Source organism: Methylomonas sp. 2BW1-5-20 (assembly GCF_052474515.1).
This window is the reverse complement of sequence record NZ_CP184127.1, coordinates 4,823,592-4,880,293: the sequence shown is the minus strand read 5'-3', so window position 1 is coordinate 4,880,293 and position 56,702 is coordinate 4,823,592. Positions and strand designations below refer to the sequence as shown.

64 protein-coding genes and 5 tRNA genes (2 of these 69 cut by a window edge) are annotated in these 56,702 nt (G+C 48.0%); 11 read left to right on the top strand and 58 right to left on the bottom strand.

Features of this window, described 5'->3' with window-relative positions; genetic code table 11:
- A protein-coding gene (locus tag ACH50O_RS22520; protein WP_446809973.1) for a DNA-deoxyinosine glycosylase crosses the window boundary here: on the top strand, positions 1-18 show its final stretch. The gene continues 513 nt to the left of window position 1, outside the view; 18 of the gene's 531 nt are visible here — the last part of the coding sequence; the start codon falls outside the window, past its left edge; it ends in the stop codon at positions 16-18.
- A gap of 173 nt (positions 19-191) precedes the next feature.
- Here the strand turns inward: ACH50O_RS22520 and rplQ are convergent, their stop codons facing one another.
- From rplQ to ACH50O_RS22260, 52 genes are all read right to left on the bottom strand, one after another.
- Positions 192-572, bottom strand: a complete 381-nt coding sequence (rplQ, locus tag ACH50O_RS22515; RefSeq protein ID WP_446809972.1) for a 50S ribosomal protein L17 — start codon at positions 570-572, stop codon at positions 192-194.
- A gap of 18 nt (positions 573-590) precedes the next feature.
- A complete protein-coding gene (locus ACH50O_RS22510; RefSeq protein WP_446809971.1) occupies positions 591-1,598 on the bottom strand; it encodes a DNA-directed RNA polymerase subunit alpha in 1,008 nt (335 codons plus the stop codon).
- 23 nt (positions 1,599-1,621) lie between these two features.
- A complete protein-coding gene (rpsD, locus tag ACH50O_RS22505; RefSeq protein ID WP_446809970.1) occupies positions 1,622-2,242 on the bottom strand; it encodes a 30S ribosomal protein S4 in 621 nt (206 codons plus the stop codon).
- Between the two features lie 18 nt (positions 2,243-2,260).
- Positions 2,261-2,647 carry a 30S ribosomal protein S11 gene (gene rpsK, locus ACH50O_RS22500; protein ID WP_020484822.1) on the bottom strand — a complete coding sequence of 129 codons (387 nt, stop codon included), beginning with the start codon at positions 2,645-2,647 and terminating at the stop codon, positions 2,261-2,263.
- 23 nt (positions 2,648-2,670) lie between these two features.
- Positions 2,671-3,027, bottom strand: a complete 357-nt coding sequence (gene rpsM, locus ACH50O_RS22495) for a 30S ribosomal protein S13 (protein WP_446809969.1) — start codon at positions 3,025-3,027, stop codon at positions 2,671-2,673.
- 76 nt (positions 3,028-3,103) lie between these two features.
- Positions 3,104-3,217 (bottom strand): 50S ribosomal protein L36, encoded by a 114-nt coding sequence (rpmJ, locus tag ACH50O_RS22490; RefSeq protein WP_446809968.1) that lies wholly within the window; start codon positions 3,215-3,217, stop codon positions 3,104-3,106.
- Between the two features lie 19 nt (positions 3,218-3,236).
- Entirely contained in the window at positions 3,237-4,562 is a 1,326-nt protein-coding gene (gene secY, locus ACH50O_RS22485) for a preprotein translocase subunit SecY (RefSeq protein WP_446809967.1), read from the bottom strand.
- Positions 4,563-4,997 (bottom strand): 50S ribosomal protein L15, encoded by a 435-nt coding sequence (gene rplO / locus ACH50O_RS22480; protein WP_446809966.1) that lies wholly within the window; start codon positions 4,995-4,997, stop codon positions 4,563-4,565.
- Positions 4,997-5,182: a 50S ribosomal protein L30 gene (gene rpmD / locus ACH50O_RS22475; RefSeq protein WP_446809965.1), complete on the bottom strand. Its 186-nt coding sequence runs from the start codon at positions 5,180-5,182 to the stop codon at positions 4,997-4,999. Before rpmD ends, rplO begins: the two co-directional genes overlap by 1 nt.
- A gap of 6 nt (positions 5,183-5,188) precedes the next feature.
- Positions 5,189-5,695, bottom strand: coding sequence for a 30S ribosomal protein S5 (gene rpsE / locus ACH50O_RS22470; RefSeq protein WP_446809964.1), 507 nt, complete (start codon positions 5,693-5,695; stop codon positions 5,189-5,191).
- A 9-nt stretch (positions 5,696-5,704) separates the two neighbouring features.
- Positions 5,705-6,058, bottom strand: coding sequence for a 50S ribosomal protein L18 (gene rplR, locus ACH50O_RS22465; protein ID WP_446809963.1), 354 nt, complete (start codon positions 6,056-6,058; stop codon positions 5,705-5,707).
- A gap of 8 nt (positions 6,059-6,066) precedes the next feature.
- On the bottom strand, positions 6,067-6,600 hold the full coding sequence (gene rplF, locus ACH50O_RS22460; RefSeq protein WP_446809962.1) for a 50S ribosomal protein L6: 534 nt from the start codon (positions 6,598-6,600) through the stop codon (positions 6,067-6,069).
- 16 nt (positions 6,601-6,616) lie between these two features.
- Positions 6,617-7,012, bottom strand: coding sequence for a 30S ribosomal protein S8 (gene rpsH / locus ACH50O_RS22455; RefSeq protein WP_446809961.1), 396 nt, complete (start codon positions 7,010-7,012; stop codon positions 6,617-6,619).
- Positions 7,013-7,042: 30 nt separating this feature from the next.
- On the bottom strand, positions 7,043-7,348 hold the full coding sequence (rpsN, locus tag ACH50O_RS22450) for a 30S ribosomal protein S14 (RefSeq protein ID WP_446809960.1): 306 nt from the start codon (positions 7,346-7,348) through the stop codon (positions 7,043-7,045).
- 12 nt (positions 7,349-7,360) lie between these two features.
- Positions 7,361-7,900 (bottom strand): 50S ribosomal protein L5, encoded by a 540-nt coding sequence (rplE, locus tag ACH50O_RS22445; RefSeq protein WP_446809959.1) that lies wholly within the window; start codon positions 7,898-7,900, stop codon positions 7,361-7,363.
- A gap of 12 nt (positions 7,901-7,912) precedes the next feature.
- The gene (gene rplX / locus ACH50O_RS22440; RefSeq protein ID WP_446809958.1) at positions 7,913-8,230 is read right to left on the bottom strand and encodes a 50S ribosomal protein L24; all 318 of its coding nucleotides are present in this window, start codon (positions 8,228-8,230) and stop codon (positions 7,913-7,915) included.
- A 14-nt stretch (positions 8,231-8,244) separates the two neighbouring features.
- A complete protein-coding gene (gene rplN / locus ACH50O_RS22435) occupies positions 8,245-8,613 on the bottom strand; it encodes a 50S ribosomal protein L14 (RefSeq protein ID WP_013820378.1) in 369 nt (122 codons plus the stop codon).
- Positions 8,614-8,640: 27 nt separating this feature from the next.
- The gene (rpsQ, locus tag ACH50O_RS22430) at positions 8,641-8,904 is read right to left on the bottom strand and encodes a 30S ribosomal protein S17 (protein ID WP_446809957.1); all 264 of its coding nucleotides are present in this window, start codon (positions 8,902-8,904) and stop codon (positions 8,641-8,643) included.
- Positions 8,905-8,906: 2 nt separating this feature from the next.
- A complete protein-coding gene (rpmC, locus tag ACH50O_RS22425; RefSeq protein ID WP_446809956.1) occupies positions 8,907-9,098 on the bottom strand; it encodes a 50S ribosomal protein L29 in 192 nt (63 codons plus the stop codon).
- Positions 9,098-9,511 (bottom strand): 50S ribosomal protein L16, encoded by a 414-nt coding sequence (gene rplP / locus ACH50O_RS22420; RefSeq protein WP_020484808.1) that lies wholly within the window; start codon positions 9,509-9,511, stop codon positions 9,098-9,100. Before rplP ends, rpmC begins: the two co-directional genes overlap by 1 nt.
- Positions 9,512-9,530: 19 nt before the next feature.
- On the bottom strand, positions 9,531-10,202 hold the full coding sequence (gene rpsC / locus ACH50O_RS22415) for a 30S ribosomal protein S3 (protein ID WP_446809955.1): 672 nt from the start codon (positions 10,200-10,202) through the stop codon (positions 9,531-9,533).
- A 9-nt stretch (positions 10,203-10,211) separates the two neighbouring features.
- Positions 10,212-10,544, bottom strand: coding sequence for a 50S ribosomal protein L22 (gene rplV, locus ACH50O_RS22410; protein ID WP_020484806.1), 333 nt, complete (start codon positions 10,542-10,544; stop codon positions 10,212-10,214).
- Between the two features lie 9 nt (positions 10,545-10,553).
- Entirely contained in the window at positions 10,554-10,826 is a 273-nt protein-coding gene (gene rpsS, locus ACH50O_RS22405) for a 30S ribosomal protein S19 (protein WP_081607975.1), read from the bottom strand.
- 12 nt (positions 10,827-10,838) lie between these two features.
- Positions 10,839-11,666, bottom strand: a complete 828-nt coding sequence (gene rplB, locus ACH50O_RS22400) for a 50S ribosomal protein L2 (RefSeq protein WP_446809954.1) — start codon at positions 11,664-11,666, stop codon at positions 10,839-10,841.
- A gap of 33 nt (positions 11,667-11,699) precedes the next feature.
- The gene (gene rplW / locus ACH50O_RS22395; RefSeq protein ID WP_446812181.1) at positions 11,700-11,993 is read right to left on the bottom strand and encodes a 50S ribosomal protein L23; all 294 of its coding nucleotides are present in this window, start codon (positions 11,991-11,993) and stop codon (positions 11,700-11,702) included.
- A gap of 2 nt (positions 11,994-11,995) precedes the next feature.
- Positions 11,996-12,616 (bottom strand): 50S ribosomal protein L4, encoded by a 621-nt coding sequence (rplD, locus tag ACH50O_RS22390; protein ID WP_446809953.1) that lies wholly within the window; start codon positions 12,614-12,616, stop codon positions 11,996-11,998.
- Between the two features lie 3 nt (positions 12,617-12,619).
- Positions 12,620-13,270 carry a 50S ribosomal protein L3 gene (gene rplC, locus ACH50O_RS22385; RefSeq protein WP_446809952.1) on the bottom strand — a complete coding sequence of 217 codons (651 nt, stop codon included), beginning with the start codon at positions 13,268-13,270 and terminating at the stop codon, positions 12,620-12,622.
- Positions 13,271-13,300: 30 nt separating this feature from the next.
- The gene (gene rpsJ / locus ACH50O_RS22380; protein WP_013820389.1) at positions 13,301-13,612 is read right to left on the bottom strand and encodes a 30S ribosomal protein S10; all 312 of its coding nucleotides are present in this window, start codon (positions 13,610-13,612) and stop codon (positions 13,301-13,303) included.
- A 5-nt stretch (positions 13,613-13,617) separates the two neighbouring features.
- Positions 13,618-14,808: an elongation factor Tu gene (gene tuf, locus ACH50O_RS22375; RefSeq protein ID WP_446809946.1), complete on the bottom strand. Its 1,191-nt coding sequence runs from the start codon at positions 14,806-14,808 to the stop codon at positions 13,618-13,620.
- Between the two features lie 26 nt (positions 14,809-14,834).
- A complete protein-coding gene (fusA, locus tag ACH50O_RS22370; protein WP_446809951.1) occupies positions 14,835-16,928 on the bottom strand; it encodes an elongation factor G in 2,094 nt (697 codons plus the stop codon).
- A 23-nt stretch (positions 16,929-16,951) separates the two neighbouring features.
- Entirely contained in the window at positions 16,952-17,422 is a 471-nt protein-coding gene (gene rpsG / locus ACH50O_RS22365) for a 30S ribosomal protein S7 (protein WP_020484799.1), read from the bottom strand.
- A 13-nt stretch (positions 17,423-17,435) separates the two neighbouring features.
- The gene (gene rpsL, locus ACH50O_RS22360) at positions 17,436-17,810 is read right to left on the bottom strand and encodes a 30S ribosomal protein S12 (RefSeq protein WP_013820393.1); all 375 of its coding nucleotides are present in this window, start codon (positions 17,808-17,810) and stop codon (positions 17,436-17,438) included.
- A 149-nt stretch (positions 17,811-17,959) separates the two neighbouring features.
- The gene (gene rpoC / locus ACH50O_RS22355; RefSeq protein WP_446812180.1) at positions 17,960-22,159 is read right to left on the bottom strand and encodes a DNA-directed RNA polymerase subunit beta'; all 4,200 of its coding nucleotides are present in this window, start codon (positions 22,157-22,159) and stop codon (positions 17,960-17,962) included.
- 73 nt (positions 22,160-22,232) lie between these two features.
- Positions 22,233-26,309: a DNA-directed RNA polymerase subunit beta gene (rpoB, locus tag ACH50O_RS22350; RefSeq protein ID WP_446809950.1), complete on the bottom strand. Its 4,077-nt coding sequence runs from the start codon at positions 26,307-26,309 to the stop codon at positions 22,233-22,235.
- A 123-nt stretch (positions 26,310-26,432) separates the two neighbouring features.
- On the bottom strand, positions 26,433-26,801 hold the full coding sequence (gene rplL, locus ACH50O_RS22345; RefSeq protein ID WP_446809949.1) for a 50S ribosomal protein L7/L12: 369 nt from the start codon (positions 26,799-26,801) through the stop codon (positions 26,433-26,435).
- A gap of 46 nt (positions 26,802-26,847) precedes the next feature.
- A complete protein-coding gene (rplJ, locus tag ACH50O_RS22340; protein WP_026147170.1) occupies positions 26,848-27,342 on the bottom strand; it encodes a 50S ribosomal protein L10 in 495 nt (164 codons plus the stop codon).
- 188 nt (positions 27,343-27,530) lie between these two features.
- Positions 27,531-28,226 (bottom strand): 50S ribosomal protein L1, encoded by a 696-nt coding sequence (rplA, locus tag ACH50O_RS22335; protein WP_020484794.1) that lies wholly within the window; start codon positions 28,224-28,226, stop codon positions 27,531-27,533.
- Positions 28,226-28,657, bottom strand: a complete 432-nt coding sequence (gene rplK / locus ACH50O_RS22330; RefSeq protein ID WP_446809948.1) for a 50S ribosomal protein L11 — start codon at positions 28,655-28,657, stop codon at positions 28,226-28,228. The genes rplA and rplK overlap by 1 nt, the downstream gene beginning before the upstream one ends.
- Positions 28,658-28,757: 100 nt before the next feature.
- On the bottom strand, positions 28,758-29,291 hold the full coding sequence (nusG, locus tag ACH50O_RS22325) for a transcription termination/antitermination protein NusG (protein ID WP_036280331.1): 534 nt from the start codon (positions 29,289-29,291) through the stop codon (positions 28,758-28,760).
- The gene (gene secE, locus ACH50O_RS22320; RefSeq protein WP_446809947.1) at positions 29,291-29,671 is read right to left on the bottom strand and encodes a preprotein translocase subunit SecE; all 381 of its coding nucleotides are present in this window, start codon (positions 29,669-29,671) and stop codon (positions 29,291-29,293) included. The genes nusG and secE overlap by 1 nt, the downstream gene beginning before the upstream one ends.
- A 37-nt stretch (positions 29,672-29,708) precedes the next feature.
- A tRNA-Trp gene (locus tag ACH50O_RS22315) sits at positions 29,709-29,784 on the bottom strand.
- 34 nt (positions 29,785-29,818) lie between these two features.
- Entirely contained in the window at positions 29,819-31,009 is a 1,191-nt protein-coding gene (gene tuf, locus ACH50O_RS22310; RefSeq protein ID WP_446809946.1) for an elongation factor Tu, read from the bottom strand.
- 41 nt (positions 31,010-31,050) lie between these two features.
- A tRNA-Thr gene (locus ACH50O_RS22305) sits at positions 31,051-31,126 on the bottom strand.
- A gap of 19 nt (positions 31,127-31,145) precedes the next feature.
- Positions 31,146-31,219, bottom strand: a tRNA-Gly gene (locus tag ACH50O_RS22300).
- A 17-nt stretch (positions 31,220-31,236) separates the two neighbouring features.
- A tRNA-Tyr gene (locus tag ACH50O_RS22295) sits at positions 31,237-31,321 on the bottom strand.
- Positions 31,322-31,380: 59 nt separating this feature from the next.
- Positions 31,381-31,950 (bottom strand): aminoacyl-tRNA hydrolase, encoded by a 570-nt coding sequence (gene pth / locus ACH50O_RS22290; protein WP_446809945.1) that lies wholly within the window; start codon positions 31,948-31,950, stop codon positions 31,381-31,383.
- A 21-nt stretch (positions 31,951-31,971) separates the two neighbouring features.
- Positions 31,972-32,568 carry a 50S ribosomal protein L25/general stress protein Ctc gene (locus ACH50O_RS22285; RefSeq protein WP_446809944.1) on the bottom strand — a complete coding sequence of 199 codons (597 nt, stop codon included), beginning with the start codon at positions 32,566-32,568 and terminating at the stop codon, positions 31,972-31,974.
- Between the two features lie 46 nt (positions 32,569-32,614).
- Entirely contained in the window at positions 32,615-33,568 is a 954-nt protein-coding gene (locus ACH50O_RS22280) for a ribose-phosphate diphosphokinase (RefSeq protein WP_446809943.1), read from the bottom strand.
- A 35-nt stretch (positions 33,569-33,603) separates the two neighbouring features.
- Positions 33,604-33,678, bottom strand: a tRNA-Gln gene (locus tag ACH50O_RS22275).
- 26 nt (positions 33,679-33,704) lie between these two features.
- Entirely contained in the window at positions 33,705-34,553 is an 849-nt protein-coding gene (gene ispE / locus ACH50O_RS22270) for a 4-(cytidine 5'-diphospho)-2-C-methyl-D-erythritol kinase (RefSeq protein WP_446812179.1), read from the bottom strand.
- A gap of 5 nt (positions 34,554-34,558) precedes the next feature.
- Positions 34,559-35,128: a lipoprotein insertase outer membrane protein LolB gene (locus tag ACH50O_RS22265; RefSeq protein ID WP_446809942.1), complete on the bottom strand. Its 570-nt coding sequence runs from the start codon at positions 35,126-35,128 to the stop codon at positions 34,559-34,561.
- The gene (locus tag ACH50O_RS22260) at positions 35,125-36,849 is read right to left on the bottom strand and encodes a tetratricopeptide repeat protein (protein ID WP_446809941.1); all 1,725 of its coding nucleotides are present in this window, start codon (positions 36,847-36,849) and stop codon (positions 35,125-35,127) included. The genes ACH50O_RS22265 and ACH50O_RS22260 overlap by 4 nt, the downstream gene beginning before the upstream one ends.
- A gap of 146 nt (positions 36,850-36,995) precedes the next feature.
- On the opposite strand from ACH50O_RS22260, the gene hemA reads away from it, so the two are divergent.
- The 4 genes from hemA to ACH50O_RS22240 are packed head-to-tail and all read left to right on the top strand — an operon-like array spanning position 36,996 to position 40,634.
- Complete coding sequence (gene hemA / locus ACH50O_RS22255; protein WP_446809940.1) at positions 36,996-38,246, top strand: glutamyl-tRNA reductase; 1,251 nt, start codon at positions 36,996-36,998, stop codon at positions 38,244-38,246.
- 9 nt (positions 38,247-38,255) lie between these two features.
- Positions 38,256-39,341 (top strand): peptide chain release factor 1, encoded by a 1,086-nt coding sequence (prfA, locus tag ACH50O_RS22250; RefSeq protein ID WP_446809939.1) that lies wholly within the window; start codon positions 38,256-38,258, stop codon positions 39,339-39,341.
- Positions 39,334-40,209 (top strand): peptide chain release factor N(5)-glutamine methyltransferase, encoded by an 876-nt coding sequence (prmC, locus tag ACH50O_RS22245; RefSeq protein WP_446809938.1) that lies wholly within the window; start codon positions 39,334-39,336, stop codon positions 40,207-40,209. The genes prfA and prmC overlap by 8 nt, the downstream gene beginning before the upstream one ends.
- A 2-nt stretch (positions 40,210-40,211) precedes the next feature.
- Positions 40,212-40,634: a Mov34/MPN/PAD-1 family protein gene (locus ACH50O_RS22240; protein ID WP_446809937.1), complete on the top strand. Its 423-nt coding sequence runs from the start codon at positions 40,212-40,214 to the stop codon at positions 40,632-40,634.
- Positions 40,635-40,661: 27 nt separating this feature from the next.
- Here the strand turns inward: ACH50O_RS22240 and ACH50O_RS22235 are convergent, their stop codons facing one another.
- From ACH50O_RS22235 to ACH50O_RS22225, 3 genes are all read right to left on the bottom strand, one after another.
- A complete protein-coding gene (locus tag ACH50O_RS22235; RefSeq protein ID WP_446809936.1) occupies positions 40,662-41,603 on the bottom strand; it encodes a cation diffusion facilitator family transporter in 942 nt (313 codons plus the stop codon).
- A gap of 238 nt (positions 41,604-41,841) precedes the next feature.
- Complete coding sequence (locus tag ACH50O_RS22230; protein ID WP_446809935.1) at positions 41,842-43,458, bottom strand: OprO/OprP family phosphate-selective porin; 1,617 nt, start codon at positions 43,456-43,458, stop codon at positions 41,842-41,844.
- Positions 43,459-43,754: 296 nt separating this feature from the next.
- Entirely contained in the window at positions 43,755-44,606 is an 852-nt protein-coding gene (locus ACH50O_RS22225; RefSeq protein ID WP_446809934.1) for an HDOD domain-containing protein, read from the bottom strand.
- A gap of 179 nt (positions 44,607-44,785) precedes the next feature.
- Between ACH50O_RS22225 and ACH50O_RS22220 the strand changes: the two genes are divergently transcribed.
- Both ACH50O_RS22220 and ACH50O_RS22215 read left to right on the top strand, forming a co-directional pair.
- A complete protein-coding gene (locus ACH50O_RS22220; protein WP_446809933.1) occupies positions 44,786-46,621 on the top strand; it encodes an EAL domain-containing protein in 1,836 nt (611 codons plus the stop codon).
- A gap of 150 nt (positions 46,622-46,771) precedes the next feature.
- Positions 46,772-47,257 carry a hypothetical protein gene (locus ACH50O_RS22215; RefSeq protein ID WP_446809932.1) on the top strand — a complete coding sequence of 162 codons (486 nt, stop codon included), beginning with the start codon at positions 46,772-46,774 and terminating at the stop codon, positions 47,255-47,257.
- A 63-nt stretch (positions 47,258-47,320) separates the two neighbouring features.
- Here ACH50O_RS22215 and ACH50O_RS22210 read toward each other — a convergent pair whose 3' ends face one another.
- Positions 47,321-48,661 (bottom strand): sigma-54-dependent transcriptional regulator, encoded by a 1,341-nt coding sequence (locus ACH50O_RS22210; RefSeq protein ID WP_446809931.1) that lies wholly within the window; start codon positions 48,659-48,661, stop codon positions 47,321-47,323.
- Positions 48,658-50,202: a sensor histidine kinase gene (locus ACH50O_RS22205; RefSeq protein ID WP_446809930.1), complete on the bottom strand. Its 1,545-nt coding sequence runs from the start codon at positions 50,200-50,202 to the stop codon at positions 48,658-48,660. The genes ACH50O_RS22210 and ACH50O_RS22205 overlap by 4 nt, the downstream gene beginning before the upstream one ends.
- A 179-nt stretch (positions 50,203-50,381) precedes the next feature.
- Here ACH50O_RS22205 and sucC point away from each other — a divergent pair, with 179 nt between their 5' ends.
- From sucC to ACH50O_RS22185, 4 genes are read left to right on the top strand one after another with little or no spacing between them, the layout of a single operon-like run.
- Positions 50,382-51,602 (top strand): ADP-forming succinate--CoA ligase subunit beta, encoded by a 1,221-nt coding sequence (sucC, locus tag ACH50O_RS22200; protein WP_446809929.1) that lies wholly within the window; start codon positions 50,382-50,384, stop codon positions 51,600-51,602.
- Positions 51,599-52,474: a succinate--CoA ligase subunit alpha gene (sucD, locus tag ACH50O_RS22195; protein WP_446809928.1), complete on the top strand. Its 876-nt coding sequence runs from the start codon at positions 51,599-51,601 to the stop codon at positions 52,472-52,474. The genes sucC and sucD overlap by 4 nt, the downstream gene beginning before the upstream one ends.
- On the top strand, positions 52,474-54,120 hold the full coding sequence (locus tag ACH50O_RS22190) for an NAD+ synthase (RefSeq protein ID WP_446809927.1): 1,647 nt from the start codon (positions 52,474-52,476) through the stop codon (positions 54,118-54,120). The genes sucD and ACH50O_RS22190 overlap by 1 nt, the downstream gene beginning before the upstream one ends.
- Before the next feature lie 3 nt (positions 54,121-54,123).
- Positions 54,124-55,245, top strand: a complete 1,122-nt coding sequence (locus tag ACH50O_RS22185) for a hypothetical protein (RefSeq protein ID WP_446809926.1) — start codon at positions 54,124-54,126, stop codon at positions 55,243-55,245.
- A gap of 78 nt (positions 55,246-55,323) precedes the next feature.
- Here ACH50O_RS22185 and ACH50O_RS22180 read toward each other — a convergent pair whose 3' ends face one another.
- Positions 55,324-56,702, bottom strand: partial view of a hypothetical protein gene (locus ACH50O_RS22180; RefSeq protein ID WP_446809925.1) — the end only. The gene runs 2,098 nt beyond the window's last position; only the last 1,379 of its 3,477 coding nucleotides appear in the window; the start codon falls outside the window, past its right edge — the gene reads right to left on this strand; it ends in the stop codon at positions 55,324-55,326.

Genomic DNA, 56,702 nt, shown 5'->3' with positions numbered 1-56,702 from the left:
CTCGCCCACTCTCAATGACCTTCAACAGACGTTAGAGATTTTGAAAGCTACAGAAAAAACAAGGATCAGGCATGAATCGCGCTCGGAAAAGAAATCAGCGAGCAATGGGGCGAATTGCGGAACTTCGAAAATAAAAACGACAGAGCGGCAATTTGCACAACTCTGTCGCACATATAACTAAACTTAAAAATTTACTCTGTGGACTGCGCCGGTTCGGGCCGATCGACTAACTCTACATAGGCCATAGGAGCGTCATCACCGGATCTAAAACCACACTTTATAATTCTCAAGTACCCACCGTTTCTGGATTGGTATCTTGGACCGAGTTCGTTAAATAATTTAGTAACGACATCTCTATCCCGCAGCTTTGAAAAAGCTTGGCGGCGTTTAGCAACAGAATCGATTTTAGAAAGCGTAATTAAAGGTTCCGCCAATACGCGCAACTCCTTCGCTTTTGGCAATGTGGTTTTAATCAATTCATGCTTAAAAAGCGAACAAGCCATATTGCTAAACAGAGCTTTTCTGTGGCTGCTATTTTTATTTAACTGTCTTCCAGATTTACGGTGTCTCATTTTTAAAATGCCTTATGTTCAAATTCCAGCTTGTGACTGATCAGCCAAATTTTCAGGTGGCCAGTTCTCTAACCGCATACCCAATGACAGGCCTTTAATCGCAAGAATATCTTTAATTTCCGTTAGTGATTTTTTACCTAGATTAGGCGTTCTCAACAGCTCCACTTCGGTACGTTGAATCAAATCACCAATATAGAAAATATTTTCAGCTTTTAGGCAGTTAGCCGAGCGAACCGTCAACTCCAAATCATCTACAGGGCGCAGAAGAACGGGATCGAATGATTCTTCTTCTATAGCTACTTCTTCCTGTATTTGTTCGTTGACTTTCTCGAAATCGACAAATACAGACAACTGGTCATGCAGGATAGATGCTGCGAGCTTAATCGCCTGCTCTGGATCGACTGTACCGTTTGTTTCCAACTCGATTACAAGTCTATCTAAATTAGTACGCTGTTCAACCCGAGTACTTTCAACATGATAAGCTACTTTAACAATAGGACTGAAAGCAGCATCAACCATCAAAACGCCAACAGGAGCATCGTCGTACAGTTCTTTTCTAAGACTAGCCGGGACATAGCCTCTGCCGCGCTCAACTTTTATCTTTATGTTAAGTGCGCAGTCCTGATTAATATTAGCTATGATTAGGTCAGGATTAGCCAATTCAACGTTATGGGGCAGATCAATGTCACGAGCAGTAACTACGCCAACACCTTTTTTTGATAAAGTTAACGTTACCTCGTCCTTAGAATGCACGATAACGGCAAGTTTCTTAAGATTAAGAATAATGTCTATTACATCTTCCTGAACGCCCTCTATCGTGGTGAATTCATGCAACACACCCTCAATAGAAATCTCTGTGACAGCGCAACCAGGAATAGAGGACAGCATAACTCTCCTCAAAGCATTGCCTAATGAATGCCCAAAACCACGCTCCAAAGGTTCGATAACAATTCTTGAGTGGTTGGCCGATTCATTGATGACCTCGACAAGACGGGGCTTCAATAGACCAACGATAGAACTCTGCATAATTTAAATCCTGGACTTATTTATTACTTAGAATAAAGCTCAACGACTAATTGTTCATTGATATCAGACCCCAAATCTACACGATCAGGAACCGATTTAAATATCCCACTCATCTCTTTCGAGTTAACTTCCACCCAAACTGGAAAACCATATTGTTCGGTGACAACTAAAGAATCTTTAATCCGCTGTTGGCTTTTCGCTTTTTCACGAACCTTAATAACATCGCCAGAAGCCACTTGATAAGAAGGAATATTGATTAACCTATCGTTAACCAGAATCGCCTTATGCGACACTAGCTGCCTAGCTTCCGCACGAGTTGCAGCGTAACCCATGCGATAAACTACGTTATCGAGCCTGGATTCGAGAAAATCAAGCAGATTCTGACCTGTTGCGCCTTTCTGTAAATCGGCTGCTTTATAGTAATTTCTGAATTGCTTTTCTAGGACACCATATATGCGACGCAACCGCTGTTTGGCGCGGAGCTGCATAGCATAATCAGAATTCCTTGTACGCTTAGCGCCATGTTGACCGGGCCTTTGTTCCAATTTACATTTGCTTTCCAGAGACTTACCTCTGCTTTTCAAAAATAAATCAGTACCTTCCCTACGACTCAGCTTGCAAGCAGGACCAAGATATCTTGCCATTAAATTTACTCCACTATCCTAAACACGACGTTTTTTAGGCGGACGGCAACCATTATGGGGAATAGGGGTTACGTCCACGATATTTGAAATTTTGAAACCCATGCTGTTCAAAGAACGAACAGCCGATTCCCTGCCGGGCCCTGGCCCTTTGATCATTACATCCAGATTCTTCATTCCGTACTCCTGAGCCACGGCACCTGCCTTCTCAGCGGCAACCTGCGCTGCGAACGGTGTGCTTTTCCGTGACCCGCGAAAACCGGACCCTCCCGATGTTGCCCAAGATAATGCGTTACCTTTTCTATCAGTAATGGTAACTATTGTATTATTAAAGGAAGCATGCACATGAACGATGCCATCCGCCACTTCTTTCTTAATACGCTTTTTCACTCTATTCTGGGTTGCCATCAAAATCGCCTTTCTAGATGTATTTATTTAGTAACTGATTTGCGTGGCCCTTTACGAGTCCGCGCGTTTGTTCTGGTTCTTTGGCCTCTCAACGGCAAACCGCGACGATGTCTAATTCCGCGATAGCAACCGAGATCCATTAATCTTTTTATATTCATCGAGACTTCTCTGCGAAGATCGCCTTCCACAGTCATCCCGGAAATAACCTTACGTATCGATTCAACTTGATCTTCCGAAAGATCTCTAATCTTAACAGTTGGTTTAACACCAACTTCATCGCAGATATTCTTAGCAGTTTGCCTGCCTATTCCATAGATAGCTGTTAACGCTATCTCCGCATGCTTATGATCAGCCACGTTTATACCAGCAATACGAGCCATTCAGATACTCCAAAAACAGTACTATAAGGTTAAACGGAGCATTATATCACTCCGCAAAATAAATCGCAAAAACAAGTTATCCTTGACGTTGTTTATGTCTGCCATCTCTACAAATGACTCTTACAACACCGTTTCTTTTAATAACTTTACAGCTTTTGCATATGGTTTTTATTGAAGCTCGTACTTTCACGGCAAACTCCTAAATAACGTTAAGATTTTTTTAAATTAGCTTTTTTCATTAGACCCTCATACTGCTGAGACATCAAATGTGTCTGCATTTGCGATATAAAGTCCATAACGACAACCACAATAATTAATAGAGAAGTGCCGCCGAAAGAGAAAGGCACATTCCAATATACGATCAAGAATTCAGGCAGCAAACATATAAGAGTTATATAGACAGCCCCTATCAGAGTAAGCCTCGTCATGACCTTATCAATATAACTAGTAGTATGAGCACCGGGCCTGATACCAGGGAGATAGGCACCAGATTTTTTCAAGTTCTCCGCTGTTTCTTTGGAATTAAAAACCAATGCAGTATAGAAGAAACAAAAGAACACTATAGCCAAAGCGTAGCACAAGACATATACTGGCTGACCCGGCGACAATACTGAAGATACGTCCTGCAACCAAGAGAAGCCATCAACATTTCCGAACCAGCCCGCGATCGTAGCAGGGAATAATATAATGCTGGACGCGAATATCGGAGGTATGACGCCCGCCATGTTCAACTTCAATGGCAAAAATGAACTTTGTCCGCCGTAAACCTTGTTCCCTTGCTGCCGCTTTGGATAATTTATTGTTATCCTTCTTTGCCCTCTTTCGACAAAAACCACAATCCCAGTGACTACAATTGCGAGAGCGAATAATACGACGATAAAAGCACCATTCATTTCTCCGGTTCTAGCAAGCTCCAGCGTACCACCAATCGCCGAAGGCAGACCGGAAACTATGCCTGCAAAAATTATAAGCGAAATGCCGTTACCGATACCGCGCTCAGTCACTTGCTCGCCGAGCCACATCAGAAATATGGTTCCTGTAACCAGAGTAATCGTAGTGACCACAATAAAACTGACACCGGGCTGCAACACCACGGCTAAGCCTCCGGCGGTTTGATTTTGCAGAGCTACCGATATACCTATTGATTGAAACATTGCCAGCACAACAGTGCCGTATCGAGTGTACTGCGATATCTTTCTGCGACCAGACTCCCCTTCCTTCTTCAATTGCTCCATAGTAGGTATAACAATGGTCATGAGCTGCATAATGATAGATGCAGAGATATAAGGCATTATTCCCAATGCGAATAAGCTTAAGCGCATCAAGGCTCCACCTGAAAACATATTAAACATGTTTAATATGGAGCCGGATTGTTGCTCAAACATAATAGATAGCGCTTTAGGATCAATACCCGGGACAGGTATATGAGCCCCAATCCTATAGACGACGAAGGCGCCTAAAACGAAAAGCAGTCTGGACTTAAGCTCACCAAATCGAAACGTTCCCGCAGAAACATCATGCCCTTTTGTACTCACTTAAGCCTCGACTTTGCCACCAGCAGCTTCAATTGTTACTTTCGCACCTGCAGTAACGCCCAGTCCTTTTAGGGTTAGAGGGCGGGTAATACTTCCGGTGTTAACAACCTTTACTTTTTTCGAAAAAACCGGGATTACATTACTAGAAATGAGCAGTTGTATATCTATCACATCAGCCTGAATGGCATCTATCTCAGCCAATCTAACCTCGGCCGTAAACTTTTTTGTCCTGGAGGTAAACCCAACTTTTGGCAATCTACGCTGCAAAGGCATTTGACCACCTTCAAAACCGACCTTATGAAAGCCACCCGCGCGTGCCTTTTGACCCTTATGGCCTCTACCGCAAGTTTTACCATCCGTAGAGCCAATACCACGACCAACTCTTTTTGTTTTCTTTCTTGCGCCAGGCGCAGCTTGAATAGTATTTAAATACATTATACTTCCTCAACCCTTAGCATGTATGCGATCTTATTAATCATCCCGCGATTTTCGGGAGTATCAATAACTTCAACCACCTGCCTGATTCTGCTCAATCCCAACCCTTTCAAGCATTGCTGATGGGCCTTCAAGCGACCATTTTTACTTTTGGTCATCGTCACGCTTAATTTTTTGCCGGACATATTGTTTTATCCTGTTATTTGATCAACAGTCAAACCGCGTTTTGCTGCGATTTTTTTTGCATCGTGCATACCGCTTAATCCGTTGATCGTCGCTCGCACCACGTTAATAGGATTGCTCGTGCCAATACATTTTGCCAATACATTGTGTACGCCAACCACTTCAAATACGGCCCTCATAGCGCCGCCGGCAATGATACCGGTACCTTCTGAAGCCGGCTGCATATACACTTTCGCAGCACCAGTATTTGACATTATTGAATACTGCAAAGTCCCCTCTTTGAGAGCAACTTTGCGCATGTTTTTTCTAGCTTGCTCCAGTGACTTTTGTATAGCCACTGGAACCTCGCGAGCTTTAGAGACCCCATAACCGATACGACCGTCTCCATCACCCACTACAGTTAGCGCTGCAAAACCAAAGACTCTACCGCCTTTCACAACTTTCGCTACCCGTCTGACCGAAACTAGTTTTTCTTGCAGTCCGTCCGTACTACCTTGAGATGGTGCTGTTGCCATTCTATTCCCCTAAAACTTCAAGCCGGCTTCACGCGCAGCATCTGCTAATGCTTTTACGCGTCCATGATATTTAAAACCAGAGCGGTCAAATGCTACTTCCGTTACACCCGCAGCAATAGCCCTTTCAGCAACTATTCGGCCAACTTCTATGGCGGCCTTAATGTTACTTGTGTTACTGAGCCCAGCTTTCACGTCTGCTTGTAATGTCGATGCAGCAGCAAGAGTGGATGCACCATCGACACTCAAAACTTGCGCGTAAATGTGCTGGGAAGTTCTATGTATAGTCAGTCTATTTACACTTAACTTTTTAATCTTGCAGCGCAGCCTTAATGCTCTTTTTAATCTAGAAGACTTCTTATCCATCACTTCACCTATTTCTTTTTGGCTTCTTTTCTAGCCACATATTCATCAGCGATCCTAACTCCTTTGCCTTTATAGGGCTCAGGAGGCCGAAAGGCTCTGATTTCAGAAGCAACCTGACCCACTTTCTGCTTGTCATTACTCTTTACGTGCAACTCAGTTTGAGTCGGCGCTTCTACAGTAACGCCCGCGGGTATTAAGTATTCAACAGGATTTGAATAGCCCAACGATAATGTCAATAAATTCTCTTTTACTTGAGCTCTATATCCAACACCAACTAGCAGCATTTTTTTGACAAAGCCTTCGGAAACCCCTTTAACCATGTTGTTAATTGACGCTCTAGCAGTACCGGCGTGCGCTTTAGCACCCTTTACACTATCATCCCATTTAACCCTAATTATGTTAGCCTCTATTTCCAGCTCCACCGCATCGGAAAGATCAAATGCAAGCTGTCCCAGCTTACCGTTAACTACCATTTTTCTACCGTCTACTTTGACATCAACACCAGATGGCAAAGTGATAGGCGCGTTAGCGACTCTCGACATGATATACCTCGTAAATTTAGCAGACAGTGCAAATGACTTCGCCACCGTGCCCGATAGCTCGAGCCGCACGATCAGTCATCACACCGTTTGAGGTTGAAACGATAGCTATACCCAAACCGCCTAGTACTTTTGGTAGTTCGTCTTTTGATTTATAAATTCTTAGTCCTGGCCGACTAATTCGTCTTACACTTTCGATAACCGGAACGCCATTGTAGTATTTCAACTCAACAGTCATCTCCGCGTGAGAACCAGTGACTTCAGTTTTGTAATCGGTAATATAGCCTTCTTCCTTCAAAACTTTAGCGATTGCTAGCTTCAATTTCGACGAAGGGATTTTTACACTTTTTTTGCCAGCAGATTGACCATTTCTAATTCTGGTTAGCATATCTGCTATTGGATCTGTCATACTCATTTTCAATTCTCCAAAAATTAAACAGAACTACTACCAGCTAGCTTTAGTTAAACCAGGAACGTCGCCACGCATGGTAGCTTCTCTAAGTTTATTTCTGCTAAGACCGAACTTTCTGTAGTATCCGTGCGGGCGCCCTGTCAACTTGCATCTATTACGCAACCTTGATTGACTGGAGTCCCTTGGCAACTTTTGAAGTTGAATTTGAGCGTTCTCTTTTTCTTCAAAAGAGCTGTTTGGAGATCTAATTACTTCCTTCAATTCGTTTCTTTTTGCCTGATACTTTTTTATCAGACCTTCGCGCTTAACTTCGCGCGCTATCATTGATTTTTTAGCCATGTTAATACGCCCTTAGTTTTTGAATGGAAAATTGAATAATTTCAACAGCGCCAAACCCTCTTCATCTGTTTTGGCTGTTGTTGTTATGCAAATATCCATACCACGCAGGGCATCAATTTTGTCATAATCAATTTCAGGAAAAATGATTTGCTCTTTAATCCCCAGCGAATAGTTACCCCGCCCGTCAAAACTCTTCGAGCTCATTCCTCTAAAGTCGCGAATACGCGGTATTGAAATTGTTATTAACCTATCTAAAAACTCGTACATTTTATCGCTACGCAAAGTGACTTTACAGCCAATTGGCATATCATCGCGAATTTTAAACCCAGCAATGGACTTTCTGGCCAAGGTGACAACCGCTTTCTGCCCGGCGATCTTTTCCATATCAGAAACAGCAGATTGCAATACTTTTTTATCCGCAATTGCACCACCGACACCCATATTCAGAGTAATCTTAGTTAATTTTGGAACCTGCATAATAGTCTTGTAACCGAATTGCTCCTGCATCGCAGGAACGATTTCTGTTTTATATTTGCTTTGTAGTCTAGCCATAGCTTTATTACCTTAAAGACCGACGTTTTCGTTAGTTGACTTAAAATATCTGACTTTTTTACCGTCATCGAGAACTCTAAATCCCACGCGATCACCCTTTTTAGTTTTCGGGTTAAATAAAGCCACGTTTGAAATATGGATCGGCATATTTTTATCGACAATACCCCCAGAAACACCCAAGTTTGGATTACCTCTTTGGTGCTTTTTCACTAGATTAATACCATCAACTAACAGCTTGTTATCTTCAAGTACCTTGCTAACCTTGCCTAGCTTACCTTTATCTTTTCCGATGATTACAATAACTTCATCGCCCTGCTTAATCTTCTGCATCTCTGGACCTCTGACTATAATACTTCTGGCGCAAGAGAGATAATTTTCATAAACTTATCACCTCTCAATTCACGCGTAACCGGCCCAAAGATACGAGTACCAATTGGTTGTAGTTGGTTATTCAAAATTACCGCTGCGTTGCCATCAAAGCGTATTACGGAACCATCAGCTCGACGAACACCTTTACGGGTTCTTACTACCAATGCGTTATAAACATCGCCTTTTTTAACCCTTGTGCGCGGCATAGCGTCTTTCACGCTAACCTTGATGATGTCGCCTATGCCGGCATAACGGCGGTGCGACCCTCCAAGGACCTTGATACACATGACCTTTTTTGCGCCACTGTTATCGGCGACGTCAAGGCTAGTTTGCATCTGAATCATTTTATAAATCCCAACTAAAATTATTGATTATTTGTTAAAAGCTTCTAACACTTCTAACAACTTAAATGCCTTATTTTTTGATATAGGCCTACAGGATGTGATCGACACCACATCGCCTTCCTGACAAACGTTGTTTTCGTCATGGACAAGAAGTTTCGTAGAACGCTTAATGTACTTTCCGTATACTGGATGCTTTACCAAACGCTCCACCAAAACAGAAGCAGTCTTGTCCATTTTATTACTTACGACACGACCAGTTACTTTACGTACACTATCTAGATTTTCGCTCATCTCTATACTCTTACCATTTCATTTAGAATAGTATTGATGCGAGCAATATCTCGCCTCACCTGCTTAATTTGACTTGGCTTGCTAAGCTGGCCTGTGCCTTTTTGCATTCTTAGATTGAACTGTTCGCGAGACAACTCTAAAAGACTGGCATTCAACTCTTCTTTTGTTTTACTTCTTAAATCTTTAGCTTTCATTACATTATTGTCCGTGCAGAGAAAGTCGTTTTAACCGGCAATTTAGCAGCGGCTAGCTCAAAAGCCTCTCTTGCTAACTCTTCAGAAACGCCTTCGATTTCAAACAGCATCGTGCCGGGCTTTATTTGCGCAACCCAGTATTCTACACTACCCTTACCTTTACCCATACGCACTTCCAATGGTTTTTTGGTAATTGGCTTATCGGGAAAGATCCGGATCCAAATTTTCCCACCACGTTTTACATGCCGACTTATTGCGCGTCTAGCAGCCTCAATTTGGCGGGCAGTCATTCTACCACGGCTAACCGATTTTAAGCCATACTCTCCGAAGCTAACTGACGATCCTCGCAATGCGGTGCCGTTATTTCTACCGGTATGCTGCTTACGAAACTTTGTTCTTTTTGGCTGAAGCATTTCTAATGCACCCCTTCAACTATTTTTTTGAGTCGGCGTTTAGAGACGCTGTATGTGCGTCCATATCAAACACCTCGCCTTTGAATATCCAGACTTTTATGCCGATAATTCCGTAAGTGGTTTTTGCTTCGGCAGTTCCATAATCTATATCAGCCCGTAAGGTATGAAGAGGAACTCGTCCTTCGCGATACCATTCGGTTCTAGCGATCTCAGCCCCGTTCAATCTGCCTGCAACCGTGATTTTGATACCTTCAGCGCCTAAACGCATAGTGTTTGTAACCGCTCTTTTCATCGCCCTGCGGTACATAATACGTTTCTCAAGCTGTTGAGCTATGCTTTCAGCGACCAAGTAAGCATCCAGTTCCGGCTTTCTGATTTCTTCGACATTCAACTGGACAGGCACACCCATCATAGCGGATATACTTTGTCTCAAAATATCTATATCCTCACCTTTCTTACCGATCACGATACCAGGACGAGCAGTGTGAACCGTAATATTTGCATTATTTGCAGGACGATTGATTTGCACCCTACTCACTGACGCATGCGCCAACTTTTGTTTGATGTATTCTCTAACCTTCAAATCCTGTAACAGAAACACAGGGTAATTCTGGCTGTTTGCATACCATCTCGATGTCCAGTCTTTAACGATCCCGAGACGAATCCCCGTGGGATGTACCTTTTGTCCCATTTGCTACCTCTATTTTTCTGCTACTTTAATTGTTATATGGCAAGTTCTTTTCAGGATGTGATTCGCACGCCCTTTAGCTCTTGCGCTAACTCTTTTTAACGTTCTGCCCTCATTAACGAATACAGTCGAAACGCGCAACTCGTCAACATCCGCGCTTTCGTTGTGCTCTGCATTAGCTATCGCTGATTCAAGAACTTTTTTGATTATTGCAGCAGCTTTCTTAGAGCTGAAACTCAACAAATTCAAGGCCTTTTCTACAGGCAATCCGCGTATTTGATCCCCTACCAATCGCGCCTTTTGCGCAGAGAGCGGGGCATTACTTAATTTTGCCGAAACTTCCACATTCACTCCTTATCTAGATTTCTTATCTGCAATGTGGCCTTTATAAGTTCTTGTAGGAGAGAACTCGCCCAGCTTATGTCCGACCATATTTTCTGAAATCAATACCGGCACATGCTGTTTGCCATTATGCACAGCTATGGTCAACCCTAACATATCAGGGCTAATCATTGACCTTCTAGACCAGGTTTTAATCGGTTTCCTATTATTAGCTCTCACCGCTTCTTCAACTTTCTTCAGCAAGTGGTGATCTATAAATGGACCTTTTTTAATTGAACGTGGCACGTCAGATACCTCTTATTTTTGCTTACGGCGTCTGACAATCATATTGTCAGTACGTTTGTTTTTTCTAGTTTTATAACCTTTCGTTGGCGTCCCCCAAGGCGAAACCGGATGTCTACCACCGGAAGTCCTACCTTCGCCACCACCATGAGGATGGTCGACAGGGTTCATAGCCACACCTCTAACAGTCGGCCTAACACCGCGCCATCTTTTAGCGCCTGCTTTACCTAGTGAGATAAGATTATGCTCAGAGTTAGATACCTCACCAACTACACCTTTGCAATCAGAGGGTACTTTTCTCATTTCGCCGGAGCGTAATCGAATGGTGACATACGCACCATCTTTTGCCACCAGTTGAACGGACGTGCCTGCACTTCTTGCTATTTGCGCACCTTTTCCAGGCTTCAGTTCAACACAATGAATTGTGGTACCCAATGGCATATTACGTAACGGCATGCAGTTTCCCGGCTTAACCGGAGTCGCTTCTGAACTGAGTATTTCTTGACCAACCTCAATCCCTTTTGGAGCAATGATATATTTACGCTCCCCGTCTTTGAAAAGGACCAGGGCTATATTCGCCGTTCTGTTCGGATCGTATTCAATACGCTCTACAACCGCGGGAATGTCTGTTTTGTCTCTCTTAAAGTCTACAATGCGATAGAACTTTTTGTGCCCACCACCGATATGACGGGTTGTGATTCTACCCAGGTTATTACGTCCGCCGGTATTGTTCTTTTTGTCTAGTAGTTGTGCAAATGGCTTACCCTTATGCAAATCATTATTTTGTACACGCACTACAAACCGAGAACCCGGAGATGTCGGTTTTGATTTTAGAATAGCCATGCTCTTCTACCGCTCCTTATTTGCTTTAAAGTATTATGCTGTCGCTAGTTCAATGTTATGACCAGACTGAAGCTTTACATATGCCTTTTTCCAGTCAGACCGCTTACCCAATGTGCGTCCGAATCTCTTAATTTTTCCTTTAACATTCAGAACGCGAACGGCAGCTACTTCAACGCCAAACATCAACTCAACTGCATTTTTGATCTGCAACTTTGTCGCAGATTTTTTTACTTTGAATACAAATTGATTATTTTGGTCAGCAGCATTAGAACTCTTCTCTGACACAATCGGCGCATACAGAACACTTGCCAGTTTAATTTGTTCAATACTCATGCCAAACGCTCCTCAATCTGTTTCAGCGCTGTTGCTGTCGCAATTACCTTGTCGGCTGAAACCAAGGAAACTGGATCCACACTGCTTGGGGTGACTACCGCTATATAAGGAATATTTCTAGCAGCGAGAATTAAGTTTTCATTTAAGTCATCTGCAACTACCAACAGCCTCTTCGCATCAATACCCTGTATTTTGCTCAAAAATTCTTTAGTTTTTGGTGTAGCAGGTGTTATGTCGTTACAAACAGCTAATCTACCCTGCCTCAACAACTCTGAAAAAATCGATCTGATTCCGACTTTATACATTTTTTTGTTCAACTTCTGATCAAAAGATCTCGGTTGGGCTGCAAACGTAACACCGCCTGTCCGCCATATCGGGCTTCTGGTTGTACCAGCACGCGCACGCCCGGTACCTTTTTGGCGAAACGGTTTAGCGCCGCCACCACTTACTGCAGCTCGGTTTTTTTGGCCTTTAGTACCAGACCTTGCTGCAGAAAGGTATTTGGTAACCAGCTGATGCACCAATGTTTCATTAAAATCCTGTCCGAAAACTGCTTCGGAAACACTGAGCGCCTGTGCAGAATCTTGATTATTGATTGCAGGTATTTGCAAAGTCATAAATTAACCTTTATTTAACATTTTTACTGCAGGGGTGATGACGACGTCTCCACCCTTGGCACCAGGCACAGCGCCTCTGACTAAAATCAGGTTCCGCTCAGCATCTACAGCATGGATAGTCAAATTCTGTATTGTCGTTTTGACCGCCCCCATATGCCCGCACATTTTTTTACCTTTAAAAACGCGACCCGGCGTTTGGTTCATACCACTTGAACCAGGCACCCGATGAGAACGTGAATTACCATGTGTCGCATCTTGTGTTCTAAAATTATGCCGTTTAACTGTACCAGCAAAACCTTTACCAATACTGGTACCAGAGACATCAACCACCTGCCCGACCTCGAACACGTTAACTTTCAACTCCGTACCTGCAGAGAATTCAACAGCTTCGCTTTCGCTAATTCTAAACTCCCACAAACCACGACCTGCGGTGACATTGGCAGATGCGTAATGCCCAGCCATTGCTTTGTTGACTTTTGAAGACTTAACATCACCCGCCGCAACTTGAATAGCGCGATAACCATCAGTTTCAACGCTCTTCACCTGTATGACTCTATTCGAATCAATATGAAGTACGGTAACTGGTACCGAAGAGCCGTCTTCGCAAAAAATTCTGGTCATACCACATTTACGACCAATAAGACCTATTGACATCTGCCAATCCCTCTAAATTATAACTTGCCGTTATTTCAGCTTAATTTGAACATCGACCCCAGCCGCCAGATCCAACTTCATCAAGGCATCCACAGTCTTATCGGTTGGCTCGACTATATCAAGCAACCTTTTGTAAGTTCTCAATTCATATTGATCACGCGCATCTTTATTAACATGTGGTGATATCAATATGGTGAAACGTTCTTTTCTAGTAGGCAATGGAATGGGACCTTTTACTTGGGCGCCCGTTCTCTTTGCTGTTTCTACTATCTCACCCGCTGACTGATCAATTAATTTATGATCAAACGCTTTTAACTGGATTCTGATAGTTTGATTAGCCATACTGATTACTCGATAATAGAAGCAACAACACCCGCACCGACGGTACGACCACCTTCACGAATCGCAAAACGCAAACCGTCTTCCATCGCGATCGGTGAAATTAATTTCACAGTTACGGCAATGTTATCGCCAGGCATGACCATTTCAACGCCTTCTGGCAGATCGACTGCGCCGGTTACGTCTGTCGTTCTAAAGTAGAACTGTGGGCGGTAGCCGTTGAAGAATGGTGTGTGACGCCCACCCTCTTCTTTGGACAGCACATAAATTTCGGCCTTGAAGTGCGCATGCGGCTTGATGGAGTTTACGTGCGCCAATACTTGACCGCGCTCGACGTCATCTCTTTTAGTACCACGCAGCAATACACCCACGTTGTCGCCTGCTTGACCTTGATCCAGCAGCTTACGGAACATTTCGACGCCGGTGCAGGTAGTTTTGACGGTATCTTTAATACCGACAATCTCGACTTCTTCACCGACCTTGATGATGCCACGCTCAACACGACCGGTTACCACGGTACCGCGACCGGAAATTGAGAATACGTCTTCGATAGGCATCAAGAATTTGCCGTCGATCGCACGCTCTGGCTCAGGAATGTAGCTGTCCAGTGCTTCCACCAAGCGAACCACAGATTGTACACCGATTTCGCTTTGTTCGCCTTCTAAAGCTTTTAATGCAGAGCCCACGATGATAGGGGTATCGTCGCCAGGAAATTCGTATTGGTTCAACAATTCACGGATTTCCATCTCAACCAGCTCGATCAGCTCGGCGTCGTCAACCATGTCCGCTTTGTTCAGGAACACCACGATGTATGGCACACCGACTTGGCGTGACAGCAGAATGTGTTCACGGGTTTGCGGCATAGGGCCATCAGCAGCCGAGCAAACCAGGATCGCACCATCCATTTGAGCCGCACCGGTAATCATGTTTTTGACGTAGTCAGCATGGCCTGGGCAGTCAACGTGAGCATAGTGGCGATTAGCAGACTCATACTCTACGTGCGAGGTAGAGATGGTAATACCGCGCGCACGCTCTTCCGGGGCGTTGTCGATTTGATCAAAAGCTTTAACTTCGCCGCCTTGCAGCTCCGCCATAACCTTTGTTAATGCCGCTGTTAATGTGGTTTTGCCGTGGTCAACATGGCCTATAGTGCCAACGTTTACGTGCGGTTTCTTTCTTTCAAATTTTTCTTTAGCCATGATTCAATACCTGATATGTAAAAAATTTAAGATACTTTTCTAATAATCGCTTCCGCAATATTTGCAGGTGCTTCGTTATATCTTTCAAACTGCATACTGTACGTTGCTCTACCCTGAGTCGCCGACCTAAGATCCGTGGCATAACCGAACATTTCAGCAAGAGGCACTTCGCACTCTATTACTTTTCCGGCCGGAACATCTTCCATTCCTTGAATAACACCCCTCCTTCGATTGATGTCACCCACTACCTCACCCATATAATCCTCGGGGGTTACAACCTCGACTTTCATAATGGGCTCCAGCAACGCAGGACTTGCAGTCTTAGCCCCATCCCTGAAACACATAGATCCTGCTATCTTGAAAGCCATTTCATTCGAATCGACATCATGATATGAACCATCGAATAAACTAACCTTTACATCAACAACCGGAAAACCAGCTAATACACCGTTCTCCATTTGCTCTTGCACACCTTTATCAATAGCTGGGATATATTCCTTCGGAACCGCTCCACCAACCACTTCATTAACGAATTCGTAACCGGACCCCGGCTCCCTTGGCTCCAGGCGCAACCAGACGTGACCATATTGCCCCTTACCACCTGTTTGCCTGATAAACTTACCTTCGCATTCAACGGATTTCCGTATCGTCTCCCTGTAAGCTACCTGCGGAGCGCCCACGTTGGCCGCCACGTTAAACTCTCTTTTCATTCTATCGACAATAATTTCAAGGTGAAGCTCACCCATTCCAGAAATTATCGTCTGCCCTGACTCGGGATCGCTACTCACCCTAAATGACGGATCTTCCTGCGCCAACTTACCTAACGCAGCGCCCATCTTATCCTGATCCGCCTTTGTCCTCGGCTCTACGGCTACGGCAATTACAGGCTCTGGAAACTCCATTTTCTCCAACAGAATGGGGCGCTGACTATCGCAAAGCGTATCTCCTGTCGTCACATCTTTAAGACCAATAAGCGCCGCGATCTCACCGGCCCTTACCTCATCTATCTCAACTCGGCTGTTTGCGTGCATTTGCACGATACGCCCAATGCGCTCTCTTTTACTTTTTGCCGCATTCAAAACAGCATCACCAGACTTAACAACGCCGGAATAAACCCTAAAAAAGGTCAAAGTCCCTACAAATGGATCTGTTGCTATTTTGAAGGCAAGCGCGGAAAACGGTTCATCATCAGACACCCCTCTAACAACTTCTTCGCCTGTTTCAGACAACCCTTCTACCGGCTTAATATCTAGCGGGGATGGTAGAAAGTCTATCACCCCATCAAGTACACATTGAACGCCTTTATTTTTAAAGGCAGAACCGCAGTAAGCAGGAACCAACTTATTCTGTAAAACCTGAACTCTAATACCCAGCTTTACTTCTTCATTAGTCAGAACACCACTTTCCAGGTATTTATCCATTAATATTTCGGAGCCATCCGCCGCGACTTCGATCATATGATCTCGCCACTCTTGGGCTAACTTCTGCATTTCTAGCGGAATTTCCATTTCCTTAAAGCCAATACCCATATTCGCTTCATCCCAATAGATCGCCTTCATCTTCAGCAGGTCAACGACGCCTTGAAACGATTCTTCCGACCCTATTGGCAACTGCATAGGCACAACAAGGCTTCCTAGCCTGGTTTTAATTTGTTCAACAACACGAAAGAAGTCAGCACCAGACCTATCCATTTTGTTGACAAACGCCACCCGCGGCACGTGATACTTATTTGCCTGTCTCCACACAGTTTCGGACTGAGGTTCAACCCCTCCGACAGCACAGAATACCGCACAAGCACCATCAAGCACACGCAGAGAGCGCTCCACCTCTATGGTGAAATCCACATGCCCCGGAGTATCAATAATATTGATTCTATGCTCCGGATATTGCTTTTCCATCCCCAACCAGAAGCAAGTCGTGGCAGCAGAGGTTATTGTTATCCCCCTTTCCTGCTCCTGCTCCATCCAGTCCATGGTAGCGGCGCCATCATGGACCTCTCCTATCTTGTGCGAAACCCCTGTATAAAACAGGATTCGCTCGGTTGTAGTTGTTTTTCCCGCATCAATATGAGCCATGATGCCTATATTACGATAACGCTCGATAGGCGTTTTACGAGCCACAACAACAACCCAATCTAACTTTATTACCAGCGATAATGAGCAAATGCCTTATTTGCTTCCGCCATTCTATGCGTATCCTCTCGTTTTTTAGCTGCCGCACCACGCCCCTCCGAGGCATCGAGCAACTCACCAGCCAACTTAGCCGCCATGGTTCTTTCGTTACGCTTACGCGCGGCATCAATCAGCCAACGCATAGACAACGCCAATCTTCTTGCAGGACGCACTTCAACAGGCACTTGATAGGTTGCACCACCAACCCGACGCGACTTCACCTCAACTCGCGGCTGAACGTTTTCCAATGCCTTTGCAACCAAATCCAGAGACTCTTTATGCCCCTTACCCTCGATCACGTCCAAAGCGCCGTAGACGATTTTTTCAGCAACTGATTTTTTACCGTCTTCCATTATCATATTCATGAACTTTGACAGCATATCGCTACCGAAGCGCGGATCCGGATTGATGACTCTTTTTGCAGCAACTCTTCTTCTTGACATCTGTTACCAACCTTTATTTCTTAGGTCTTTTCGCGCCATATTTGGAGCGACCACATTTTCTATCCTTAACACCAGAAGTATCAAGACTTCCCCGAACCACGTGATAACGAACACCTGGCAAGTCCTTTACCCGCCCACCACGAATCAGCACCACCGAGTGCTCTTGAAGATTATGCCCCTCACCACCGATGTAACTACTTACCTCAGCACCGTTAGTCAATCTCACCCTTGCAACCTTTCGCAAAGCCGAGTTCGGTTTTTTAGGCGTTGTAGTATAAACACGCGTACAAACTCCGCGTCTTTGAGGACAAGCTTCCAACGCCGGAACATTGGTCTTCTCTATTTTTTTAGCACGAGGCTTACGGACCAATTGATTGATCGTGGCCATTCTTAACTACTCCGAATATGCAATGTTTAATAAGCAATAAAGAAATCTGCGGAAGCGCAGATCAATACAGCTCCGCCCAAACCTATTGGCTGATGTGAGCAGAGCATGATACCTTTACAATGGAACTAGGTCAAGCATTTTTGAGATTTTTACTCGACATTTAAAGCTTGTTTCAAAGCCTCCTCAACGTCAACTGCTTCAATCGCTTGTGCTCCGGAATCAGCACCAGAGCCGGAATCGGCAGCTCTTCTTTTACGACGCTGTTCATGGTAAGCCAAACCGGTACCCGCAGGTATTAAACGACCAACAATTACGTTCTCTTTCAAGCCATTTAAACTATCGCTAATGCCGCGTACAGCAGCATCAGTCAATACACGAGTGGTTTCCTGGAATGACGCAGCCGAAATAAACGACTCTGTAGCCAATGAAGCCTTTGTGATACCTAACAGCAAGGAATCATAACTGGCAGGAATCTTACCTTCCCTTTCAACTTGGTCGTTAACTGCGTTAATCATTGTGCGCTCAACTTGTTCGCCTTTCACGAAATCAGTATCGCCAGACGCTGTAATTTCGACCTTTCTCAGCATTTGGCGAATGATCGCTTCAATATGCTTGTCGTTGATTTTTACACCTTGTAAACGGTAAACGTCTTGAATTTCCTTGACTAAATAGTCCGCCAATTCCTCAATACCGCGCAATCTCAAAATATCATGCGGCGTCAATTCGCCCTCAGCGATCGTTTCGCCTTTATCGACAAATTCGCCCTCGAAAACAGTGATATGTCGCCATTTGGGTATCAGCGTTTCATATTGCTCACCTTCGGAATCCGTAATAATTACGCGCTGCTTACCCTTGGTTTCCTTACCGAAGGACACCATACCGGTGGCCTCAGCCAAAATTGCAGGATCTTTGGTTTTGCGAGCTTCGAACAAGTCCGCTACCCTTGGCAAACCACCAGTGATATCCCGTGTTTTACTGGACTCTTGCGGAATTCTCGCCAAAACGTCACCGACTTTTACTTCTCCACCGTCCTTCACACCGACGATGGCGCCCGCTGGCAAGAAGTATTGGGCCGGAATATCAGTTCCTGGCAAGTTGATTTGACCGCCTTGCTCATCGATAAGACGAACCATAGGTCGTAACTCTTTACCGGCCGAGCTTCTTTGTTTAGGGTCGGTAACCACGCGTGAGGTTAAGCCGGTTACATCATCGGATTGCTCTTGAACGGTGATACCATCCATAAAGTCGATCAGCTGGATAAAACCGTCCACCTCGGTAATAACCGGATGGGTGTGCGGATCCCAATTAACGATGATATCGCCAGCACTGACCGGACTACCGTCGCCAACCGACAATACAGCACCATAAGGTATTTTGTAACGTTCGCGCTCACGCCCGTAATCGTCCATAACCCCAACCTCGCCTGACCGCGATACGGCGACAAGATTGTTTTCTCTGTTCTTAACGGTTTTTAAGTTATTGAGCTTTGCAGTACCGCTGGATTTAACTTGGACGTTACTCACAGCAGCCGACCGAGAAGCTGCACCACCGATGTGGAAAGTCCGCATCGTTAACTGCGTGCCCGGCTCACCGATAGACTGCGCGGCGACAACGCCGACAGCTTCGCCAATGTTAACCAAATGACCGCGACCCAAATCACGACCATAGCATTTGGCACAAACACCTTGACGAGATTCGCAAGTGATCACGGAGCGTACCAACATCTTGTCGACGCCGTTATCTTCCAGAACCGTGACCAGATTTTCATCGATCATGGTGCCGGCAGGAATCAAGACATTGTTGCCAGCCGGATCGGTTACATCTATTGCCGCGACTCGTCCCAGTACGCGGTCAACCAAAGGCTCAACAACGTCGCCGCCTTCGATAATAGGCATCATGGTCAAACCGTTTTGGGTACCGCAATCAGATTCTGCAATAACCAAATCCTGTGCGACATCGACCAAACGGCGAGTCAAGTAACCTGAGTTAGCAGTTTTCAACGCGGTGTCGGCCAAGCCTTTACGAGCACCGTGAGTTGAAATAAAGTACTGCAACACGTCCAGACCTTCTCGGAAGTTCGCTGTAATAGGCGTCTCGATAATGGAGCCGTCAGGCTTGGCCATCAAACCGCGCATACCTGCCAACTGCCTAATCTGCGCTGCGGAACCCCGCGCACCAGATTCAGCCATCATAAAAATGGAATTGAAAGACTTCTGTTTAACTGTCTCCCCTTTTGAGTTGACCACCTCGTCTTCACCCAAACCTTCCATCATCACTTTCGCCACCTGGTCGTTTGCCCGCGACCAAATGTCAACTACTTTGTTATATCGCTCGCCATCCGTCACCAAGCCTGAAGCATACTGGTTCTGAATTTCGTTAACCTCTGCATCGGCGGAGCGAATGATATCGGCTTTTTTAACAGGAATTTCCATGTCTTCAATACCGAAAGAAACGCCTGACCGGGTAGCATATCTGAATCCCAAATACATGATCTTATCAGCCAACATTACCGTTTCTTTAATGCCGAGATATCGGTAACTGTAGTTGATCAATCGCGAAATATTCTTTTTGGTCATATCGACATTGACCAATTCGTAAGGCATGCCGTCAGGAACTATACCCCATACAATCGCACGGCCAACTGTCGTTTTCTTTCTGCTAACGACGGTTTCGAAATCGCCTTCGGCGGTTTTCAACTTTTCGATTACGCGCACTTCGATTTTCGTCTGCAATTCCACAGACTTGCTATCAAGGGCCAGCATCACTTCCGACAAATCGGCAAAGATACTGCCTTCGCCAACTGCATTCACTTTTTCGCGAGTTATATAATACAAACCCAATACCACGTCTTGAGACGGGTTGATAACGGGCTCACCGTTAGCCGGCGACAAAATGTTGTTGGTCGCCATCATCAAGGTGCGCGCTTCTAATTGCGCCTCTATCGACAAAGGAATATGCACAGCCATTTGGTCGCCGTCGAAATCGGCGTTAAACGCACTACAGACCAGCGGATGCAGCTGAATGGCTTTACCTTCGATCAAAATCGGCTCGAATGCTTGAATACCCAACCTATGCAGGGTCGGAGCACGGTTCAACAGCACCGGATGCTCACGAATAACTTCTTCGAGAATATCCCATACTTCAGCGCCTTCGCGCTCCACCATTTTCTTGGCCGCTTTAATAGTTGTAGCTAAACCGCGTAATTGTAATTTGCTAAAAATGAAAGGCTTGAACAACTCCAAAGCCATTTTTTTCGGTAAACCACACTGATGCAACCTTAAAGTCGGACCAACCACGATAACCGAACGGCCGGAATAATCGACACGCTTGCCCAACAAGTTTTGACGAAAACGGCCTTGCTTACCTTTGATCATATCAGCCAAAGACTTCAAAGGACGTCTATTGCTACCGGTAATCGCACGGCCACGACGACCGTTGTCCAACAGCGCATCGACCGCTTCTTGCAGCATGCGTTTTTCGTTGCGAACGATGATGTCGGGCGCATTCAAATCCAACAAGCGTGTCAAACGATTGTTTCTATTGATTACCCGGCGATACAAATCATTCAAATCGGAAGTGGCAAAACGACCGCCATCCAACGGCACCAATGGACGCAACTCAGGCGGTAATACTGGCAACACCGTCATAATCATCCATTCCGGACGATTATTGGAAGCCAGCAATGAATCGATAACCTTTAAGCGCTTCGAATATTTTTTTATTTTGGTATCGGAATTGGTCGCATTGATCTCTTCACGCAAGGTGTTGATTTCTTCTTTCAAATCGATAGATTTGAGCAAATCATAGATCGCCTCCGCGCCCATTTTTGCAACGAAATCATCACCGTGCTCTTCAATGGCGTTCAGATATTCTTCGTCAGTCAGCAATTGGCCTTTTTCCAAAGGCGACATGCCCGGATCAATAACGACGAATGTTTCGAAGTACAGCACACGCTCAATCGAACGTAGCGTCATATCCAGCAATAGAGCAATCCTGGATGGCAAAGATTTCAAAAACCAAATATGCGCGACCGGACTAGCTAAGTCGATATGGCCCATGCGCTCACGACGGACTTTCGACAACGTAACTTCTACACCGCATTTTTCACATATGACGCCACGATGTTTCAGACGCTTATATTTACCGCACAAGCATTCGTAGTCGCTGATCGGCCCGAAAATTTTCGCGCAAAACAAACCATCGCGCTCAGGCTTGAAAGTACGGTAATTGATTGTTTCAGGCTTTTTGACCTCCCCATACGACCATGAACGAATCATGTCCGGAGAAGCCAATCCAATGCGGATAGTGTCAAAATCGTCTGTACGACCTTGACGTTTTAAGAAATTCATTAAATCTTTCAAGAGCTTACCCTCTTTATATGTTATCCGATATTGTCCAGAATCTATTTCGCAAAGAACGGAATTAATCTTGTTCCATTTCGATATTTACCGCCAACGAACGTATTTCTTTAACCAATACGTTGAACGATTCCGGCATACCTGCTTCCATTGAGTGATTACCGTCAACAATGTTTTTATACATTCTGGTTCTGCCTGTCACGTCGTCGGACTTGACCGTCAACATTTCTTGCAATGTATAAGCGGCACCGTAGGCTTCCAGCGCCCAAACCTCCATTTCCCCAAAACGTTGGCCGCCGAATTGAGCTTTACCGCCCAATGGCTGCTGAGTAACGAGACTGTATGGACCCGTTGAACGCGCATGCATCTTGTCGTCCACCAAATGATTCAACTTCAGCATATACATGTAACCCACGGTCACTTCGCGCTCAAATGGCTCGCCGGTCAAGCCATCGTAAAGAACGGTTTGACCATGTTCGGGCAAATCGGCTAAACGCAGCATGGTGCGGATATCTTCCTCGGAAGCGCCGTCAAATACCGGGGTTGCCATTGGTACACCAGCGACCAGATTGACGGACATTTCCAAAATTTCTTTATCGGTAAACGAATTCAGATCTTCTTTTCTACCGCTATAGTTGTATATTTTTTCTAAAAAGCCGCGAATTTCCGCGACTTTTGCCTGGGCCTCCAACATCTTACCGATCTTGATACCCAAGCCTTTAGAAGCCCAACCCAAATGAGTTTCCAGTACCTGCCCAACGTTCATCCGCGACGGTACGCCAAGAGGATTTAACAGGATGTCTACCGGATTGCCATCTGCTGTATAAGGCATGTCTTCAATCGGCACAATTTGCGAGATAACACCCTTGTTACCGTGACGACCAGCCATTTTGTCACCAGGTTGAATGCGCTTTTTAACGGCCAAGTACACTTTGACCATTTTCAATACGCCTGGCGCCAAATCGTCGCCCATGGTGATTTTTTTCTTTTTCTGCTCGAAACGCTCGTCGAATTCCTTACGCTGCTGCTCTACATGTTCGGCGACTGTTTCCAATTGCACGTTAACATCTTCATCTTGCGTACGAATTTTCAACAGTTCGGACGGCACCAAGCCATCTAGGTAATCGGCGCTGATTTCTTCGCCTTTTTTCAACGCGTTGGGACCCTTTTCTGCCTTTTTGCCTACCAGCAAAGTTTTGACCCTAGCAAAAATATCATGTTCTACGATTTTCAGCTGGTCATCCAAGTCTTTGCGATAACGTTTAATTTCGGCTTCTTCGATTTCCAGGGCACGCTTATCTTTCTTAACCCCATCGCGTGTAAAGACCTGCACATCAATGACCGTACCGCGAACGTTACCCGGTACGCGTAGCGAAGTATCCTTTACGTCCGCCGCTTTTTCACCAAAAATGGCTCGCAGCAACTTCTCTTCCGGTGTCAATTGCGTTTCACCTTTTGGCGTAACTTTACCGACCAAGATGTCACCACCCTTCACTTCAGCACCAACGTAAACGATGCCGGATTCATCCAACTTCGATAACGCTTCTTCGCTAACATTAGGAATATCGGCTGTAATTTCTTCCGGACTATGTTTAGTCTCGCGAGCCACGCAGGTCTTTTCTTCAATATGAATCGTCGTGAAACGGTCTTCCTTCACCACCCGCTCAGACACCAATATGGAGTCTTCGAAGTTGTAACCATTCCACGGCATGAATGCGATCAGCATATTTTGACCCAAGGCCAATTCACCAATATCGGTTGACGGACCATCGGCCAAAATATCTCCGGCCCTGACCGTGTCTCCCAATTTGACCAACGGCTTTTGGTTAATACAGGTGTTCTGATTAGATCGAGTGTATTTAATCAAGTTATAAATATCGACGCCAGGCACGCCAGCCACGGTTTCGTTATCGTTCGCACGCACTACGATACGGCCGGCATCAACCGCTTCGATACGGCCGCCGCGAGTTGCCACCACGGTCACACCTGAGTCTTTTGCCACCACGCGCTCCATGCCGGTACCGACCAGCGGTTTCTCGGCGCGCAAGGTCGGAACTGCCTGACGCTGCATGTTCGAACCCATTAATGCCCGGTTCGCGTCGTCATGCTCAAGGAATGGGATAATTGATGCCGCCACGGACACGATCTGCTTCGATGAAACGTCCATATATTGCACGGTATCGGACGACGCCAAGGTAAACTCGTCCTTATAACGGCAAGATACCAAGCCTTCCACCAATTTACCGTTTTCGTCAACAGCCACACTGGACTGCGCAATAACGTACTCGCCTTCTTCAATCGCAGAGATGTAATCCACTTGATCGGTGACCTTGCCATCGACTACTTTACGATATGGGGTTTCCAGGAAACCATATTCGTTGGTTCGAGCATAAACCGACAGCGAGTTAATCAAACCGATGTTCGGACCCTCGGGAGTTTCGATGGGGCAAACGCGGCCATAGTGGGTGGTGTGAACGTCGCGAACCTCAAAACCTGCGCGTTCTCTAGCCAAACCACCTGGACCCAACGCCGAAACCCGGCGTTTATGGGTAACTTGCGACAGCGGATTGTTTTGGTCCATAAACTGCGACAGCTGGCTGGAACCAAAAAACTCTTTTACCGCCGCAGAAACCGGCTTGGCATTGATAATTTCCTGCGGCATATAGCCCTCGGAATCGGCCAAGGTGAGACGTTCTCTTACAGCTCGTTCAACACGAACCAACCCGATACGGAACTGGTTCTCGATCATTTCGCCGACAGAACGTACCCTTCTATTGCCCAAATGATCGATGTCGTCAACAGTACCGTTGCCGTTTCTGATTTTGATCAGCTCTTTAAGTACATCGATGATGTCTTCTTTGCTTAACGTACCAGTGCCCTCGGTTTCTTCACGACCCAAGCGACGATTGAACTTCATCCGACCAACAGCTGATAAGTCATAGCGTTCGTCGGTGAAAAACAGATTTTCAAACAAATTCTCGGCGGATTCCACCGTCGGCGGCTCACCAGGCCGCATCATCCGGTAAATTTCCACCAAAGCTTCCAATCGATTAGTCGTCGTATCCAATCGCATTGAATTAGAAATATACGGACCTCTATCCAAATCGTTGACATACAGCGTATTAATCTCGCTAACGCCGGCATCGATTAATTTCTGCAACAGGTTTTCAGTAATTTCGTCGTTGACGCTGGCTAATAATTCACCGGTCGACTTATCGACGACGTTATGACCCAGAATTTTTCCGTACAAGTAATCCCTAGGGACTTCAATTTCGGTAACACCGGACTTTTCCAGTTGACGCACATGTTTGGCGGTAATCCTGCGACCTTCTTCGATAACGACTTTACCGTCGTGTTTGATATCGAATACTGCCATTTCCCCGCGCAATCGCTCGGGAATGACGTGAAACATTAATTTGTCGGCACTTAACGAGAACTTATTGGTCTCGAAGAAAATTTTGATCATTTCTTCGTTTTCGTAACCTAAAGCCCGCAACAAAATTGTGGCAGGAATTTTTCTGCGTCTGTCTATACGCACATAAACCGCGTCTTTATGATCGAACTCAAAATCCAGCCATGAACCGCGGTAAGGGATAACACGGGCGTTGAATAATAGCTTCCCCGATGAATGGGTTTTACCCTTATCGTGATCGTAAAACACTCCCGGCGATCTATGCAATTGGGACACAATGACGCGTTCCGTGCCATTGATAACAAAGGTACCGTTGTCGGTCATCAAGGGTAGTTCACCCATGTAGACTTCTTGCTCTCTGATATCTTTAACTACTTTGGTATTGGCAGGCGCATCTTTATCATAGATAACCAGACGCACTAATACGCGCAACGGTGCTGAAAATGTGGCACCGCGCTGTTGACACTCTCTTACATCGAATGCGGGTTCCCCCAAGCGATATTTAACGTACTCCAATACAGCATAGCCGGAATGACTTACTACCGGAAAGACACTGGAGAATGCGGCATGCAGTCCTTGATTGCGTCTTTTATCCGGCTCTATGCCAGACTGCAAGAAATTCGCATACGAATCAATTTGTGTTGCCAAAAGATATGGGACTTCAAGTACTTCAGTACCTTTCCCAAAATTATTACGGATACGCTTTTTTTCGGTAAAAGAATAGGCCATATTGCTTCTATACCTTCGTCGTCAGAGATTATTTACTACTGTTTTTAGAAACAGTAAAAGGCCGACGGCAAAATGCCGTCAGCCCGGTTTGGTAGGCTTATGCCTGATATGCAGTCAAGATGCTTATTTGATGTCGGCAGTTGCGCCAGCGTCTTCAAGCTCTTTTTTCGCAGCTTCAGCTTCGGATTTGCTGACGCCTTCTTTGATTGTAGTTGGAGCACCTTCAACAGCGTCTTTCGCTTCTTTCAAGCCCAGACCCGTTAAACCACGAACCGCTTTAATAACCGCTACTTTGTTTTCGCCGAAACCGGTCAAGATGACATCGAATTCGGTTTGTTCTTCAACAACAGCCGCCGCTACAGGAGCAGCAACTGCTACTGCCGCAGCAGCAGAAACGCCAAACTTTTCTTCCATCGCTGAAATCAGATCAACGATTTCCATCACAGTCATGTTAGAGACTGCTTCCAAGATGTCTTGTTGTGAAATTGCCATTGTATATTCCTCTAAAATTAATGAGTTTTAACTGGTTAACGCGAGATTATGCCGCTTCTTTCTCGTCTCTGATTGCAGCCAGAGTACGCGCGAGTTTCTCAACCGGTGCTTTCATGACAGACATCAGCATGCTGATACCTTGATCACGGGTTGGCAATCTTGCCAATCTATCCAGCTCCGATCCGTCAAAAGCCTGTCCACCGATCGCAACTACTTTCGCGATCAGTTTGTTGTGGCCTTTTGAGAATTCGCTGATGAGTCGTGCAGCGCAGCCTGGATCTTCCATGGAAAATGCCAGAATCAAAGGACCAACCAGTCCTTCCTGCATACATTCAAACTCAGTCCCAGCGACAGCACGTTTAGCCAGTGTGTTTTTGACTACGCGCAAATAAACACCCGTTTCTCTCGCGGTTTTACGCAGCTCCGTCAACTCGGTAACTGTTAAACCCCGATATTCCGCAGCGATTGCGGAATGGGCTTTAGCGGCGAATTCAGCAACTTCCTCTACGACAACTTTTTTGCTATCTAAATTGAGTGCCACATCTACCTCCGGTACTTTCCGATTATGCATCGGATCTATGAAACGCATCTTTCGATGCCCCTTTCACGGTCCCTTTCACCAACTTTGCGGCTCCAGCTCCCGTCTGCGTAGGAAAATTAAGCTTGCGCACCTACGGTCTTTGACGGTTGCCGATGATTCGGCAACCCAAAGCCTTAAAACTTGTTATTTTAAATATCGATACTGCTTTGATCAATCCACAAACCCGGCCCCATAGTCGAAGACAATGCAATCTTTTTCAGATACACGCCCTTCGCTGCTGTGGGCTTAGCTTTTTTCAAATCTGAAATTAAAAATTCCAAATTTTGTTTAAGCGAGGTTTCATCGAAAGAGACTTTACCGATCGAGCAATGAATGATGCCTGATTTATCGGTGCGGTATCTGACCTGCCCTGATTTAGCATTTTTAACCGCTGTAACGACGTCAGGCGTTACGGTACCTACTTTCGGGTTTGGCATCAGGCCTCTTGGACCTAAAATTTGACCCAATTGACCAACCACGCGCATTGCATCAGGTGAAGCAATAACTACATCGAAGTTCATTTCGCCGCGTTTTACTTGCTCGGCCAAATCATCCATACCGACGATATCCGCGCCAGCTTCTCGCGCAGCATCCGCATTAGGGCCTTGAGTAAACACAGCAACTCTTACCGTTTTGCCTGTTCCGTTAGGCAGCACAGAGGCACCACGAACGTTTTGATCGGATTTACGCGGATCAACACCTAAGTTAACACTGACATCAACCGACTCATCAAACTTGCTATTTGCAAATTCTTTTAACAGAGCCACTGCTTCGGCAACCGAATATTGTTTGCTTCTGACTACCTTTTCTTTGATAGCCTTTGCTTTTTTTGTTACTTTTGCCATTACACGCCCTCCACGTTCAAGCCCATGCTGCGAGCGCTTCCCGCAATAATCCTTACCGCCGCCTCTAAATCAGCCGCATTCAAATCTTCCATTTTGGTTTTCGCAATTTCTTCTAATTGAGCACGAGAGACCGTGCCGACTTTATTAGAATTTGGTTTGCTGCTACCGCTTTTAATGCCAACTGCTTTTTTCAACAAAACTGACGCAGGCGGCGTTTTTGTAATAAAAGTAAAGCTTTTATCGCTATAAACGGTGATCACAACCGGTAAAGGCAGGCCCTTCTCGACTTCTTGGGTTCTAGCGTTAAATGCTTTACAGAACTCCATAATATTTACACCGCGCTGACCCAACGCCGGGCCGATTGGCGGACTGGGATTAGCTTCACCTGCTTTCACTTGCAGCTTGATGTAAGAATCAATTTTTTTTGCCATTTTATACTCCTAACGGGTGCAGACGCTTTTCAGCTCCCCAACAAACAAAAATCCCGGCCACAAAAATGACAGGGATTCGTAAAAATCTCGAACTGTGTGGTTAGACTTTTTCAACCTGTCCAAATTCTAATTCGACTGGTGTAGATCGACCAAAAATGAGAACAGACACGCGTAACCGACTTTTCTCGTAATTAACCTCTTCAATATTGCCATTGAAGTCTTTAAACGGGCCATCGGTAATCCGAACAACTTCCCCAACCTCGAACAATACTTTAGGTCTTGGCTTATTTACGCCTTCTTCAACGCGATTCAATATAGCCATCGCTTCTTTTTCCGATATAGGTGAAGGCCGATCCGACGCCCCACCAATAAAGCCCAAAACTCTAGGAACGTTTCTAACCAAATGCCAGGTTTCGTCATTCAATTCCATTTGCACGAGGACGTATCCAGGAAAGAATTTTCTTTCGCTTTTACGTTGTTGACCCATGCGCATTTCAACAACTTCTTCGGTAGGAACCAGAATTTTTCCAAAAAACTCTTGCAGACCTTCCCGTTTTATACGCTCTTCTAGAGCTTGCTTAACTTTGTTTTCAAAATTGGAATAAGCGTGAACAACATACCAGCGAAGCGTCATTATTTAATCCCCTGACTCATCAGCAGCTGAACACCCCAAAACAGAAACATATCTAGCAACCACAGTATTAAGCCAACTATAAAAACCATTAAAAAAACCATGAGAGTGGTGCGAACCGCCTCATCTTTAGTGGGCCATACTATTCTTTTAAACTCCTGTTTGGATTCCAGCATAAATCCCCACAAACCGCGGCCTTTAGCAGTCGTGAAGGCAACCGCAACTGCAGCACCCAAAACAGCAACCAAAACCAAAACGCGATAAAGAAGTTGGAAATCAGAGAAATAGTAGAACGCTGAAATGCCGGCAACAACAAAAACCAAAGATAAAGCCAGCTTTACAATGTCGACCACCGAGGTGACTTCTTCTGCATGTGCGTTCATTTAGTCAACTTGAATTAAATTATGAAGATTTTCCGAATGGCAGGCCAGGAGGGACTCGAACCCCCAACTTGCGGTTTTGGAGACCGCTGCTCTACCAATTGAACTACTGACCTATTCAGAAAATATTTTTTGAACCAAAAACCGCTGTTACTCGATAATAGAAGCAACAACACCCGCACCGACGGTACGACCACCTTCACGAATCGCAAAACGCAAACCGTCTTCCATCGCGATGGGTGAAATTAATTTCACAGTTACGGCAATGTTATCGCCAGGCATGACCATTTCAACGCCTTCTGGCAGATCGACTGCGCCGGTTACGTCTGTCGTTCTAAAGTAGAACTGTGGGCGGTAGCCGTTGAAGAATGGTGTGTGACGCCCACCCTCTTCTTTGGACAGCACATAAATTTCGGCCTTGAAGTGCGCATGCGGCTTGATGGAGTTTACGTGCGCCAATACTTGACCGCGCTCGACGTCATCTCTTTTAGTACCACGCAGCAATACACCCACGTTGTCGCCTGCTTGACCTTGATCCAGCAGCTTACGGAACATTTCGACGCCGGTGCAGGTAGTTTTGACGGTATCTTTAATACCGACAATCTCGACTTCTTCACCGACCTTGATGATGCCACGCTCAACACGACCGGTTACCACGGTACCGCGACCGGAAATTGAGAATACGTCTTCGATAGGCATCAAGAATTTGCCGTCGATCGCACGCTCTGGCTCAGGAATGTAGCTGTCCAGTGCTTCCACCAAGCGAACCACAGATTGTACACCGATTTCGCTTTGTTCGCCTTCTAAAGCTTTTAATGCAGAGCCCACGATGATAGGGGTATCGTCGCCAGGAAATTCGTATTGGTTCAACAATTCACGGATTTCCATCTCAACCAGCTCGATCAGCTCGGCGTCGTCAACCATGTCCGCTTTGTTCAGGAACACCACGATGTATGGCACACCGACTTGGCGTGACAGCAGAATGTGTTCACGGGTTTGCGGCATAGGGCCATCAGCAGCCGAGCAAACCAGGATCGCACCATCCATTTGAGCCGCACCGGTAATCATGTTTTTGACGTAGTCAGCATGGCCTGGGCAGTCAACGTGAGCATAGTGGCGATTAGCAGACTCATACTCTACGTGCGAGGTAGAGATGGTAATACCGCGCGCACGCTCTTCCGGGGCGTTGTCGATTTGATCAAAAGCTTTAACTTCGCCGCCTTGCAGCTCCGCCATAACCTTTGTTAATGCCGCTGTTAATGTGGTTTTGCCGTGGTCAACATGGCCTATAGTGCCAACGTTTACGTGCGGTTTCTTTCTTTCAAATTTTTCTTTAGCCATTATGAAACACCCTAACTACAACAAAAACATTCAATCCAATCTGGAGCTCATAACCGGATTCGAACCGGTGACCTCTTCCTTACCAAGGAAGTGCTCTACCTACTGAGCTATATGAGCGAGTACTTTACCCCGGAAATGGAGCGGGTGATGGGAATCGAACCCACGCAATCAGCTTGGAAGGCTGGAGTTCTACCATTGAACTACACCCGCAGATCCCATAAATTTGGTGGTGGAGGGGGGAGGATTCGAACCTCCGAAGGTAGAACCGGCAGATTTACAGTCTGATCCCTTTGGCCGCTCGGGAACCCCTCCGTTACTTATTCGATCAATTATCCTTATTTAAAAAAACTTAGTCAAGTTTTTTTATGAGATTATTTACTAAGAACCAACTCGTTAACCAAAGCCAGATCACCTTCAATCACCCCACCCATACAGCCCAACAGCAATTCAAATAACCTCATCAAACTTAACTGACTATCCGAAGACATCTTGGACAACACATAATCAGCTACATTTTTCCCAGCAGCTGGCCTACCTATGCCGACCCTCAGCCTATAAAAATCTCTGGAGTCGATATGCGCAATAATATCACGAAGACCATTGTGCCCCGAATGCCCGCCATCACGCTTTAACCTGACAATTCCTTCAACAAGCTCAAGCTCATCATGCGCCACTAGCAATTCTTCGGGTCTAAATTTGTAATATCTCAAAACCTTACCCACAGACATCCCACTTTTGTTCATGAACGTCATCGGCTTCAACAAAACCAATCTACTCCCCGAAATATTGCACTCAGCCAACTCACCCTGAAATTGACTAGCCGCCACCCAGCTTGCATCGAAGAAATCTGCCAGACAATCCACAAACAAAAACCCGGCATTATGCCGGGTTTTTTCGTATTGCTGGCCAGGATTACCCAGCCCAACAATTAACTTAATCATTCAATCTTAAAAACCGACACCCTACTCAGCAGAATCCGTCGATTTGGACTTAACAATTTGCGCGACCGGATGATCATGCTCCACACCATGCTGTAGCACAGGAATCTCAACCCCAGCCGGCAAAATCAAATCAGAGAGATGAATGGTTGAGCCAATTTCTACCGCCGCCAAATCCACCTCGATAAACTCAGGCAATGCGGACGGCATACACAACACCTCAACATCAGCCATTGCATGCGCGACAACGCCGCCTTTTTTAACCCCAACAGAAATTGCTTCATTAATAAAATGCAAAGGCACATGCACTTTTAATTTGTGGGTTTCGTCGACTCGCATAAAATCAATGTGCAGCACCTGCGGCTTTGCAGGATGACGCTGAATATGCTTCAGCACAGCCTTTTCCGTTCTGCCGTCGATCTTAACATCCAATACGTGAGAATAAACAGCCTCATGCACCAAATGCTTAACAACCTCATTATGATCCAGCAGCAACATTTCAGGTTCGCCGCTACCGCCATAAATTACCGCTGGCACCTTACCTTGGCGACGAACAACTTTAGCCGCACTACTGCCCGAGGCACTGCGAGCTTCTGCAACAAATTCAAATACGTTAGCCATTTTTTTCTCCAAAAGCTTGTTCCACAAGCACTACTTTAATTCTTAATCAATCAACATAAAGCGAGCTTACAGACTCACCAACAGCTATTCGGCGTATTGTTTCTGCCAGCATTTCCGCCACACTCAATTGCCTAATCTTCGTTACGGCCGACAATTCCTCCGTCAAAGGAATCGTATCAGTAACCACCAACTCATCAAGCACAGACCTTTGAACATTATCGGCAGCCGCACCAGACAACACGGGATGCGTGCAGTAGGCCACCACTTTCTTAGCACCATTCTTCTTTAGCGCCTCAGCTGCATGACATAAAGTACCGGCCGTATCAACCAAGTCATCGACCATTACACATGTCCGACCATCAACGTCGCCGATTATGTGCATAATTTCAGACACATTGGCCCGAGGCCTACGCTTGTCTATTATTGCCAAATCAGCATCACCAAGACGTTTCGCGATAGCCCTGGCCCTAACCACTCCACCGACATCAGGCGAAACCACTATCAAATTTTCGTACTCTTGACGCCAAATATCGCCGAGCAGAATTGGCGAAGCATAAACGTTATCAACCGGAATCCCGAAAAACCCCATAATCTGGTCAGCGTGCAAATCGACGGTCAACGCTCTATCAGCCCCCGCGTTACCTATCATGTCTGCAACCAATCTAGCAGTAATCGGCACCCTGGCCGATCTTGAGCGACGATCTTGGCGAGCATACCCATAATACGGCATCACCGCAGTGATGCGCGCAGCAGAGGCCCGCCTCAATGCATCAATCATGACCAACAACTCCATCAGGTTTTCGTTGGTCGGCGCACAAGTAGGCTGTATCACAAATACATCCCTACCCCTAACATTCTCTTCTATCTCTACAAAAATCTCGCCATCACTAAAACGACCGACGCTGGCCATGCCAAGACGCATATTCAGCTTCTTCACAATACCTTCAGACAATGCTTTATTGGCATTGCCCGAGAATACCATTACCGATGCTTCTTGCATTCAAGCACTCCCAAGGGATTGTTGTTTGGAGATTATGGCTGGGCTGCTAGGATTCGAACCTAGGTATGCGAGGATCAAAACCTCGTGCCTTACCGCTTGGCGACAGCCCATTAAATTGATTTAACCACTCCCTGTTTTAGCTTTTATATAACGGCGACCTGTTAAGACCTTTGGCCAAATAACATGACCAATTTCGACTTAATGCCGCATAAGCATTCCGAGCCGACTCTTCAGAGCCAAACTGGGCAAACACGCACGCACCAGTCCCGGTCAACCTTGCTTCCGCATACTGGGACAAAGCATCCATTGCCTCACCCACGACCTTGTATAACTTGCTGACAACCGCTAGACAATCATTCCGCCTATCGCCTGCAAGAAAGTCGCGCATTGTGACGACTTTACTATCTCTTGTCAACTCTTCCGCTAAAAAAATCTGTTTAGTATTTACATGACAGTCCGGCTTGATAATTACCACCCACTGCTCAGGGATCGTTATCGGCAACAGTTTCTCGCCAACACCCTCCCCCCAAGCCGTGTAACCGAATACAAATACCGGCACATCCGCACCCAATTGCAAACCCAGCTCCATCAACCTTTCGACAGTCAATCGCAAATCCCACAATTTGTTTAAAGCCACTAAAGTCGTAGCAGCATCCGAACTGCCGCCTCCAAGCCCACCCCCCATGGGTAGGTTTTTTTCTACTTCAATACAGACACCAGCTCCGCACCCGGTGTATTGCTTCAACAAATTTGCCGCACGAATGGTTAGGTCTTCCTGCTCAGGCACCCCTGGAATTAGATTACGCAAAAATACGCGACCGTCTTCCGCAGGATGAAAAGTTATCCAATCGCACAAATCTATGATCTGAAATACCGTTTGCAGCAAATGATAGCCATCAGGACGGCGCCCCGTGATTCTCAACATTAAATTCAATTTTGCCGGCGCCGGCCACTTTTCACCCCATCCCGCCGTAATTTCTTGCATTTGAGTCACGACAAATCCCACTGATCCACTATTAACTTAATTATTGTTTTATCTTTAACCGCATTGATTTTCCGTGGCAACAGTAGCGTATTCACTCGCTGCATTTCCTTAAAGCTAACCCGCCAACCGGCCTGAACAAATCCATCACCCTGCTCAACGAACGCCTGCTCCGGATCCACCCCCCCCAACACCCAATATGTGAAAGCATTAACCGGCATATTCACACCCAATTGCTCAGCCAATACCTCGTCAACAGCCCCACGAAACTCTTGACGCTTATCGCCGTCATCCACAACCACAACATCTGGACCGACGGAAATGATTAGCTTGCCTTGAGCCAACGGCCCCGCCAGCTCTATATCGTCTCGCCCTGGATTATGCCGCCAACTTACCGACGCCGAAATGGAATCCCGGTCATCAGTTAACGCCAAACGCCCTTCAAAATACCATTGCCTTTGTTGCTGCAAGACGCGCATGTCGCTCAAACTGTATGCATCGATAGGCGCTTCCGGTAACGACGAACAGGCCACCAACCCTAAAATCGGCAAGACAAATAGACATTTCTTAAAAATCATTGCCCACTCTGTAAGAAGCGCTTTTTAAACTCCAGCAAATATTCGTCATCCGGCGATTTTTTATAGACACTGTCGAACAACTCCTTAGCCTCTTTTTTCTCTCCAATAACCCACAATACTTCAATAATATGCGCAGCTATTTCATTTTCAGCCTGCTTTTCATAGGCTCTCCGCAAATACTCCAATGCCCGCTCCGGCTTACCCAGCTTAAATTGCAGCCATCCATAACTATCGATTACCACCGCTTCATCAGGCTGCAAACCGATAGCTCGTTCCAGATATTTAGCGGCCTCGTCATAACGCTGAGTTCTGTCGGTCAAGGTATAACCCAATGCATTCAACGCACCGACGTCATCCGGCTTTTTGTCTAAAATCTTCAGCAAATCGGATTCCAGAACATCCAGCTTATCCAAACGCTCGGCCACAAGAGCCCTGGCATACAATACTTCACGATTATCAGGCATATCTTTCAATGCTTGCGTCAGCACATCGAATGCTTCTTGATATTTACCTAATTGATTGTAAAGCTCGGCCTTAACCATCAAAATCCGTAGATGTTGCTCCGGATATTTGATGTCCATCCGTTTCACGCGCACCTCGACATCCTCGAAGCGCTTTTGACTCATCAATATCGACACTGCCGTTATGTCCGCATCGAAAGCATAATTGCCGTCCCCGACCCTATCGAACCATGTCAAGGCTTTATCCGGATGCTGCTGCTCCACCGCAATTTTACCCAGATAAAAACTGGCCTGACCTTCCCATTCCGGGTTATTCAACAGCTTCTCCAGCGCATTTTCAGCCTTATCGACCTGCCCTTGCTGCATATGAATCAAAGCCAGAGTGAATAACATCTCCGCATCGTCAGGCTTGTCTTCCAGTGCGTTTTGACAAAGCTTAATGGCATCGTCGTAGTCACGACTATTAACCAACACCTCTATTAACATTTTTCTGAGCTGACGATCCTCCGGGGCCTGCTTGACCGCTTTTTCCAAAGAGGCACGAGCCTTAGCCAGATCACCGGATCTTCCAGCCAACTGAGCCTGAAAAATAATCGCCTTATTCCAATCCGGCTCTATCAGCAAAGCCCGATTAATTTTTTGCTGAGCCAACTCGTTATTCTGCAAGACCGAAGCCAAAACCGCCTGGACGAAAAATACGTTGGCTTGAGCGGGATGCTGAAGCGCCAAGTCTTCCAACACATCGTAAGTGAATTGCGTACGCCCTTCTTTTTCCAATAACTTGGTCATTTCCAGCAGACCGGTTTCAAACCCGGCCGGATCATCAACCAACATGGCATTCAGATTCTCAACCGCCGCCTTGCGATCGGAATTTTTGATTGCCAATAACACGGCGAATTTTCTCGCCGCCAGATTCTTGCCGTCTTTAGCCAACCAGACGCTCAAGGCTTCTCGAGTCCGCTGCTCGTCTTTCAAAAACAAGCCTATTTTTACCGCCCGCTCTGCGATTCTCGGATCGTCAACTCGCTTGGCAGCCTGCAAATAAGCATCCATCGCCAAGTCGTACTGATTACGCTGCCCAGCCAATTCAGCGGCCATCAACAAATACAGCACCTCCTCGTCGATCACCGTATTGCGATTAACTCTACTTTCCAAGCCGTCTGGCTTGGCAGCCTCTCCCTCTGCCTCAGGTTCCTTCTCGGGCGAAACCGCGCATCCGGACAAAGATAAAAATATTGCGATGGCTATCCATTTTTTCATGCAATCTATTGACCCATTTTTGAGAATTTATTATCGATAGATTACCAGAAAAAGCCCCTGAATCGGACTGTCGTTTCATTGTATTTGGACAAAAACCGCGCATTCCTTAAAATATCGCACTTTTCTTATGCTATTGTTCGCAACCGATGACTCTTCTTGCCGTAGGGATAAATTACAATACAGCGCCGGTCGCGGTCCGCGAACGCTTGGCGTTCCCGACGGAAATCCTCGATAACACGCTGAAAAATCTGTGGAATCTTCGCGAAATTAGCGAGGCGGCCATACTATCCACTTGCAACCGCACCGAGTTTTACTATCAAGCCGACAGTGACAATCCGTCTTCGTTAGTAAACTGGATTGCCGATACCAAACAGATCACACCGGCGGAATTTACCCCCTACCTATACAGTTACAAGGACAGCCAGTCGATACGCCACATGTTCAGAGTTGCTTGCGGCCTAGATTCGATGATCCTGGGCGAACCGCAGATTCTCGGCCAAATGAAAACCGCCTACCATGCGGCTTCGCAAGCAGGTACGCTGGGCAGAAATCTCAGCAAGTTATTTCAACACACCTTTTCCGCCGCCAAAAAAGTCCGCACCGATACCGCCATCGGCTCCAGCCCGGTCTCGGTGGCATTTGCCGCCGTGCAATTGGCTCAGCAAATTTTCGACAAACTCAGCGAACAAACCGCGCTGCTGATCGGCGCCGGCGAGACCATAGAATTGACCGCCCGCCATCTATATCAACATGGCATAGGGCGCATCATTATCGCTAACCGGACATACGACAAAGCCCACGCCCTGGCGATGCAATTCAACGGCTATGCGATCAACCTCGCCGAACTGCCTAATCACTTGGCGGAAGCCGATATTGTGGTGTCGTCCACCGCCAGCCAATTACCGATACTTGGCAAGGGCCGCGTGGAAAGTGCGATCAAAATCCGCAAACACAAACCGATGTTCATGGTCGACCTAGCCGTGCCGCGCGACATCGAAGCCGAAGTCGCCCAATTGCGGGACGTCTACCTCTACACCGTCGACGACCTGCAGAACACCGTCAATCAAAACATGGACTCGCGCCGCCGGGCCGCCGAGCAGGCCGAGGAAATCATTGACACCCAAGTAGAGCACTTCCTGGCCTGGCTGCGTTCGCAAGGCGCCCAGGAAACCATCCGCGACTTCCGCACCCAAGCCGAACGAACTCGGGACGAAGCCTTGCAAAGAGCTCAAGCGCAACTCAACAGTGGCGTAGCTGCCGAAGAAGTATTGCAACGTCTTGCGCACACCTTAACCAATAAGCTGATCCATACCCCTTGCGCGCAGTTGCGCGAAGCCGGCGCCAACGAACGCCACGACCTGATCGCCGCCTCGCGCGAAATTTTCAAATTACGATAAACATCCTTAATGAAACCCTCGATACAAACCAAACTGGAAAACCTCGGCGAGCGCTTTGAAGAAATCACCGCGCTGCTGTCGCAGCCCGAAGTACAAAGCAATCAAAATCAATTCCGCAGCCTGAGCCAGGAATACTCGCAAATCGAACCGCTGGTTGCCTGCTACAAAACCTATCAGGAAAATGAAGCCAATCTGGAATCAGCCCAGGAAATGGCCAAGGACAGCGACCCTGAACTGCGGGAGATGGCCAAAGAGGAAATTCAGGCCGCCGAGGCGCAACGCGAGGAATTGATACAACAACTGCAAATTCTACTGTTGCCGAAAGATCCCAACGACAACCGCAACGTGTTTCTCGAGGTACGCGCCGGCACTGGCGGCGACGAAGCCGCGATCTTCTCCGGCGACTTAGCGCGCATGTATCAACGCTATGCGGAAAGACAGGGCTGGAGCACCGAGATCATCAACGAAAATCGCGGCGAACATGGCGGCTTTAAAGAAGTCATCATGCGCATCAGAGGCCAGAATGTTTATTCACAACTGAAATTCGAGTCAGGCACCCACCGCGTACAACGCGTGCCTGAAACCGAATCGCAAGGCCGCGTGCATACCTCGGCGTGTACCGTGGCGATCATGCCGGAAGTCGATGCGGTCGACGAAATCGACATCAACCCGGCGGATTTGCGCGTCGACACCTTCCGCGCCTCCGGCGCCGGTGGCCAGCACGTTAACCGTACCGAATCGGCAATCCGTATCACTCATATCCCGTCGGGTGTAGTCGTGGAATGCCAGGACGAACGCTCGCAGCATAAAAACCGCGCCCGCGCGATGTCGGTTTTACAAGCGCGCTTGATGTCCGCCGCCCAGGAAAAACAGCATGCCGAGCAATCGGAAAGCCGCAAGCTGCAAGTCGGTAGCGGCGACCGTTCCGAGCGCATCCGCACCTATAACTACCCGCAAGGCCGACTCACCGACCACCGCATCAATCTGACGCTTTATAAGCTGGAAGAAATCATGGAGGGAGGGCTGGAGCATGTGATTCAACCACTCATTCACGAACATCAGGCGGAACTGCTGACGCAACTGGGCAATGCCTAAATATTCCGCAGTAGCGAATTCGCCACGACAAAGGTCTATCCGCGACCTGCTGCCGATCGCGATAGAGCGGTTGAAAGAAAGCTCTGACTCCGCTGAATTGGACGCAGAGGTATTGCTCTGCCACTGCCTGCACAAGAACCGCTCGTTTCTCCGAGCTTGGCCGGAACATCAACCAAGTCCGGAACAATGCGCCCAGTTTCAAAGGCTAATAGAGCAACGTTCGGAAGGCCAACCTGTTGCCTATTTAACCGGCCAGCGCGAATTCTGGTCGCGCAACTTCAAAGTCAGCCGAGATGTTCTGATCCCCAGGCCCGACACCGAATTATTGATAGAACTTAGCTTAGCCCTGCTCCCGACAGACCGCCCCTGTAAAGTTATCGATCTCGGCACAGGCTCCGGCGTTATTGCCATCACGCTGGCAGCCGAAAGGCCATTGGCGGACGTAAGCGCTACCGACCTCAGTGCGGCAGCGCTAAACATTGCCCGAGATAATGCCAAACAATTCAACACCAACAATGTCCGTTTAATCCAATCCCATTGGTTCGACCGGATCGAAGAAACCGACTTTGATTTAATCATTAGTAACCCCCCTTACATCGCTCACGGCGACCCGCATTTACAACAGGGCGATGTCCGTTTCGAACCGGGGAATGCCTTGTCGAGCGCCGAAAACGGGCTACAAGATATTCGCATGCTTGCCGAACAGGCACGCGACCATTTTAAAGCCCATGGGCGCTTATTGATCGAACACGGCTACAATCAACAAACCGAAGCACAAGGCATTTTTAAGCATTTGGGTTACCGGCAGGTCTGCACACATCTAGATTTATCGGGCAATCCCCGCGTCACCTCAGGAATATGGGAATAACTATGACCAGCAGTGAGATTTCTCTACCGCGCAAACTTACCAATCAACTGCTACATCTGGCGCAATTATCGCCGGACGCGGAAATTTGCGGCCTGATCGGCGCGGACAGCAACGGCATGCCGCTCAGCTGTTATCCGGTTGACAACAGTGCCGATACCCCGAAAAATCGCTTTTTATTGGATGCCGGCCAACAAATCGCCGCCATGAAGCAAATGCGCGATAAAGGCGAAAACCTGTTCGCGATTTTCCATTCGCACCCGGACACACCGGCCGTTCCATCCGCAACCGACATCGAACAAGCCGGCTATCAGGGTGCGCTACATTTGATCATTTCCTTGAATACCAAAGGCGTATTGGAGTTGCGCGGTTTTAGAATAGTCGGACAGCACTTTAAAGAAGTAGCGCTGAACCTGATCGAAGTTTAAGCATGCCTGACTCAGCTTACTGAGTGTTTAGTGCTCCCAGGACGCAGAGTCTTCGATAGGCTCAAGGTGGGTGTCAATGTCGATATTGTCGAACTTGTCCTTGATCCGCCCTTCCATACTTTCCAACAAATCATGGCCCTGCTGCACCGTCCAACCGCCCGGTACCAACACATGCACCGACATAAAGCGGCGCGCGCCGGCATAACGCGTCCGCAAAGCATGATAGGCGATACCGTCACTGACGACATAAGCCTCCAGCACCGCGACGATCTCGGCAATTTCTTCGGGTGATAGCGCGGCGTCCAGCAATCCGGCCACGGTGCGCCGTATCAGTTGCAGCCCGGCCCAGACAATATGCAGCGCGACCCCTATCGCGATAATCGGATCCAAAATTTCCCAGCCGTTCAGCCCCCATTGTTTGGCAAAGGCCAAACTGGGCTCAAACCGATTCGCCACGGAAATGACCGCGATACCAATCAAAATTCCGACCGTAGTCCAAACATCGGTCATCAAATGTTTGCCGTCGGCTTCCAGCGTAATCGACTGTCGGCGGCGACCGACGCCAATCAAAATTCTGGCTACCGTCAAATTGATTAACGAAGCGAACACCGATACGGCAATACCTAAATCCAGCTGATGCAAGGTTAGCGGATGCCATAACCGTTCCCAAGCGGCGTAGCCGATGCTGAATGCCGCCAGCAAAATCATGATGCCCTCGGCACCGCTGGAGAAATATTCGATTTTTTCGTGCCCGTAGGCATGGGTATCGTCCGGCGGCCGCGCAGAAATAGTCAACACCGCCAGCATGATGATCGCCGCCACCAAATTAATCACCGACTCCAACGCATCCGATAGCAAACCCACCGAACCGGTCAGCCAATAGGCATAGCTTTTTAACGCAATCGTGCTGATAGCGGCGGCGATAGACAGCCAGCCATACCACGTTAAGGATTGATGTTGATCGCTCATAGGATTGTTGAGTTGCAAAACGGCAAAGTAGTCTAACAGAGCGAGCCAGCTTAACCATATAAGCAAATTCCTCCTCGTGAGATTCCAACCGCAATGTTAGGCAAAAACCCGATAACAAGTAACCAAGCCACCCAAACTAACTTCAACTCTTTTCATATAACAAAAAAGCCGCACCCCCCTTTGCGAAGGGTGCGGCTTTTGAGTTTAAACTCGGCTTCCCTAGCCCCAACTTCCTTTATTACCAATCAACTTGAGCTCGCAATTCAACAACATCGAAATTGGCACTGTTATATGCCCGTGCACGCGTGTTTGCTGTTCCGTCTGCAGCATTCACAACACCTGCTGTATCAATGTTTAACGCATGGATAAAATTAGCCATCATTTTGATGTGCGAATTCGGATACCAGTTTATGCCTACTTTTCCGGTTGTCGCACGACCACCATTGATGTTGCCATCAATCAAGTTTAAATAATCGTAACCGGCAGCGATTTCCCACGCCCCCCAGCCGCCATGCGTGTTAAAGTTTTGTTTGGGTTTAATTCTATCCCAAGCACCGGTCGAAGCTTTATAAGCTCTGGATTCGCCGGTCAGGAAGTAACTGGCATAACCATAATAACCATTCAGCATTTCGTCGTTATAACCTTTACCGGAAATGTTTGCTTGAATGTACTCGGCTTGCGCAGAAAACGGACCGTAAACTAACGCCGTTTCACCTCCGAAGCGGGCTACCCGTTGGGCAATACGTGAGCCATTAGTGGCAGTCAAAACACCTGTATTCAAGATATAAGTTCTATCGACATTGGTACTAATTTGATTGCCAAAGCTGATGCCTCCGTTATTGAAGGTTCCGTTTGCCCTAAAATTGTTATCAATCTGCCGCTCGGAACCGGACAAGCCAACATGTAAAAACTTGGTGCTGTCTACGAACCAAGGCAGCCCCGTAACACGACCAGTTACACCCCAACCGGTATCACCCGAACCATTATTACGGTTGGCATTACCCATTGCATTATTCGAACTGGTGCTGCTGGACGCGCCGCCTTTACCCACGGACTCTGTTTGTAGTGCGATATTTGCCGTCCAACGAGGCTGCGAATAGCCCAATCCCAAACCGACTTTATAGGCATTGTCGTTATCAGAGAAGGTATTGACCACGTTGTTACGTTCGATAAAGGTCAACCAACGGTTACTGGTTGCTTCTTCCAAGCTGAATGGCTCTTTAAACTGACCGACTTTTACGCTAAAAGGCTTATAACCATTCCAAGCGATATAAGAGTCGGTAATACCGCTGGCAACCGAACCATCGCCCCGCGCGAAGTCGTATTCAAACTTATAGCCAAAATCTTTGTAATAGCTACCCTCAATCCCGATACGAGCACGGCGAATGCCGGCACCGTCAGCGAGTTGATTAGTTGTATTTGCGCCGGTCGGATCAGCAACGCCCCCATGACTCAGACCCGATACATTAGTCTGCGAGTCCACCTGTAATCGGCCGTTAATGGACATGTCAAAGTTACCGTCCTTGCTTTCGAATTTGATACCTTTGTCGTCAATTTTCAGTTCGCCAAATCTTTCATCCTTGACGTGCTCATCCAATGCTTTCAATTCATTGTTTTTCAATGCCAGATCTTGCTTGATTTGCTCTATTTCAGCTTTTTGCGCTTGTGCATCGGCTTTTTGAGCCGCAGTGTCTTCCACTTTTTCGAACGAACCCAGCTTGGTACGCCCAGGACCCGGTTCGGCAAAAATTTGTTTGGTTTTGGCATCGACATACAAGTCCAGCGCCATGGCCTCCGCCCCGATACTCGAGCCAATCACGGCTGCCACTGCCAGACCCAGTTTAGAAAGCTTCATCAATATTCTCCAAAATTTAATATAAATCAATGCATTAGCTAAAAACCGATAACAACCGGAGAGCTTGAGCGCATTGTAGGGAGGCAATATGACAACTTTGTGACAAAACCGATTTATTAGGCCAATCCGTTGCTTTTTTGGAACAACAGTAACATTCGGCAGCGGCACCAAATGTTTTGCGATAAATGGAAGGGGCTATTTGTCGTTTGCGTCGCCTTTCAGCAACATTTTCCGTAGCAGGGAAGTCAGGCTTACATTAGCCAAACTCAAAGAGGAGTTCGCGGCACTAATCGCGCTTAGACGGCAGGGTAAAACAATTTAAAAATAACTTCGAACTCGTCGCTGATTTTATCGAGAATGAAGCTGATTTTCTCGGGAGACAGGTTCAACGCGTTGACAGCATGAGCATCGTATGGGTTTTCTATTCGGCTTAAGCAGTTTGCTAACCTAACCATGGCAGCCAAATCGGCGTTGGGGGTAATAGTATCGGGAAAACAGTGTAATCGAATACTTTCCACAATCACTTCAGGCAAGTTCCATAGCCTGCACAGTTCCGCTCCCGCCTGAAAATGATCGAACCCTATCACGTTCTGTTCTATCGTCACTTCGTCGTCGACGGCCAACTGCATTTGCGATTGCAACAATAAGTCCACTTCGCGGGCCAACACCGGAATCCTCCGGTAAAATACCAATTGACCGACGTTATGGATCAAACCGCATAAAAACGCGGTATCGGCATAATGCTTACCGAAATGCACATCCAGCTCTCGAGCAATCAATGCGCAACGCAAATTCCTGGCCCAGAAATCGTGTATGGAAAAATGCTGCCCCGGCAAATCGGAAAAACGTTCCACTATCAACGTACCTAATACCAGATTCTGCAACTCGCGAGTTCCAATCAAAGTTATCGCCTTTGCGATGGAGCTTATTTGCGACGGAAAGCCATAAAACGCACTATTCACTATCTTCAGTAGCTTCATAGCCAATGCCGCATCGCCTTCGATAACGAAAGCGGCGTCTTTGGCGGTCTTATTCGGATCGTCGACTATTTTTTTTAGCAAAAAATATACGCTCGGCGGCGAGGCAAGCTGTAAATCGCCTCGAAGCAAATCCGCAACGGTCAAGGTAGATGGCGAAGAAACTATCATCAATAATTCTAAAAAATTAAATTTACACCTATACTGAAAACCAATAGCATAGAAATTACATTAAAGGCTGCGCTTAAACCTAGACCAATTCAATGAAAATACAAGCTTTCTGAATGCCGGCCTCCACACACCCCATGTTCATAGCTCCCTATTTTATGAAAATACCAGGAAGGTATTAGATGATTGCCAGTGACGTACTCAAAGGAAAACTCATAGTCGTCGCAGAGCACAATGAAATCTCTGCTGAAAAAATCGTTTCGACATTAAAAGCCACGGGCTTTACGGAAATTCGCGTAGCAGGCACCGGCGAACAGGTTTACGAGATATTGAAACCTTACAGCGATCAACCGGACATGATCGGTCTAATCGTCCTAAACGCCAAATTGCCCCTCTGCCAGCCACGCGAGATGTGTCAAAGCCTCTCCAATACCAACTCGATAACAGTCATCCCGGTCGTCATTCTGAACGACGAGAGTTTTAACTGCGAACTCGACCGTTGCCAGCCGCAGCAAGAAGACTGCCTGACCTATAAAATCAACACGCCGGTCAATACGCAGGAACTGATACTCGCGGTAAAGTTTTTGCTGAGTCTGAAACAGGAACGCCAATTACGTCATCGTCAGGAAGAGCTGCTGATCAACGAACTGGCTGCAAAAAACGTTATCGATGCCAAACTTAAATTTCTGGTCGCTCACGATGAACTGACCGGCTTATTCAATCGCAGCAGCTTCGAACGCCAACTCAGGTTAGTGTTAAATCACAGCAATAAAGCTCACAAAGACGGCTCCTTATTATTCATAGATGTCGATCGTTTCAGTCTGATCAACGAACTGGAAGGCTTTGAGGTGGGCGATCGTTTATTGGTGGAACTGACCATTCTGGTGAGAAAATTATTACCGGCGGGCAGCCTATTCGCCCGTATCGGTGCCGATGAGTTTTGTTTGTTTCTGGAAAACAAAACCAAGAAACAAGCGCAAATTTTGGCGGAAACCATCAAGAACACGGTGGACAACTTCCGGTTTTTTACCGGCGAAGTCTCTTACAGCGCATCGGTTTCCATCGGCATCGCCACGCTAGATAACACCATCTCCGCTTTCCATCCCGGCGAAATGATTTTGCATGCCCGCCAGGCCTGTAATTTCGCAAAAAGTACCGGTCGTGACAAAGTTTGTGTATATAACAGCGAAGATCTCACCGTCAAGGAACGCCGCCGCGACATCTATTGGGTGCCCATAATCCGGAAAGCCTTGCGGGACAATCAATTATTCCTGGTTTTCCAGCCCGTGGTGCAATTGTCGGACGGCAATGTCTCCCACTATGAAGTGTTGCTGAGGATGCGGGGCGACGGCAATGAAATCATCACGCCGGATCAATTTATCCCGGTCGCCGAGCGAACCGGTTTGATTCATGCCATTGACCTGTGGGTAGTTGAGAATGCCATCAACTTCCTGGCGGCGCTGCCGACGTACATGTCTTATATTTCGTTGGCAATCAACCTGTCCAGCACTGCGTTTCAGTACCCCGACTTGCTATCGACCATTAGCGACAAACTGGAAATGACCTGGATAGACGCCAGCCGCCTAACCTTCGAAATAACTGAAACGGCAGCAGTCGACAATTTCGAAAAAACCCGGCACATGATCAATAAAATCAGAGCCCTGGGTTGCAAATTCGCGTTGGATGATTTCGGCGCCGGCTTTTGCTCTTTCAATTATTTAAAAACCTTTCCGGTCGATTACGTCAAAATCGACGGCCAGTTCATCAAAAACCTACTCGACAATGAAACTGACCAGATATTGGTCAAATCCATGGTAGAGATTGCGTCAAAACTCGGCAAAAAAACCATCGCGGAATTCGTGGAATCGGCGGGCACGGCGATAAAGCTCAAGGAAATCGGCGTTAATTTCGGCCAGGGTTACGCATTCGGAAAGCCCGAACAGAACCTGCTGGAGGGGCATAAAATCTCGTTGGGACTATTGCTGGGCAGTCATCAGCCAGCCATTTCAAACGGCTGAATTTGCCGAAAAACCATCTGCGAACCTTGCGTTAGATGGTGTATTAGTTTACCGGTTTGACCGGCTCTGGTATATTCGCCCGCGGTGTTTAAATCGTGTCAACACATTGTTCTGAATCTTAATAAATAAAACAAACAAAGGGGAAGGGTTATGGCTGAATTGCTTTTTATAGCGACCACTATTTTTGTGGCTTACGTGGTTTTTGTGGTTTTAGGGGGCAAAAAGGAAAAACCTGAAATCAGTAAGCCCGAGCCCACCAAGGCGGAACCGGCAAAACCGGTAATCCAAGCGGAACAGACGCCTCCTCCGCCCACCGCCGTAAAAACCACCGCAAAACCCGCTCCAGCTAAAACCGCCACACCCAAGCCCGCCGCAAAAGCCAGTAAATCAGCCCCGGCCAAAACAGCCGCCAGCACTAGCCCCGCCATAACAACCGATAGCGTGAAAAACCCTAAGACCGGCGAAGTTGCAAAAGTACCCTCCAGCTACGCATTCGCAAAACGTTGGATCAAGGATGCGTTGGTCGAAGAAGGATTATTGGACAAGGTCTATAAAAACAATGAACTGGACGACGCGGCAACCGCTAAAATCCAAGCAGCGCTGCAACAACTGAGAGGCATGGCAAAATACCAATAAAGGTACTCCATATCAGGAAGAAGCGAGTGGCCGGCTCCTACTCGCTTCCGACCTCTGTTTTCTCTATTCCAATCCCAATTTTTTCAATCGATACCGCAAAGAGCGGAAGCTCAACCCCAAATATTTAGCTGTAGCGGTTTTATTCCAGCGATTTTCCTCTAGCGCAGCGCTCAGCGCTTTTTTCTCGATATCTTCGAGATAGCTTTCCAGAGACATTTTCTCGGCATCGTAATCCTCCACCGCCGCCAACTCCATTCCCAACGGCAGATTCAGATCGTCAGCCTCGATTACGCCGCCTTCATGCAAAGCCAGCGCCCTCTCCAATATGTTTTCCAGCTCGCGCACATTTCCCGGGAAATAATACTTCTTCAATGCACTCACTGCCGCCTCCGACAGCTTGGGCAAAGGCATACCGTTGGCGCTGGCCAAACCCAATAATAGGTGTTCGGTAAGTTGCGGAATATCGGCCGGTCTGGCCCGCAACGGCGGTAAACTCAGCTCGATGACATTGATCCGGTAATATAAATCCTGCCTAAAGCTGCCTTCCTGCACCATTTTGGCCAAATCCTTGTGGGTCGCGCTCAGCAAACGCACATCTACAGCCACTTCTCGCTGTTCGCCGACCGGTCGAACTTTTTTCTCCTGAATCGCCCGCAACAATTTGACCTGCAAGGCTAAAGGCAAGTCGGCCACTTCATCCAGAAACAAGGTACCGCCGTCAGCCGCCTGAAACAAACCCTGCTTATCGGCAACCGCGCCGGTAAAACTGCCTTTTTTATGCCCGAAGAACTCGCTCTCCATCAACTCCGGCGGGATAGCACCGCAGTTAATTGCAATAAACGGCTTATCGCCGCGCGGGCTTTGCTGGTGTATCAATCTGGCCACCAACTCCTTCCCCGAACCGGACTCGCCGCTGATATAAACCGGCGCCTGATTGCGAGCCACCTTGTCGATCTTCGAGCGAATAGCACACATCAGCGCCGATTCGCCGAGCAAGATATCGCGAGTGCGCCGCTCTTTGTCGGAAACCCGGGTCAGCGAAGCTTGCAACGCATGACTGACCAGCTGCCGCAATACCGCTAGATCGACGGGCTTGGACAGGAAGTCAAAGGCACCTTTTTTCATGGCTTTGATTGCAATATCCATGCTGCCATGCGCGGTAATCACCGCCACCGGCAACTGCAAGCCGGCCAATTGAATGTGATCGACCAAATCCAGCCCATCACCGTCCGGTAACTTCATATCGGTAAGACACAAATCAAACACCTCGCCGGCCAGTAACTGCTTGGCCTCGGCCAAATTGGCCGCGCAACGGGTTTGAATGTGCATGCGGTTTAGGGTTATTTCAAGTAATTCTCGGATGTCGGGTTCATCGTCGACAACCAGCGTGACAGGCATATTCATATTTCAATGACGGCGTGATCGGCATTAGCCAGCAATAAGGTAAAACAAGGTTTTCCGGGATCAGCCGCGTAGCTCAATTCCGCTTGATTCAATTCGGCCAACTCCCTGGAAATATACAAGCCTAAACCGGTACCTTGGTGAGAGGTGGTAAAAAACGGTTCGAACAAATGCTGCCGATGCTCTGGGGCAATTCCCGCGCCATTATCGATAATTTTTATACACGGCGCATCCTGCAGCAGAGACACTTCAAGCACAATCGGTCCCCACTCCGGCCTGCCGTATTGCAAGGCATTGGCGCAAAGATTGTCGAGGATTTGCTTCAAGTGGCCGCTATCGATACAGGCATTCAAGCCCTGCGCTTTAAAAATCAATTTAAAGCACTCCGCCCGCTCGCCCAGGTTCAATTTCTGTTCGTTAACGTAGGCCGGCAACCACTGGTCCAAAGCAATTTTTTGTTTCTGCGACGGGTTGCGCCGAGACAGCTTAAGGATGTCCTCGATGATGCTGTTTACCCGCTGACAATGGTGCTGGATGATTTCCGTCAAACGCAACTCTTGCACATCCAAGTCCGGCGCTTCCGATAACAACTGTCCGGCATGACTAATTGCGCTGAGCGGATTGCGAATTTCATGGGCAATACTGGCCGTCAACCGGCCTAGAGAGGCCAGCTTGCTTTGTTGTAAGCGTTGGTTATACAACGCAATGTCCTCGAAAATCAGCATATATAAGGCTTCGTCATCCATACTCAACTCGGAAAACCGCACTTGCACTTCGTTGCGATTGGCTAATTGGATAATCGCAAAATCCTGATCCCGATTGGCACGCCACAACTCGAAAGCCTGCCTGAGTTCCGGCGCAACCTCGGCCAGTTCCTCCGGATGCAACACCAATCCCAGCAAACGCAACGCCGACTGATTGGAAAGCTGAGTAACCTGCCGTTCATCGACGATCATGATGCCCGATTGCAAATGCTGGATGATATAGCGGTTAAGGCTTTCCAGCCTGGCGATGGTCTGCTCGTGCCTTTGCGCCAAAATCGCCGATTGTTCGGCGCGCTGCGCTAATATCACCGACAAAAACGCTATCGAAAAAAACGACACGCCAAGCATGCCGGCATAAGTCAAGGTGGTATTTTCGAAGGCATGCGTTTCTATTGCATACACCTCTTCGGCAAGAATCGCCAGACTGGCCAAGGCCGCGAATAACATCGCGCAGCGCCCGCCAATCAATAAGCCGCCAGCCGCTATGGATATAGCCAGCAAGATTCCGATGCCGCTACCGATGCCGCCGCTGGCATGCATCAACAAGGTAATGAAGACTATATCGGTAAAAATAAATAATTGTGCCAGACTGGCATAAGCCCAACGCGGTCGAAATGCGACAGGCGCGGCAAACAGCGAAATCCCCAGATAGGCAATACTGGTGAACTGGTACAATGACGCGTCGTAGGAACCCAATAACGACGGCCCGAACCGCAAATAAAACAGCATCACGAACAAGCTGGCGGTAATGAACCGATAGAGCGCAAAAATCTTCAACATCAACCACGCTTGCCGAACGGGAATGCCGTACCCTTTAGAAAAAGGGCAGGGATAAATAGTATCGACCGATGAAGAAAGCATTGCCCGTGTTTTTTATGCAGAGTTAGTTAGAATGTTTGTAAGTTCAATCATAGCACCAACTTGAGACGCCGCGATTTAAGCCATCCATGGAGCACTAAATGAATATTCACGAATATCAGGCGAAACAACTCTTCAAAGAGTTTGCGATCCCCGCGCCGCAAGGCGCCGTGGCGACCACGCCGGAACAAGCGCAACAAGCCGCACAGTCATTGAGCAGCCCTGCCTGGGTGGTCAAGGCTCAAATTCATGCCGGCGCCAGAGGCAAAGCCGGCGGTGTGAAGGTTGCCCGGAATCTGGATGAAGTGAAGGACTACAGCGCGGCCATGTTGGGCACGCGTTTGGTTACCCATCAAACCGATGCAGCCGGTTTGCCGGTCAATAGCGTTTGGGTGGAAGAAGCTTCGGCAATCAACCAAGAATATTATTTGAGCCTATTACTGGATCGGGAAAGCGAACGGCTGATCTTTATCGCCTCCGCCGCAGGCGGTATGGACATCGAAGCGGTGGCTGCCGAGACGCCGGAGAAAATCGTCCGCGTGCCGGTGCATCCTGCAGCAGGCCTGCAGCCTTATCAATGCCGCCAGGTATCGGCTGCACTGGGCTTGGGTAAAGAGCAGCAAAGCCAGCTGCAAACCATTATGAACGGCCTGTATCAACTGTTTTTAGCCAAGGATGCCAGCCAGATCGAAATCAACCCACTGATTCAAACCGCTGACGGCAAACTGGTGGCACTGGACGGCAAGATCAATTTCGACGACAACGCCATCCCTTTACACCCGGACATCGCCGCGATGCGCGATGCTTCCCAGGAAGACGCCAAGGAAGCGGAAGCCAAACAATTCGACCTTAACTACATCACGCTGGACGGCAATATCGGCTGCATGGTGAACGGCGCCGGACTGGCAATGGCAACGATGGACATGGTCAAGTTGAAAGGCGGCGCGCCGGCCAACTTCCTGGATGTGGGCGGCGGCACCAATAAAGACAAGGTGAAAGCCGCATTTAAATTGATTTTGTCCGACGGCACTACCAAGGCAGTACTGGTGAATATTTTCGGCGGCATCGTCAAGTGCGACGTGATCGCCGCCGGCATCCTGGCGGCCGTCGAGGAAATGCACTTAACCATACCGGTGGTGGTGCGGCTGGAAGGCACCAATGTCGAACAAGGGCTGGCGATGTTGAAAGACTCGGGCTTGGGCCTATACGCGGCGGAAGATTTGAACAGCGCGGCCGAACAGGCAGTTAAATTGGCGGAGGTCGACGCTGGTTCCCGACCATCGTCGACACTTACTTCATCCATGGAGGGCGGCCGCCCATGAGCATTTTGATCGACAAACACACTAAAGTCATTTGCCAAGGCTTCACCGGCAAACAAGGTACTTTTCACTCCGAACAAGCGCTAGCCTACGGCACCCAATTGGTCGGCGGCGTCACGCCGGGACGCGGCGGCTCTAAACATCTGGATTTACCGGTATTCGATACCGTCGAACAAGCCGTGAAAGCCACCGGCGCCACTGCAACGATGATCTATGTGCCACCATTTTTTGCAGCCGACGCTATTCTGGAAGCGGTCGATGCCGGCATCGAACTAATTATCTGCATCACCGAAGGCATTCCGGTGCTGCAAATGCTCAAGGTCAAAGCAGCGATGCAAGGTACTAGCTCACTGCTGGTCGGCCCTAACTGCCCCGGCGTGATCACGCCAGGCCAATGCAAGATCGGCATCATGCCCGGCCATATCCATCTGCCCGGCAAGATCGGCATCGTTTCCCGCTCCGGAACCTTGACCTACGAAGCGGTGCACCAAACTACCCGCGAAGGCCTTGGGCAAAGCACCTGCGTCGGCATCGGCGGCGACCCAATTCACGGCATGAATTTTATCGACGTACTGAGCCGTTTCCAGGATGACCCGGATACCCACGGCATCGTAATGGTCGGCGAAATCGGCGGCAGCGACGAGGAACAGGCTGCCGATTTTATCAAAGCCCACGTCAGCAAACCGGTGGTCGGCTACATCGCCGGCCAAACCGCACCGCCCGGTAAACGCATGGGCCATGCAGGTGCGATTGTCACCGGTGGTGCGGGCACCGCGGCAGGTAAAATTGCGGCGATGCAAGCGGCCGGCGTCAGCATGGTCAGCTCGCCTTCGGATATTGGTGTAGCGATGCGGGATTGTTTTTCCAAAAAATAATGTCGATAAAAATAGCACTAGCCCAACTGAACTTAACAGTTGCCGATATTCAAACCAACACCGGTAAAATCCTGGCTGCCGCCGAACAAGCCAAACAGCAGCAGGCCGACCTGGTCGTATTTCCAGAGCTGTGCGTCACAGGCTATCCGCCGGAAGACTTGCTGTTTCGTCCCGATTTTATTCAGCAGGCGCAACAAGCCGTTGCCGAAATCGCCGAGAAGATAGCGGGCATAACGGTTGTCATCGGCTATCCCCGACAACAAGATGGGCGGCTCTACAATACCGCCGTGGCATTACGCGACGGCGAAACCCTTGCCGAATACGACAAACAAGCCCTGCCCAACTACGGCGTGTTCGACGAACAGCGTTACTTTACCGCCGGCGTACAAACCTGTCTGTTTACGGTTAATTACAGCCGGCTAGCGTTGACCATTTGCGAAGACATCTGGCAACCCGGCATCATTGCCAAAAACCGTGCTGCCGGCGCAGATATTATCCTGACCCTGAACGCCTCGCCGTTTCATGCCGGCAAGATGCAACAACGCGAGGACATCATCTGCACGCAGGTCAAAGAAGCCGGGATTCCGCTGGTCTATGTGAATCAAATCGGCGGACAGGACGAACTGATCTTCGACGGCGCTTCGTTTGTCGCTGACCGCAACGGCGACGTAGTATTCCGCGCCGCCGAATTCGCAGAACAACTGAACATAGTGGAGTTCGTCAATCAGCAGCCGCAAAAATCCGATACCGCCGATTTGTATCAACCCGTGGTGAGCGAATACAAGGCGCTGGTGTTGGGAATTCAAGACTACGTGCGTAAAAACGGTTTCCGGGGGGCGATTCTCGGGTTGTCCGGCGGCATCGATTCTGCACTGGTGCTGGCCTTGGCGGTTGATGCGCTGGGCGCCGATCATGTCGAAGCCGTGCTGATGCCATCGCGCTATACGCAAGATATGAGCAACCAGGACGCGATCCTGGAAGCCGAAGCCTTGGGCGTCAAATATCACGTGCTCCCCATAGAACCGGCGGTGACTGCATTTAACGAAATGCTGGCCCCGCTGTTTGCCGGCAGCAAAAAAGACACCACCGAAGAAAATATCCAGGCCCGCTGCCGTGGCGTGCTGTTGATGGCGCTTTCCAATAAACAAGGCAATCTGCTGCTGACCACGGGTAATAAAAGCGAAATGAGCGTGGGCTATGCCACGCTGTACGGCGATATGGCCGGCGGTTTTGCGCCGCTGAAGGACGTATCCAAATTACTGGTCTACCAATTGGCCGAATACCGCAACACCTTGTCGCCGGTTATTCCGCAACGCGTCATCACCCGCGCGCCCTCTGCGGAACTGGCGCCCGACCAAAAGGACGAGGACTCCCTGCCGCCCTATTCAGTGCTGGATCCGATCCTGGCTTTGTATGTGGAACAGGATAAATCCGCCGCCGAGATCGTGGCGCAAGGCTTCGCCGCAGCAGATGTACATCGGGCTATTTCCCTGGTCGACAGAAACGAATACAAACGCCGGCAATCGCCGCCCGGCATCCGCATCACGCCCAGAGCCTTTGGCCGTGACCGCCGCTACCCTATTTCATCCGCATATCGCGGCACGGCCGCGCTTAATCAACCTGCGCCCGACAACGTTAAGGAGTAAATCATGTCAAAAATGCGTGCCCTGTTACTATCCACCGGCTTGCTGCTGACCGCACAGACCGGTATTGCCCGCGAAATCAATATTCCGGTGCCGATGGAATACGGTTTAATCAAAAGTGTGCTGGTTAGCCAGCTCTACGACGGCCCTGATCAATCGGTAAGAGCCTGGAAAGACGGCAAGCAATGTAGCTTTCTGGATCTGGACCATCCGCAAATCAGCGGCGAGCAGGGCCAGGTGAAAATCCAGAACAATGTACAAGCCCGTGTCGGCACCGCGCTGGGCGGCAAATGCATGACACTGATCGAATGGTCCGGCATCTTGCAAACCCTGCAACAACCGACGCTGGATGCGTCCGGTAACGTGCTTAGCTTCCCGGTCACCCAGCTCAATGCCTTCGACCGCAACGGCCAGCCGTTGAATATCGCCCAACTGCAATCGTTGATCAAAAAAGCCGCCGAGCCCAAGCTGGCCGCCCTGAAAATCGACTTAAACCAATCTCGTCCGGACATCGCAAAAACCCTGCTGCCCTTCATAGCCGCCGAGGACAGCGAGGAATTGCACGACACCATCAACAGCCTGCGCTTCAATCAAGTCAAAGCCGATGAGAAAGGTATTTTAATCAACGTTGGTTACACCGCCACCAACCAAACTGCCGGCGGCTTAAAAGCAGCTCCGGCTTTGAACGAAACGGAATTGAAACAATGGCGCAGCCTCTGGCAAGGCTGGCAAGCATCGTTGGAAAAAAATATCGAGAAAGCGCCTATCAATACCGACGCGGACGCCAGCCGGGCAACCTTGCGCGATGTATTGCAAAAGGCCGGCGTCGCCTTTGAACAAGGCCTGACTGCGGAATATGTCGCGGAAAACGATCCGGTGCGCAAGTTCTTCAACAGCTCTTGGGACGTACTCGCCCCGCTGCTGCGCAACGCATCTACTCAGCTACCAGGCAATAACAGCCTGCGCTATGTGACCCTGATTGCCGCGACCGACTTGATGTACGAGCTGGAATCGATAGGCTCGCCGCTTGGGCTGGAAGTATCGTCCAACGGCTTGCGCAAACTGGCCCGTTCGCTGATCGCCCACGAAAATCCTAAAGGCAAAACCAAAGCCAAACGCAAAGGTTAAATCAATAAACCGTGCTATAAAATAAAAAGGGATACCGGCCGCGAGACCGGTATCCCTCATTTTTTTGGTGTAGACGAGTTAAACCGCGCCGGCGGTGTATGGTGCCAGCGGATCCGCACCCAAGGTACCGACCAAGGATTCCAAATAAGCCGGCGAGGCCAGTTCCGCCAATTTCTGCTGGGCTTGGCGATGCCGTTCGACCAACTTCAGCTCGTCGATCAAAGTCTGGTGACTGCTTTCTTCCAAGAAGCCGCCTAAATAATCGACATGTCGCTGCCATAAGGCAATTTCGCGCTGTTGCTTGATATGCAGCCGTTCCCGATACCAATCCGAAGCCAGTAAATAATCGCGGGTAAACATCGCTCGAATCTCCGGATGATGCGCATCCTTGCCCTGATAGTGGCCGTCGGCCATGATATGCAGCAAGGCATACAGCGGCGGACAGGCGTCTTCTATGCTACCGTCTTCGAGATATTGCTGAGCAACGCGCTGCTGGGTTTCGACGATATTATTGATGCCGTCCACAAACACCTCCAGATCCTGGCGCTCAGGCTGCAAAATCTCGTCGGTAAATACCGCATACGGATTATCGAAGATCTTGCCCATCAGACCATGCACGAAATGACTGGTGATGCGATAACCCAGGCGGCTGGCCAAGACGATTTGTCCCTTGTGTTCGAAGTCGTTTAACGGTTCCAGATAGCCATGTTCCAACAGAAATGCGGGGTGGCGTTCTTCCCGCGACAGCCGCGCCCATATCTCCGGAATCAACAAACTGATATCGTGATCGACGCGGGTATCCGGACCGATAAACCCGGCCGAGCTGGAAAAGCCGGGATAGCCGGTCAAAATGAACGATACCAGCGCATTATTCAGATCGGCGGTGCCACGCAAGGCATTGAACGGCCCCTTGGTCAACGCGCCTTCGCTGCCCGCACCGGTCGTAGACGGCGACTTGCCGGTCAAGGAACAAACAAAGTCCATGAACAGTTCCGGCAACTCTTGATAATGAATCGGATTGTAAACCGCCAGCGCGCGGATGCCCGGTTCGGGTGGATTGTTGCGGCGCCCGGTCAATACCGCATCCACCGGATGGCAGAGCGGTTGATTGAGCGGAATCTTGCGATGCAAACGCGCGCCCAGCTCGGCCACATATTTGCGTAAGGGTTTGACCACATCGACGCGAGTTTCCAGATAGCGCGGGTTTTTCGACGGCTTGCCGTTCACCAGACGCGGATGCGCGGAACACACCACATAGCCTTTACCGTCGCGGTAAGCGTCGCTTAACAGCTTTTGCATCGGCGCGGTGAATTTGGAAAAAGTCAACACATCTTCCACGACCGCCGACAATTGCTCATGATCCAAAGGTTCGAAATTGGCCATGAAATTGCCGGGGCCGGACATGTTCAGCTCGGTCTGCTTGTCGTAACCGGGGATAATCGCATCGTCCGGGCGCT

What these genes read in the sequence shown, in the direction of transcription:
- rplQ (WP_446809972.1), bottom strand. Translation starts at nt 572, where the DNA reads ATGAGACACCGTAAATCTGGAAGACAGTTAAATAAAAATAGCAGCCAC.
- ACH50O_RS22510 (WP_446809971.1), bottom strand. Translation starts at nt 1,598, where the DNA reads ATGCAGAGTTCTATCGTTGGTCTATTGAAGCCCCGTCTTGTCGAGGTC.
- rpsD (WP_446809970.1), bottom strand. Translation starts at nt 2,242, where the DNA reads ATGGCAAGATATCTTGGTCCTGCTTGCAAGCTGAGTCGTAGGGAAGGT.
- rpsK (WP_020484822.1), bottom strand. Translation starts at nt 2,647, where the DNA reads ATGGCAACCCAGAATAGAGTGAAAAAGCGTATTAAGAAAGAAGTGGCG.
- rpsM (WP_446809969.1), bottom strand. Translation starts at nt 3,027, where the DNA reads ATGGCTCGTATTGCTGGTATAAACGTGGCTGATCATAAGCATGCGGAG.
- rplO (WP_446809966.1), bottom strand. Translation starts at nt 4,997, where the DNA reads ATGTATTTAAATACTATTCAAGCTGCGCCTGGCGCAAGAAAGAAAACA.
- rpmD (WP_446809965.1), bottom strand. Translation starts at nt 5,182, where the DNA reads ATGTCCGGCAAAAAATTAAGCGTGACGATGACCAAAAGTAAAAATGGT.
- rpsE (WP_446809964.1), bottom strand. Translation starts at nt 5,695, where the DNA reads ATGGCAACAGCACCATCTCAAGGTAGTACGGACGGACTGCAAGAAAAA.
- rplR (WP_446809963.1), bottom strand. Translation starts at nt 6,058, where the DNA reads ATGGATAAGAAGTCTTCTAGATTAAAAAGAGCATTAAGGCTGCGCTGC.
- rplF (WP_446809962.1), bottom strand. Translation starts at nt 6,600, where the DNA reads ATGTCGAGAGTCGCTAACGCGCCTATCACTTTGCCATCTGGTGTTGAT.
- rpsH (WP_446809961.1), bottom strand. Translation starts at nt 7,012, where the DNA reads ATGAGTATGACAGATCCAATAGCAGATATGCTAACCAGAATTAGAAAT.
- rpsN (WP_446809960.1), bottom strand. Translation starts at nt 7,348, where the DNA reads ATGGCTAAAAAATCAATGATAGCGCGCGAAGTTAAGCGCGAAGGTCTG.
- rplE (WP_446809959.1), bottom strand. Translation starts at nt 7,900, where the DNA reads ATGGCTAGACTACAAAGCAAATATAAAACAGAAATCGTTCCTGCGATG.
- rplX (WP_446809958.1), bottom strand. Translation starts at nt 8,230, where the DNA reads ATGCAGAAGATTAAGCAGGGCGATGAAGTTATTGTAATCATCGGAAAA.
- rplN (WP_013820378.1), bottom strand. Translation starts at nt 8,613, where the DNA reads ATGATTCAGATGCAAACTAGCCTTGACGTCGCCGATAACAGTGGCGCA.
- rpsQ (WP_446809957.1), bottom strand. Translation starts at nt 8,904, where the DNA reads ATGAGCGAAAATCTAGATAGTGTACGTAAAGTAACTGGTCGTGTCGTA.
- rpmC (WP_446809956.1), bottom strand. Translation starts at nt 9,098, where the DNA reads ATGAAAGCTAAAGATTTAAGAAGTAAAACAAAAGAAGAGTTGAATGCC.
- rplP (WP_020484808.1), bottom strand. Translation starts at nt 9,511, where the DNA reads ATGCTTCAGCCAAAAAGAACAAAGTTTCGTAAGCAGCATACCGGTAGA.
- rpsC (WP_446809955.1), bottom strand. Translation starts at nt 10,202, where the DNA reads ATGGGACAAAAGGTACATCCCACGGGGATTCGTCTCGGGATCGTTAAA.
- rplB (WP_446809954.1), bottom strand. Translation starts at nt 11,666, where the DNA reads ATGGCTATTCTAAAATCAAAACCGACATCTCCGGGTTCTCGGTTTGTA.
- rplD (WP_446809953.1), bottom strand. Translation starts at nt 12,616, where the DNA reads ATGACTTTGCAAATACCTGCAATCAATAATCAAGATTCTGCACAGGCG.
- rplC (WP_446809952.1), bottom strand. Translation starts at nt 13,270, where the DNA reads ATGTCAATAGGTCTTATTGGTCGTAAATGTGGTATGACCAGAATTTTT.
- rpsJ (WP_013820389.1), bottom strand. Translation starts at nt 13,612, where the DNA reads ATGGCTAATCAAACTATCAGAATCCAGTTAAAAGCGTTTGATCATAAA.
- tuf (WP_446809946.1), bottom strand. Translation starts at nt 14,808, where the DNA reads ATGGCTAAAGAAAAATTTGAAAGAAAGAAACCGCACGTAAACGTTGGC.
- rpsG (WP_020484799.1), bottom strand. Translation starts at nt 17,422, where the DNA reads ATGTCAAGAAGAAGAGTTGCTGCAAAAAGAGTCATCAATCCGGATCCG.
- rpsL (WP_013820393.1), bottom strand. Translation starts at nt 17,810, where the DNA reads ATGGCCACGATCAATCAATTGGTCCGTAAGCCTCGTGCTAAAAAAATA.
- rpoC (WP_446812180.1), bottom strand. Translation starts at nt 22,159, where the DNA reads ATGAATTTCTTAAAACGTCAAGGTCGTACAGACGATTTTGACACTATC.
- rpoB (WP_446809950.1), bottom strand. Translation starts at nt 26,309, where the DNA reads ATGGCCTATTCTTTTACCGAAAAAAAGCGTATCCGTAATAATTTTGGG.
- rplL (WP_446809949.1), bottom strand. Translation starts at nt 26,801, where the DNA reads ATGGCAATTTCACAACAAGACATCTTGGAAGCAGTCTCTAACATGACT.
- rplA (WP_020484794.1), bottom strand. Translation starts at nt 28,226, where the DNA reads ATGGCAAAAGTAACAAAAAAAGCAAAGGCTATCAAAGAAAAGGTAGTC.
- rplK (WP_446809948.1), bottom strand. Translation starts at nt 28,657, where the DNA reads ATGGCAAAAAAAATTGATTCTTACATCAAGCTGCAAGTGAAAGCAGGT.
- nusG (WP_036280331.1), bottom strand. Translation starts at nt 29,291, where the DNA reads ATGACGCTTCGCTGGTATGTTGTTCACGCTTATTCCAATTTTGAAAAC.
- secE (WP_446809947.1), bottom strand. Translation starts at nt 29,671, where the DNA reads ATGAACGCACATGCAGAAGAAGTCACCTCGGTGGTCGACATTGTAAAG.
- tuf (WP_446809946.1), bottom strand. Translation starts at nt 31,009, where the DNA reads ATGGCTAAAGAAAAATTTGAAAGAAAGAAACCGCACGTAAACGTTGGC.
- pth (WP_446809945.1), bottom strand. Translation starts at nt 31,950, where the DNA reads ATGATTAAGTTAATTGTTGGGCTGGGTAATCCTGGCCAGCAATACGAA.
- ACH50O_RS22285 (WP_446809944.1), bottom strand. Translation starts at nt 32,568, where the DNA reads ATGGCTAACGTATTTGAATTTGTTGCAGAAGCTCGCAGTGCCTCGGGC.
- ACH50O_RS22280 (WP_446809943.1), bottom strand. Translation starts at nt 33,568, where the DNA reads ATGCAAGAAGCATCGGTAATGGTATTCTCGGGCAATGCCAATAAAGCA.
- ispE (WP_446812179.1), bottom strand. Translation starts at nt 34,553, where the DNA reads ATGCAAGAAATTACGGCGGGATGGGGTGAAAAGTGGCCGGCGCCGGCA.
- ACH50O_RS22265 (WP_446809942.1), bottom strand. Translation starts at nt 35,128, where the DNA reads ATGATTTTTAAGAAATGTCTATTTGTCTTGCCGATTTTAGGGTTGGTG.
- ACH50O_RS22260 (WP_446809941.1), bottom strand. Translation starts at nt 36,849, where the DNA reads ATGAAAAAATGGATAGCCATCGCAATATTTTTATCTTTGTCCGGATGC.
- hemA (WP_446809940.1), top strand. Translation starts at nt 36,996, where the DNA reads ATGACTCTTCTTGCCGTAGGGATAAATTACAATACAGCGCCGGTCGCG.
- prfA (WP_446809939.1), top strand. Translation starts at nt 38,256, where the DNA reads ATGAAACCCTCGATACAAACCAAACTGGAAAACCTCGGCGAGCGCTTT.
- prmC (WP_446809938.1), top strand. Translation starts at nt 39,334, where the DNA reads ATGCCTAAATATTCCGCAGTAGCGAATTCGCCACGACAAAGGTCTATC.
- ACH50O_RS22240 (WP_446809937.1), top strand. Translation starts at nt 40,212, where the DNA reads ATGACCAGCAGTGAGATTTCTCTACCGCGCAAACTTACCAATCAACTG.
- ACH50O_RS22235 (WP_446809936.1), bottom strand. Translation starts at nt 41,603, where the DNA reads ATGAGCGATCAACATCAATCCTTAACGTGGTATGGCTGGCTGTCTATC.
- ACH50O_RS22230 (WP_446809935.1), bottom strand. Translation starts at nt 43,458, where the DNA reads ATGAAGCTTTCTAAACTGGGTCTGGCAGTGGCAGCCGTGATTGGCTCG.
- ACH50O_RS22225 (WP_446809934.1), bottom strand. Translation starts at nt 44,606, where the DNA reads ATGATAGTTTCTTCGCCATCTACCTTGACCGTTGCGGATTTGCTTCGA.
- ACH50O_RS22220 (WP_446809933.1), top strand. Translation starts at nt 44,786, where the DNA reads ATGATTGCCAGTGACGTACTCAAAGGAAAACTCATAGTCGTCGCAGAG.
- ACH50O_RS22215 (WP_446809932.1), top strand. Translation starts at nt 46,772, where the DNA reads ATGGCTGAATTGCTTTTTATAGCGACCACTATTTTTGTGGCTTACGTG.
- ACH50O_RS22210 (WP_446809931.1), bottom strand. Translation starts at nt 48,661, where the DNA reads ATGAATATGCCTGTCACGCTGGTTGTCGACGATGAACCCGACATCCGA.
- ACH50O_RS22205 (WP_446809930.1), bottom strand. Translation starts at nt 50,202, where the DNA reads ATGTTGAAGATTTTTGCGCTCTATCGGTTCATTACCGCCAGCTTGTTC.
- sucC (WP_446809929.1), top strand. Translation starts at nt 50,382, where the DNA reads ATGAATATTCACGAATATCAGGCGAAACAACTCTTCAAAGAGTTTGCG.
- sucD (WP_446809928.1), top strand. Translation starts at nt 51,599, where the DNA reads ATGAGCATTTTGATCGACAAACACACTAAAGTCATTTGCCAAGGCTTC.
- ACH50O_RS22190 (WP_446809927.1), top strand. Translation starts at nt 52,474, where the DNA reads ATGTCGATAAAAATAGCACTAGCCCAACTGAACTTAACAGTTGCCGAT.
- ACH50O_RS22185 (WP_446809926.1), top strand. Translation starts at nt 54,124, where the DNA reads ATGTCAAAAATGCGTGCCCTGTTACTATCCACCGGCTTGCTGCTGACC.